56 protein-coding genes, 1 pseudogene and 1 riboswitch (1 of these 58 running past the window's edge) are annotated in these 57671 nt (G+C 30.5%); of the genes and pseudogenes, 4 read left to right on the plus strand and 53 right to left on the minus strand.

Annotation, left to right across the window (positions count from 1 at the left end; translation table 11 throughout):
* The 7 genes from JMO20_RS15165 to JMO20_RS15195 all read right to left on the minus strand — a co-directional run.
* A partial coding sequence (locus JMO20_RS15165; protein ID WP_202710548.1) for a hypothetical protein occupies nt 1-456 on the minus strand: 456 nt, incomplete at its 3' end.
* Between the two features lie 296 nt (nt 457-752).
* Complete coding sequence (locus tag JMO20_RS15170; RefSeq protein ID WP_202710549.1) at nt 753-1130, minus strand: response regulator; 378 nt, start codon at nt 1128-1130, stop codon at nt 753-755.
* 178 nt (nt 1131-1308) lie between these two features.
* Nucleotides 1309-1396: riboswitch (cyclic di-GMP riboswitch) on the minus strand.
* A gap of 169 nt (nt 1397-1565) precedes the next feature.
* Nucleotides 1566-2498: a glycosyltransferase gene (locus tag JMO20_RS15175; protein ID WP_202710550.1), complete on the minus strand. Its 933-nt coding sequence runs from the start codon at nt 2496-2498 to the stop codon at nt 1566-1568.
* Nucleotides 2498-3616 (minus strand): FAD-dependent oxidoreductase, encoded by a 1119-nt coding sequence (locus JMO20_RS15180; protein ID WP_202710551.1) that lies wholly within the window; start codon nt 3614-3616, stop codon nt 2498-2500. Before JMO20_RS15180 ends, JMO20_RS15175 begins: the two co-directional genes overlap by 1 nt.
* A gap of 105 nt (nt 3617-3721) precedes the next feature.
* Nucleotides 3722-4495 (minus strand): NAD-dependent epimerase/dehydratase family protein, encoded by a 774-nt coding sequence (locus JMO20_RS15185; RefSeq protein WP_202710552.1) that lies wholly within the window; start codon nt 4493-4495, stop codon nt 3722-3724.
* Nucleotides 4492-5553 carry a glycosyltransferase family protein gene (locus JMO20_RS15190; RefSeq protein WP_202710553.1) on the minus strand — a complete coding sequence of 354 codons (1062 nt, stop codon included), beginning with the start codon at nt 5551-5553 and terminating at the stop codon, nt 4492-4494. Before JMO20_RS15190 ends, JMO20_RS15185 begins: the two co-directional genes overlap by 4 nt.
* Before the next feature lie 895 nt (nt 5554-6448).
* Nucleotides 6449-6997, minus strand: a complete 549-nt coding sequence (locus JMO20_RS15195; RefSeq protein ID WP_202710554.1) for a hypothetical protein — start codon at nt 6995-6997, stop codon at nt 6449-6451.
* Between the two features lie 306 nt (nt 6998-7303).
* Between JMO20_RS15195 and JMO20_RS15200 the strand changes: the two are divergent.
* Nucleotides 7304-8380: pseudogene (locus JMO20_RS15200) on the plus strand (IS3 family transposase).
* 174 nt (nt 8381-8554) lie between these two features.
* On the opposite strand, the gene JMO20_RS15205 reads toward JMO20_RS15200, so the two are convergent.
* The 7 genes from JMO20_RS15205 to JMO20_RS15235 all read right to left on the minus strand — a co-directional run bounded on the left by JMO20_RS15205 (nt 8555) and on the right by JMO20_RS15235 (nt 14272).
* Entirely contained in the window at nt 8555-8767 is a 213-nt protein-coding gene (locus JMO20_RS15205) for a hypothetical protein (RefSeq protein WP_202710555.1), read from the minus strand.
* A gap of 238 nt (nt 8768-9005) precedes the next feature.
* Nucleotides 9006-10022 carry a hypothetical protein gene (locus JMO20_RS15210; RefSeq protein WP_202710556.1) on the minus strand — a complete coding sequence of 339 codons (1017 nt, stop codon included), beginning with the start codon at nt 10020-10022 and terminating at the stop codon, nt 9006-9008.
* Between the two features lie 266 nt (nt 10023-10288).
* Nucleotides 10289-10453 carry a hypothetical protein gene (locus tag JMO20_RS15215; protein ID WP_202710557.1) on the minus strand — a complete coding sequence of 55 codons (165 nt, stop codon included), beginning with the start codon at nt 10451-10453 and terminating at the stop codon, nt 10289-10291.
* Nucleotides 10454-10468: 15 nt separating this feature from the next.
* Nucleotides 10469-11755, minus strand: coding sequence for a helix-turn-helix domain-containing protein (locus tag JMO20_RS15220; RefSeq protein WP_202710558.1), 1287 nt, complete (start codon nt 11753-11755; stop codon nt 10469-10471).
* Nucleotides 11756-12132: 377 nt separating this feature from the next.
* Nucleotides 12133-12579 carry a hypothetical protein gene (locus tag JMO20_RS15225; RefSeq protein ID WP_202710559.1) on the minus strand — a complete coding sequence of 149 codons (447 nt, stop codon included), beginning with the start codon at nt 12577-12579 and terminating at the stop codon, nt 12133-12135.
* Nucleotides 12580-12847: 268 nt separating this feature from the next.
* Nucleotides 12848-13486, minus strand: coding sequence for a hypothetical protein (locus tag JMO20_RS15230; protein WP_202710560.1), 639 nt, complete (start codon nt 13484-13486; stop codon nt 12848-12850).
* A 150-nt stretch (nt 13487-13636) separates the two neighbouring features.
* Entirely contained in the window at nt 13637-14272 is a 636-nt protein-coding gene (locus JMO20_RS15235; RefSeq protein ID WP_202710561.1) for a hypothetical protein, read from the minus strand.
* A gap of 369 nt (nt 14273-14641) precedes the next feature.
* Between JMO20_RS15235 and rpsD the strand changes: the two genes are divergently transcribed.
* Nucleotides 14642-15241, plus strand: a complete 600-nt coding sequence (gene rpsD / locus JMO20_RS15240) for a 30S ribosomal protein S4 (RefSeq protein WP_202710562.1) — start codon at nt 14642-14644, stop codon at nt 15239-15241.
* Between the two features lie 109 nt (nt 15242-15350).
* Here rpsD and JMO20_RS15245 read toward each other — a convergent pair whose 3' ends face one another.
* The 16 genes from JMO20_RS15245 to JMO20_RS15320 form a co-directional block, all read right to left on the minus strand.
* Nucleotides 15351-15860: a GNAT family N-acetyltransferase gene (locus tag JMO20_RS15245; protein ID WP_202710563.1), complete on the minus strand. Its 510-nt coding sequence runs from the start codon at nt 15858-15860 to the stop codon at nt 15351-15353.
* A gap of 173 nt (nt 15861-16033) precedes the next feature.
* Nucleotides 16034-17422, minus strand: a complete 1389-nt coding sequence (locus JMO20_RS15250; protein ID WP_202710564.1) for a YfcC family protein — start codon at nt 17420-17422, stop codon at nt 16034-16036.
* Nucleotides 17422-18612, minus strand: a complete 1191-nt coding sequence (locus JMO20_RS15255) for an ArgE/DapE family deacylase (protein ID WP_202710565.1) — start codon at nt 18610-18612, stop codon at nt 17422-17424. The genes JMO20_RS15250 and JMO20_RS15255 overlap by 1 nt, the downstream gene beginning before the upstream one ends.
* Nucleotides 18613-18807: 195 nt before the next feature.
* Nucleotides 18808-19092, minus strand: coding sequence for an ArsR/SmtB family transcription factor (locus tag JMO20_RS15260; protein WP_202710566.1), 285 nt, complete (start codon nt 19090-19092; stop codon nt 18808-18810).
* Between the two features lie 46 nt (nt 19093-19138).
* Complete coding sequence (locus JMO20_RS15265) at nt 19139-20512, minus strand: YfcC family protein (RefSeq protein WP_202710567.1); 1374 nt, start codon at nt 20510-20512, stop codon at nt 19139-19141.
* A 164-nt stretch (nt 20513-20676) separates the two neighbouring features.
* Nucleotides 20677-22197, minus strand: coding sequence for an acetyl-CoA hydrolase/transferase family protein (locus JMO20_RS15270; RefSeq protein ID WP_202710568.1), 1521 nt, complete (start codon nt 22195-22197; stop codon nt 20677-20679).
* A 106-nt stretch (nt 22198-22303) separates the two neighbouring features.
* Nucleotides 22304-23467 carry a M20 family metallopeptidase gene (locus tag JMO20_RS15275; RefSeq protein ID WP_202710569.1) on the minus strand — a complete coding sequence of 388 codons (1164 nt, stop codon included), beginning with the start codon at nt 23465-23467 and terminating at the stop codon, nt 22304-22306.
* Nucleotides 23468-23579: 112 nt separating this feature from the next.
* Entirely contained in the window at nt 23580-24956 is a 1377-nt protein-coding gene (locus JMO20_RS15280) for an N-acyl-D-amino-acid deacylase family protein (protein WP_202710570.1), read from the minus strand.
* A gap of 26 nt (nt 24957-24982) precedes the next feature.
* Nucleotides 24983-26047, minus strand: coding sequence for an ornithine racemase Orr (orr, locus tag JMO20_RS15285; protein ID WP_202710571.1), 1065 nt, complete (start codon nt 26045-26047; stop codon nt 24983-24985).
* 72 nt (nt 26048-26119) lie between these two features.
* The gene (locus tag JMO20_RS15290) at nt 26120-27313 is read right to left on the minus strand and encodes a M20 family metallopeptidase (protein ID WP_202710572.1); all 1194 of its coding nucleotides are present in this window, start codon (nt 27311-27313) and stop codon (nt 26120-26122) included.
* Between the two features lie 35 nt (nt 27314-27348).
* Entirely contained in the window at nt 27349-28761 is a 1413-nt protein-coding gene (locus JMO20_RS15295; RefSeq protein WP_243414777.1) for a YfcC family protein, read from the minus strand.
* Between the two features lie 168 nt (nt 28762-28929).
* Complete coding sequence (locus JMO20_RS15300; protein WP_202710573.1) at nt 28930-29685, minus strand: IclR family transcriptional regulator; 756 nt, start codon at nt 29683-29685, stop codon at nt 28930-28932.
* Between the two features lie 216 nt (nt 29686-29901).
* Nucleotides 29902-30864, minus strand: coding sequence for a dihydrofolate reductase family protein (locus JMO20_RS15305; protein ID WP_202710574.1), 963 nt, complete (start codon nt 30862-30864; stop codon nt 29902-29904).
* A 325-nt stretch (nt 30865-31189) separates the two neighbouring features.
* A complete protein-coding gene (locus JMO20_RS15310; RefSeq protein ID WP_202710575.1) occupies nt 31190-32047 on the minus strand; it encodes a patatin-like phospholipase family protein in 858 nt (285 codons plus the stop codon).
* Nucleotides 32048-32125: 78 nt separating this feature from the next.
* Nucleotides 32126-32713 carry an SOS response-associated peptidase gene (locus JMO20_RS15315; protein ID WP_202710576.1) on the minus strand — a complete coding sequence of 196 codons (588 nt, stop codon included), beginning with the start codon at nt 32711-32713 and terminating at the stop codon, nt 32126-32128.
* Nucleotides 32714-32833: 120 nt separating this feature from the next.
* Complete coding sequence (locus tag JMO20_RS15320; protein WP_202710577.1) at nt 32834-33154, minus strand: putative heavy metal-binding protein; 321 nt, start codon at nt 33152-33154, stop codon at nt 32834-32836.
* A gap of 415 nt (nt 33155-33569) precedes the next feature.
* Here JMO20_RS15320 and JMO20_RS15325 point away from each other — a divergent pair, with 415 nt between their 5' ends.
* Nucleotides 33570-33968: a SatD family protein gene (locus JMO20_RS15325; protein WP_202710578.1), complete on the plus strand. Its 399-nt coding sequence runs from the start codon at nt 33570-33572 to the stop codon at nt 33966-33968.
* On the opposite strand, the gene JMO20_RS15330 is transcribed toward JMO20_RS15325, so the two are convergent.
* The 16 genes from JMO20_RS15330 to JMO20_RS15400 all read right to left on the minus strand — a co-directional run bounded on the left by JMO20_RS15330 (nt 33942) and on the right by JMO20_RS15400 (nt 46484).
* Nucleotides 33942-34781 carry a DUF3307 domain-containing protein gene (locus tag JMO20_RS15330; RefSeq protein WP_202710579.1) on the minus strand — a complete coding sequence of 280 codons (840 nt, stop codon included), beginning with the start codon at nt 34779-34781 and terminating at the stop codon, nt 33942-33944. The two genes, JMO20_RS15325 and JMO20_RS15330, sit on opposite strands and share 27 nt — an antisense overlap.
* 1 nt (nt 34782) lies before the next feature.
* Nucleotides 34783-35541, minus strand: coding sequence for a SatD family protein (locus JMO20_RS15335; RefSeq protein ID WP_202710580.1), 759 nt, complete (start codon nt 35539-35541; stop codon nt 34783-34785).
* A gap of 505 nt (nt 35542-36046) precedes the next feature.
* The gene (locus JMO20_RS15340; RefSeq protein ID WP_202710581.1) at nt 36047-36598 is read right to left on the minus strand and encodes an N-acetylmuramoyl-L-alanine amidase family protein; all 552 of its coding nucleotides are present in this window, start codon (nt 36596-36598) and stop codon (nt 36047-36049) included.
* Nucleotides 36595-37095: a phage holin family protein gene (locus JMO20_RS15345; RefSeq protein ID WP_202710582.1), complete on the minus strand. Its 501-nt coding sequence runs from the start codon at nt 37093-37095 to the stop codon at nt 36595-36597. Before JMO20_RS15345 ends, JMO20_RS15340 begins: the two co-directional genes overlap by 4 nt.
* A 12-nt stretch (nt 37096-37107) precedes the next feature.
* Nucleotides 37108-38217, minus strand: coding sequence for a Gp37-like protein (locus tag JMO20_RS15350; protein ID WP_202710583.1), 1110 nt, complete (start codon nt 38215-38217; stop codon nt 37108-37110).
* Between the two features lie 110 nt (nt 38218-38327).
* Nucleotides 38328-38462, minus strand: a complete 135-nt coding sequence (locus JMO20_RS20450; RefSeq protein ID WP_279380152.1) for a hypothetical protein — start codon at nt 38460-38462, stop codon at nt 38328-38330.
* On the minus strand, nt 38462-38779 hold the full coding sequence (locus JMO20_RS15355) for a hypothetical protein (protein ID WP_202710584.1): 318 nt from the start codon (nt 38777-38779) through the stop codon (nt 38462-38464). Before JMO20_RS15355 ends, JMO20_RS20450 begins: the two co-directional genes overlap by 1 nt.
* Nucleotides 38780-40921 (minus strand): hypothetical protein, encoded by a 2142-nt coding sequence (locus tag JMO20_RS15360; protein WP_202710585.1) that lies wholly within the window; start codon nt 40919-40921, stop codon nt 38780-38782.
* Between the two features lie 50 nt (nt 40922-40971).
* Nucleotides 40972-41835 (minus strand): phage distal tail protein, encoded by an 864-nt coding sequence (locus JMO20_RS15365; RefSeq protein WP_202710586.1) that lies wholly within the window; start codon nt 41833-41835, stop codon nt 40972-40974.
* A gap of 1 nt (nt 41836) precedes the next feature.
* Complete coding sequence (locus tag JMO20_RS15370) at nt 41837-44116, minus strand: phage tail protein (RefSeq protein WP_202710587.1); 2280 nt, start codon at nt 44114-44116, stop codon at nt 41837-41839.
* 20 nt (nt 44117-44136) lie between these two features.
* A complete protein-coding gene (locus tag JMO20_RS15375; RefSeq protein WP_202710588.1) occupies nt 44137-44445 on the minus strand; it encodes a hypothetical protein in 309 nt (102 codons plus the stop codon).
* A gap of 14 nt (nt 44446-44459) precedes the next feature.
* Nucleotides 44460-44816 (minus strand): hypothetical protein, encoded by a 357-nt coding sequence (locus JMO20_RS15380; RefSeq protein WP_202710589.1) that lies wholly within the window; start codon nt 44814-44816, stop codon nt 44460-44462.
* A gap of 53 nt (nt 44817-44869) precedes the next feature.
* Nucleotides 44870-45403 (minus strand): hypothetical protein, encoded by a 534-nt coding sequence (locus tag JMO20_RS15385; protein WP_202710590.1) that lies wholly within the window; start codon nt 45401-45403, stop codon nt 44870-44872.
* Between the two features lie 175 nt (nt 45404-45578).
* Nucleotides 45579-45773: a hypothetical protein gene (locus tag JMO20_RS15390; RefSeq protein WP_202710591.1), complete on the minus strand. Its 195-nt coding sequence runs from the start codon at nt 45771-45773 to the stop codon at nt 45579-45581.
* Nucleotides 45774-45919: 146 nt separating this feature from the next.
* Nucleotides 45920-46120 carry a sigma-70 family RNA polymerase sigma factor gene (locus tag JMO20_RS15395; RefSeq protein ID WP_202710592.1) on the minus strand — a complete coding sequence of 67 codons (201 nt, stop codon included), beginning with the start codon at nt 46118-46120 and terminating at the stop codon, nt 45920-45922.
* Nucleotides 46101-46484 (minus strand): hypothetical protein, encoded by a 384-nt coding sequence (locus JMO20_RS15400; RefSeq protein WP_202710593.1) that lies wholly within the window; start codon nt 46482-46484, stop codon nt 46101-46103. The genes JMO20_RS15395 and JMO20_RS15400 overlap by 20 nt, the downstream gene beginning before the upstream one ends.
* Before the next feature lie 272 nt (nt 46485-46756).
* Here JMO20_RS15400 and JMO20_RS15405 point away from each other — a divergent pair, with 272 nt between their 5' ends.
* The gene (locus JMO20_RS15405) at nt 46757-47146 is read left to right on the plus strand and encodes a helix-turn-helix domain-containing protein (protein WP_202710594.1); all 390 of its coding nucleotides are present in this window, start codon (nt 46757-46759) and stop codon (nt 47144-47146) included.
* Between the two features lie 441 nt (nt 47147-47587).
* On the opposite strand, the gene JMO20_RS15410 is transcribed toward JMO20_RS15405, so the two are convergent.
* The 7 genes from JMO20_RS15410 to JMO20_RS15440 all read right to left on the minus strand — a co-directional run.
* A complete protein-coding gene (locus tag JMO20_RS15410) occupies nt 47588-49648 on the minus strand; it encodes a hypothetical protein (protein ID WP_202710595.1) in 2061 nt (686 codons plus the stop codon).
* Nucleotides 49649-49734: 86 nt separating this feature from the next.
* The gene (locus JMO20_RS15415; RefSeq protein ID WP_202710596.1) at nt 49735-52449 is read right to left on the minus strand and encodes a zinc dependent phospholipase C family protein; all 2715 of its coding nucleotides are present in this window, start codon (nt 52447-52449) and stop codon (nt 49735-49737) included.
* 212 nt (nt 52450-52661) lie between these two features.
* Entirely contained in the window at nt 52662-54221 is a 1560-nt protein-coding gene (locus tag JMO20_RS15420) for an ATP-binding protein (protein ID WP_207753526.1), read from the minus strand.
* An 88-nt stretch (nt 54222-54309) separates the two neighbouring features.
* Complete coding sequence (locus JMO20_RS15425; RefSeq protein ID WP_202710598.1) at nt 54310-54999, minus strand: response regulator transcription factor; 690 nt, start codon at nt 54997-54999, stop codon at nt 54310-54312.
* 244 nt (nt 55000-55243) lie between these two features.
* Entirely contained in the window at nt 55244-56434 is a 1191-nt protein-coding gene (locus JMO20_RS15430; protein WP_202710599.1) for a thiolase domain-containing protein, read from the minus strand.
* A 22-nt stretch (nt 56435-56456) separates the two neighbouring features.
* Nucleotides 56457-57197 carry a 3-oxoacyl-ACP reductase FabG gene (fabG, locus tag JMO20_RS15435; protein WP_202710600.1) on the minus strand — a complete coding sequence of 247 codons (741 nt, stop codon included), beginning with the start codon at nt 57195-57197 and terminating at the stop codon, nt 56457-56459.
* 142 nt (nt 57198-57339) lie between these two features.
* On the minus strand, nt 57340-57671 hold the final stretch of the coding sequence (locus JMO20_RS15440; protein ID WP_202710601.1) for a GntP family permease. The gene runs 1024 nt beyond the window's last position; the window shows 332 of its 1356 coding nt (coding positions 1025-1356); its start codon lies beyond the right edge, outside the window; the stop codon is at nt 57340-57342.

Below are 57671 nucleotides of genomic sequence, written 5' to 3' on the forward strand. Positions count from 1 at the left end.
ATCTTCTGATAATTCATATTCTTCTTCATCTATTTCTAATATTTTATCTTCTATGTCTATTCCCGTTATTTTTCCTTCTACCTCTTTTAATTCATCTTCATCATCGTCTTGTTCATCTTCATCATATTTGTCATCATCTTCATATCCTAATAATTCATTTAGTACTCCCCCAGGTAGTCCTCCCAAAAGACCCTCTTCTTTCATTTCTTCTATTGTATCCTGGGATAGGTTCGCTTTTATAATTATTTCTTTCAATACTCCTGGAGATAAACTATCAATATACTTTTCAATTAATTCTACAACTTCATCATCGGATAATTTTGAATTTAAAATCATTTTCTTTATCTGTCCAGGCGGCATATTCCCCTTATCTTTATTTGGCTTAGCAAAAGCTGCTGTCGACCCTGCCGATACCATTATTGCTACGATTAACACAATTGATATTATTTTTTTCATATTCATAATCTCCTTCCTATATAATATGGTTTTTTATTTGTTTGCCTATTACTCCGCAAATTGTATTCTATGTACACCGTAAATTAATGAGCAAACAATTCTTTCAATTTCTCTTTTCGTTATATCAATACGAAGTAAGTTTATTTTTTAGGTACCTATAAGAAATCATTTAAAAATATGATACTTGAGAATTCTTCATTTTTGACAATAAAAAATCCCTTGGATTTCTTTATCCATGGGATCTAATTAATCAATATTAATGTTATTATAGATACTTGATATTTCTTTCAGTCTTTTTAGCATTTCTTATTTGTATATTTCTTTAGTATATTAGTAACTTGTATTGGTTCATATGGCTTTACTAAATCTTCATCCGCTAATTTTTCTTCTATCACTCCAAACTGTAATGATTTATCTAATGGCGATGTCAATATTACTCTAGTATCTTCCATCCTTAATTGTTCCTTTACTATTCTACATATCTCTACACCATTGAGAATAGGTAGTACTATTTCCATAAAAATAAAATCTGGCTTTTCATTGTTTATCATTTCCAAACCTTCAACCCCAGTTGTAGCAGTTTTTATCTGTATAGAGTCATTATACTCCCTGATTATATCTTCTAAATTGCGACATTCACTATCATTGTCATTAATGATTAGTACCTTATACATTGCAACCCCCTACTTTCCTGTTTAAAATTATTCCCCATTATGTACTAAGTCTTATAACTACTCCCCATTGTAGTTATATAGTTTCTGTTTATAAATATTAAAAAGCACCCCCCAACAGGTGCCTAATTTTAAAATAGCAATAATACTAAACAAGTTAGTATAGTTATTACACATTATTATTGGCAACCTGTCAATCATAGAATCAAAGATTCTTTAGACACATGGCTTTGCGTCCTTATCTTTCGATAAGTTTGCCTTTTCAATTTTTTTGATGTGATTTTTACGAAGTTGTTTATATATATAATCATATCCTATTAATCCTAATTGCAATAGGACTTTATTCTTATATTACTAAATTAGATATTTATTTTTAAATTCCTTCTTTTTCAGTAAAAAAAACCATTACTTTCATACGACTTTTTTCTATTTTTTTCTCTAATATCTATTTATTCTGTTAATATTTTTAACTTTATATATTTCAGTACCATTTTTTATATTGTAAAATACTTCTAATTTTTTATATATCAACCCTAAAGTAAACAGAATTAGAGAAAGACCAAAAAGTCCCACAGATATAATTAAGCTACTTGGATGACTAATACTACTTATATATTTGATATTGTATAACCCAAATAAAAGCAATGACATAAGTAGAGTGACTCCAGAAAAAATAAAAGGAATCTTTTCTAATGTCGTAGTGTACATTATAAGAGCATTAAAAATATCTTCTATAGTTTTGACTCTATTTTTTATTTTACTATTATTTAAGGAGGTAATTATAGGACTATAATTTAGCTCAGACCAACTAAATCCACAATTTCTAAACATTATATTTCTATTTGTGATTACCCCTTTACTCTTAGTTATAGAGTACAATGCTCTTCTAGAAATTAGCCTTAAATCATTACTATCTATACTAACTTTCCCTTTTGATACTTTCGCCAATCCTTTTGAACATAATTCTCTCAAATAGTTTTGTGAGGATTTTGATTTTGCAAAAACAATATCATTTCCTTCTCCAGTAGACTTATTATACATTTTAAGTAAAATCTCCATTGGATAATCAATAGAAATTGATTCGATTTCATATATGTAGTCTCCTATTGATATATCTGTACCAGCAAAAAGAGATTTTGCTACACCATGCTTTTCCCACATATTTATAAGAGAAACATTTCCCTTTATCATATTCTTTGTTTTAAAAATTTCATTGAACGTTCCATCATCACTACTATCATCGACTAAAATAATTTCGTATGAAGTAAAATTTTGATATAAAAATTCATCTAATTTAAGTAAAAATTTTTTTACCTTTTCTTCATCATTATAAGTATAAGCTATTACCGATACATATGTAGTTTCTTTCATTATATCACCTCGTCTAAATCATAAATGGTATTTATCTTACCTGACAGTACTGAAACAAACCTAGGACTTGTTGAATTCTCTACAATCACTGTAGGTCTAGAATCATCTAGCTTAGCCATTGATAGTATAGGCTTAATTGAAAATAAAGAGTCTATATAAACTAGTTTAATATTACTATTTAAATATTTTTTACTTAATTGATTCATATTTATCCATGCAGTCTTTGGTTTATGTTTACATATATTACAGTTTTCAAGATTAGAAACACTACATTTATCACTATTATTTTGACAATCAAATTTAGGCAATGAATTAAAGCTAGTTTTATGATGGGTAAATGTAACCGAGGTTAACGAATGTACTCCCCTTAATCCAAAGGGCATAACCGAAAAAAATGGTCCATCCATTAAAGTTAATCCTATATCCTTAATCCTCTCACTTGTATCACATAGGATTATCTCAGATATTTCGTATTTTATATTAAACTTTTCATATCCAAATTTCTCTATAACTTGATTTACACTTGCATAGGTTGCATTTATTACATTATGGGATATAAAGTTATAATCTAAATTAGTATGAATATAATAATTGTTCCCTTTTAAAGAAACACCCGATATTCTTGTATTATAGAAAATATTAAAGGTTGAAGATCCTTTTAAATATTCTAATAAATACTCCTTGATTTTAATTGAGTCAAAGGAGTACTCCTCTGTTATAAAGGCTTTTTCTACCATTCTACTATCAAAGTATTCATCAACCTTTGTTTCAGCACAGGGAATATTACTGTTCTTACAAAACATTTTAAATTGCTCTCCAGAGGTTAAAGAATAATCTTTGGCAATACCATAGACTTTTTTAAATTTGTTATTAATCGCAAAGCTAAAATCCTTATTAAATCTATGAAAATAGCTAGCAGATTTCATTGCTGTAGTAAAGCTTCTTGGATAATGATACCCCCTATGAACCCTTGCTTGATTAATATAAGAGGCTCTTGAAAAAGAAGTACTATCATATTCAAGTATCGCTACCTTCAGACCCTTTTCTACTAATTTCTTTGCAGCATATAATCCAAATATCCCTGATCCTAAAATTATATAATCATATTTTCTATTCATTATAATCACCTTCTTTTTGTTTCCTTGAGAAACTTTAATTACTTGAACCTTTATCAATTTCTTCTAAAATTTTTTTGAAATGGTATCATTATCCATACGACTCTTTTACTCTAAATTTCTCCTAGTATACTTCTTTATGAACTTTCTCATTTCTTCAAATACTTGATTTTTACTATACATGTAATTTGACCCTTCATTAAATAAATTTGAATGTATGCTCCTTATATCATAGTTTAGTGGTAATCTTTCGGTAACATTTTCAAAATCTACTTCAAAGCATTCTTTCGCCAATTCTTTCGCACTTACTGGTTCAGAGTTGAAATTTATTATTGGAATATTTTTTTCAATAACTACTCTTATATCCTTCCAGAGATTCTTGAGATGATAATATTGAAATACACTATCCCTATGGGTCCATTCCAGACAATGATTATTTAATAGATCAAATACAAAGTTTTTCTTTAATCCTTCACCATATATAGCTGGTAGTCTAATAATACTAACATTTTCAAAACTATTTTGAATAAATCTTTCTACCTTAACTCTGTTTTTTCCATAGGGGTGAAGTCCATCAATCCTTATATTAGTATTTTCATCAGCATTATTTGGTTCAACATATACATCTACTGTTGAAATTAGAATCATTTTTTTACAAGAAACCTTTGAAAGGTTATTTAACAGGTTATTAATCTTTTGTAGGTCTTCATTGGGATATTTATTTGCTATCCATTTTATTCCCGATACACCTGCACATACTAATATATTAAAATCCTCTCCCTGTATTTCATCTATATTTGAAGAATTATATCTTATATCAAATCTAAATTGCTTATCTAGATTGCCTCCAACAAATCCCGTATATCCGATTAATCCATTCATAATCTAACCTCCTGTTGCTTAAATTCAAACTTTCCTAAATACCTTTGAAAGTCTAATATTTCATCAAGTAGCTTTCTAATTTTTTTAAATTGCATTAGCTGAGGATAGTCAATGGTTACTAAATTAATAAAATTAACGTACCAAAATTGAAAATCTATATGCTTACCTAGATTATAAATTTTCTTTTTATATTTAAAACTCCAAGGCTTAAAACCTGCATAATGCAATCCATATAATATTGAAATATCAGGATATCCACCAAAACCATTAAATATCAAATCAACATTAGTTATATCTCCAGCCCACCTAGTGGATATATACTGCATTTCTGGCCAATTAAATACATCACCAATGAAATCTTGAACTTCTGGTTTTTGTATGTCCTCCATGATACTATTGAATTCTTTTACAGAAGGAGTAAGTACTAATAGTGAGCTATTAACTCCCATATTTGAAGGATCTTCCTTTACTCTGTTGCAAATATCAGCAGGTATTTTACTCCCATGTGGACATATATCATCATATACCTCATGCCATTTCCATTTTTTATTCTCCATAACGTTATCAGGCAAAATATAATTTCCTTGGTCATCATATTCTAGACAATACTCCCTTTTTTCATTTACAGTTCCTGCTGGTGTATCTAAAGTAAAAAGATGGTCATAATTCCTCATTGGAAACACATCTGAATCTAACATAACTATTTTTTCATAATTAAATCCTAAATCTCCGTCTTTTCCCAGTCTTAGTGAGTGAAATCTAGTAAATAAAAATGGTCTATCTTGCCTTTTCTGTCTACGTTTATGATGGACAAATATCTCATTGACTTCAATAACATAGTCATATACCATCTCTAATGCTTCTTTAGTTTCATCAGATATTTTCTCTGTTACCATGCATATAATATCAGCATCAAGATTTTGCTTCCTCAACCCATAAGCCAGCATTAATCCCCCTGGTAAAAAGCTATCATTCATCATAATAAAGGTTACAAAAGCGTATTTTCTAGTTCCATCTTCCCTACGCATATTTTTAGGTTTCTTAAATAAATCTGTCATTATCATCCACTCCCATTCCATTTTTGCGCAAAAAATAAAAGGCTGTAAATTAATAACATTAATTTACAGCCTAAACATTCAATTGTACCTTTTAAATTAGATATTACTTTTATTAATCCTATAAAAAATAATATATCATAAATTCAAATAATAGATTTTAATTTATATAAAACCATAAACAACCTATATCTTGCTTTAAAAACAAGATAAGAAAGCCTAATCAAAAAATCACTTTGCAGATTTATCGATAGAATATATTATGGTATTTTTTATGGAGTTTAACTAAAAAAGTTAATAGTTTTATATATCATATCTATATTTTTATTATTATATAAAATAATGCTCTAAAAGGTAAAATCAAAGTCTGTAAATATGTCATTCTTATCATTTAATAAAAAATCCCATAGCAAATTATCCTAATTAGATAGGATAAATAAAAAATATATCTTTTCATGCTATTTTGATCGATTTTTTTAATTAGATAAGAAATAACATAATCATTTTCTCTGACCTCTCCTTTCTTAAAGCAATTAAATTATACTAAAAAAATGTATTATTGTCAATTTGTAGAATTGTTTTATATGTGATTGCTTTGCAAATGTTCTTAAGAGTTATATTCATTAGGAGTTATATTCATTAGGAGTTATATTAATTAGTACTTCTTTTATATAGTATACAAGTTTTCTTATTATATTTTATCTTGATAAATTAAATAGTCCCATTATGAGTTAACTCATAATGGGACTATCTAGTTTAATTATTTGCCTGAACAATAGCTTGTTATTTTTTCTGATTTTTTTCTATTGCATTTTGTAATTGAAGCTTCAAGTTATTATACTGATATAGTTTTAATTGTTAAAAACCTATTAATAATATTGTTATTTATAATAATACTCTAGTTTTCTACTTCTTCAATATAATGATTTCCGTTTACGCGAAAATAACCTATGAAATTTTTGTACTCATCATAAAACATACTTTTTTCTTCACTATTTAGAAGTTCTGGATTTTTCACTAAAATTGATGCAGTGACACCTAATCTACTTCCAGGTTTGATTAATACATTTTCTTGATTATACTTTAAACTTTGATCAATATCGAAAAAAGCATCTGCAAATTCTGGTTTGAAAAATAAATAGAAATAGAAAGAAATAGGTTCATCAGTTGTGTTTTTGAATTTTATTTTATATGTAACTTTAGAATACTTATTGTCTTGTGTCCCATCCTCTTTATCGCTTCCATATTTTAGATTAATTTCAGGTTCTTCAAAAACTATATCAACATAATTATTCAATCCTGAGTAATCTGGATTATCTTTGTTGCTATTGATATACTCAAAAGTAAAAGGAGTTAAATTTTTTGTTTCATCGACATTCTCTTTAATATCTATTTTTTTGAAATAAATAATAGCTATAATTATTACTATGGCTAAAGTAAAAATCATAATTCTTTATTTATTTTTCAAATAATCACCTCATATAACTCTAGTAAGTTTCAACAAATCTTGCGTTGTTTTGCCATTTATAATTTGCTATAAAACTAAGATAGTCATAATCCATATAATGATTTGCATACTCACCATCAGCATGATTTTCAGCATCAAAAACTACAACATAATCAAGATTACCATCATCATTAACAAAGTTTGTTGATGTCCATCTATAATAATATGGATCGGTTACAATTAACTATACAACTAAATTAAGGTCATGTAAACTAAAAATAATATATTAAAAGGAGAATCGTTTATATGACTAAACGAGAAAGAAGAATCTATACTGATGAATTCAAAGCACAAATGGTCAAATTATATGAAAATGGTAAATCTAAAAAAGATATAATTCGTGAATATGACTTAACTCCAACTGCCTTTAATACATGGATTAAAAGAAGCTAGAATACTGGTTCTTTTAAAGAAAAAGACAATCGCTCACCTGAAGAAAACAAGTTGATTAAACTTAGAAAAGAGGACCAACAATTAAAAATGGAAAATGATATTTTAAAGCAAGCGTCACTGATATTAGGACGAAAGTAAATGTGATTAGAAATAATGCTCACAAATACAGTGTATCAGCAATGTGTAATGTAATACAACTCCTTATAGCACCTATTATTATGAGTCTAAAACCAAAGAAACAACTGATAAAATCACACCTATGTAATTGAAATATTTAAGTCAAGTAGAAACAACTATGGAACTAGAAAAATTAAAGTAGAACTTGAGAAACTAGGGTTAGTTGTATCCAGACAAAAGATTAGTAGAATTGTGAAAATCAATGGATTATTATATAATTACACAGTTGCCCAATACAAACCTCATATTAATAAATGCAATGAATCAAAGATTTCCAATGAATTAAATAGAGAATTTAATAGGGAAATCATTGGTCATAGTATAGGTCCAAACAAAGATGCAAGCCTTGTATACCGAGCTTTCTCTAGCATTAGAACAAATCTTAAATCTATTACAATGTTTCATACTGATAGAGGTAATGAATTTAAAAACAAAGTGAGTGATGAGGTTTTAGATACCTTTAAAATCAAAAGATCATTAAGCATGAAAGGATGCCCCTATGATAATGCTGTAGCTGTAGCTACATTTAAAATATTTAAGACTGAATTTACCCAAAATTATCACTTTAATAATCTGGATGAACTAGATTTCATGCTATCAGATTATATTAATTGGTTTAATAACATTAGGATTCATTCAACACTGGGGTATTTAAGCCCTAGAGAATATAAACTACGTAACCTTAAAAAACTGTCTAATTCAGTGTTGGAAATCCAGGTGCAAGTTACTTTACTCAAGCTTAAACCTTTGTAGAAGTTACTCTATGTTTAACCACCACATCATCATAAGTAGAATCAGTTGAAATATATAGGTCAATAATAATTTGTTTAAATTCTTGATGATACCTATTACTATTTTAATTTTTACTCATAATGACACATACTTTCAAATATTACTATATCTTACTTTTTGCGTTTAGCTTTTATACTAATATCCCTCTTTTTTAATTGTTTTTATTATTAGATAAGTACAAACTCCCATTATACTTGCTAAATAATAGATACTATAGATTATCATACTATAGTAACTAAATTCAGCAGGCTCACTAGCCCCTAAGACCATAGCTACAATGGTAGTTATAATGACACCTAACAAGTATATCCCAATAAACAACAATATAAGCTTTATTAATTTTGGCATATCAATTCCTCCTAGTGTTACTTTTAATATTTATATATGCAATAGCTTTAATGCTAATTACATTTTATATTATTAAAATAATTTCAGCACTATATTAATACTAATTATTGAAATCTCAACAAATTTTTAATTAAAAATTTGTTGAGATTTCTTGCCAATTACTATATATTACTATAGTAAAAACTGTAAGTAATGAACTAGTGAAATCATAAAATTAGTAATAATAATTATACTATTTTTAATAAGTTAATATATCATTTAACCAAATTTGTGTTGACTTCTTTATAGTTCCTGAGAATGTAGGAGTAAATGTAATTGAGCCTTTTCCAATAGCAACTGAAATACCACCAACTATTTGTTTATGACCGTATTGCCCTATTATAGTAAATTTTGCACCTTCTGGTACTGCTGATTTTGCATTCCCGACCTTTTCCCAAATTCTCCCATTAGCTGATACATCATTCATTTTTGGATCCCAATTTCCTGAGACACCATAAAGATTCCATTCAGTTGAATATAATTCCGTATGCCATCCTTGATTAGCAGGTGTATAATGGTCCACATAAAATCCTTTATCTATATAGTTATCAAAGTAACCAGCTGTATGAGATATTCCTAAACCATCTGTTAATGTGTAGTTTGGCATTACAGTCCAATTAAAATTAAAGCCTAAAATTTTATTACATTCTGATGAAGTTGAAACATCACTTACATCTAGTGATGTTTCAAGTATACCCGTATCTAGGTAATCTGTAGCTTCAAAATCTGCACTACTAGTAGATACCTTTTCTTCTTCTGTTTTTACTACAATAGAAGAGTCAAAGTTAGTTAAATAATCTATACCATTATTATTAATATAATTTAACAGATCTTCCTTTTTATTAAACTTTTTCAAGTTATCATACTCTGATTTAGTTAATTTGATAACCTTAGTTTCTTGAACTATAGTATTGGTATCTTGAACTTTAAAAGATGAATCTTTTGCTTTTTCACTTGTAACAAAAAGGTCATATGATTGGCTATACTTAAGCAATACTCCATTATTTTTTATAATATCTTTCAGTTCTTTTTCAGTTAAAAAACTCAGTAGAGTTTTATTATAACCTGCTTTTTCCAACTGATTACTGTAGACTTTAAGGATTGAATCTTTGCTCATACTATCGATGTCTTCCACTGTTTTAGACTCGGCAAAACTTGTAATGGTTACTGATACAAATAGAATTGTGATAAACATAAAAACAAATAACTTTTTCATAATATCGCTCCTCATATAATATTAATTCCTAAACTATTAAACCTAATAGTTTTTTAGTTGATAAAATACTTATACTATACATTGAAAAATGTTATAATAACATTGTAAATTAAATATAGTCTTTTAACTCTACTCGACTTGCTGGCCGGCAATCATTTGAGTTTTAAGGCTATTTTTATTTGGGTCTTTATTTCTGAACATAGTCTCACCTCCTTAAAATACTTTTTATAACAATGTTCCATATTTACATATTAGATAGAATGTTTCTATCCCCTTATACCTCCATCATCATCACTATTTGTATGCATTTCTATATCATATCCATTTTGTATGTCCCCTGCATCCATTTTGTTTTCACTATGATTTTCTATTCCCATAGAGATGTTAGATGTTAATCCCAACATAATAATAAAAGCTATTAATTTTTTCATATTAATTAATCCTCCTTATTTTATATTTAATTCATATCCTTTATTGAAAGCTTGTAACGACTCTTTCTCTTTACCCACCTTCATTAGTAGATTGCCTTTTTTTAAATAAACATCTACTAAATCTTTTTTTCTCTGAGTACTTTTCAATACATCAATTAGGCTTGGAAACTTCTCTAAAGCACTTTTATCATCTTCTTTCTTTATGTAGTAATCAATATATAAGTTTAAACCCTCAATTATGTACTTCTTTAATCCTTTTATCTTACTAAATTCTAGTGCTTCTTCAAGCACTTCTAACGCCTTACTTTCTTCATCTACAAGTAAATAATATTTATGCAATTCATATAATGTAGAAGGAAGATCTTCAGGATTATAACTTACTTTTAACTGCTTGGCTTCTAGTAAATGTTCATATGCCTTATCAAGTTGGTCTGTCTTTAAATATATATACCCAAGATTATTTTCTATCTGAGCTTTTATAGTAGGTTGATATTCGTTATCTAGTACATTATTAGATTCTCTTAAAATACACAGAGCATCTTCATATTTATTTGCTCTTATTAGAGTAGATGAAAACTTAATAAGACTCTTTGCATATCTTTCTTTATCGGAAACTTCCTTATCTATTTTACATACTTCATCAGCATACCTTATAGCTAAATCAGAATTCTTCATATCATTATGACATGCTGCTAAATTAAAATATATATTACTTTTTAGTTTTAAATCCTCTACATCTAATTTGCCATAGAAAGACAATGCTCTTTGATAATTATTTAACGAAATTTCATACAACCCTTTTCGGTAATATACATTACCTAACTTCACTAGACTTATAGATAATTTCCTATAGTCTTTAATTTCATAAAAATAAAGTATAGCTGAGTCTATGTATTTCTGGGCCTTATCAAATTTTTTAATTGAAAGATATGTTTGTCCGAGTATTAAATTTGTTTGGCCAAGCATTTCAATCAAATTATATTCATCTGCATATCTAAATATATTCTCACTAAGCTCCAATACACGTTCAAGATTTAGTAATACTGCTTGACTTTTCATTTCTTCTATCCATAGCTTACAATATCTCTCTACTTGTTGCAGTTCAGTCTCTAATAAGTACTCTAAATTAATATCAAGCTTCTCCGCTAAATACTCTAATAATTTCAAATTGGGACTTCTTTTATTATTCTCAACTAAACTCAAATGTGCTTTAGACACAAAATCTCCAGCTAGCTCCCTTAAAGACATCTCTTTTCCTTGTCTTAATTGCTTTACCTTCTCACCTAAACTTAAAACTACCATGTATCCACCAACCCATTGTTTCCATTTTTGTTTATTTATAGTATTTCTTTTGTTAACTAAATTGTATCATGCCTTATAAAAAAGTAAATAGGTTTATTTTGTCTATTATTGTCGAATCCAAAGCATTTATCGTACTCCTTGGCTTAATATCAATGATTATGCAACCTAAATCTTCTATATGTTACTTTAGTACTACATTTTCAAGTCCATTTTTTTAGTTTACAATATTTTTTTCACAAATTTGATATTTTACTAACTAGAGAGTATCATTGTGAATTCATAGATTGTTTGAACACTAAAAAATATGTACTGCATAACCTCAAAAACTGTCTAATTTAATGTCGATAATTCACTATTATTTTATTGAAGTGCTCATTTTAATTATGTCCATCAACTTCCATAAGAGATTTTATATCTTCTAAATTAAATTTATAATTAATGAATTTATAGTAATAATGTTTTTTGCCTTCACTATCATATAAATAAACGTAATTATCACCTCTTATTTCTAACATTATAGCGCCATAAAAAGTAAAAATAGGATTTGCCCGACCTAAATCAGAATGAAAATTAGATATAATCCTTCTTATGTTTTTTTTAGATAGAAATTCGTAAATATTCTCTATATCTCTATTCTCCTCTACTTCTATGGTTTCCTTTTCTCCAGTAACAGCATCATACTTTATAATACTTAGACTTGGAAATTCTTTAATTGAACTTTTGCTTTGCATCTCATTTTTTAATGTTGTTGGTAAGTGAATATATAAAGTACTTATTAAAACAACAAAGCATATTAGAATTGCAAAAACATATCTTTTCTTCATTTAAAACTTCCCCTTTTCCAATTTCAATATTTCCTAAACTTATATCATATGTTTAAATATAACAGGTAATCTTTGTAATTTCAAAGACTACCTGCTACATTGATTTTACTCCTGACATTAGTTTTCTATATCTATCTCTTATTCTATTCATCTAGATAATCTATAACTGGGACAGTCCTCTCAATATATAGCCCATTATAGTAGTTATATTTGTAAGCATCATAAGCTTTTGTTCTCATATAACTAGTGTCATAATAATGTTCACAAATTAATCATAGTAAAATGTTTCATACCCTAATGTTTCATATTTTGATTTTTCTATAACTTGCTCCATCTCTTTAACAATTTTCTTCCATACATCATTATTAGAAGAAAGATAATTTCCCTTTAAAATGTAATTCTCATTATTTTGAATAATATCTTTATAATCACTGATGAGTTCTTTTATTTTTATTAGTACTTGATGTTCATTTTCTGTAAGTTCATAACCTTTATCACCTGCATCATAAGCTCTCTTATTTAGATATTGATAAAAATAGTAATAAATATTCAGATTAATATCTTTAGCAGTTGATTCGAAATTACTGTCATTTAATCTCTTATATAATAGTGCTAATTCATTGTAATTAATAGAAAATTCTCTGTATCTTTCTATAATTTCATTTACATTAGCCTTTGTTATTTTTTTGTTTTCAATTATTTGTTCTAATAACTTTTCAGTATCGTTTAAACCCGTTTTTATAAATCTCATTTTTTCATTTATACTCTTATCTATATATTTTTCATATTTAGACGCCTCAACACTAATATTAAAATATAAATATGAAAGCAAAACTATAATAGTGGCTAATAATATTATTACTTTCATATGATTACTTAGCTTATTACTTTTATTATATTTATCCATATCTATCCTCCAAGATAATAGTTTAACTTATAACAAATGCACCTCTCAGACTCAACTCTTAAAATTGTATCAGTAGCAAATCCTATTCTCATACTAGAATTTTTAGAGTCTTCAAATTCAGGATTTATTTCACAAGGGATATGCTTTTTATCAATTTTTTTGCATATCCTCATTGAATTTTAACAATATTTGTTCTATATCATATCCGATTTCCCTTGTAATTTCATAATCAACAAGTTCCCTTGACGTTTGATGAATTGTTATTATCAAATTTTGATATGTAATTGTCATAAAATCACTTAATCTTTTTAAATCTGAATCAATTAGATTATTATCATGACCTGGCATAAAGAAAACAACATCATTTCCTATGTTTGTTGATGTATACGCAATGTTAATAGAAATTAACATATCATTATTATGACTTTTAAAGCAAAGTATATCTTGGGTTGTTTTCGAATCATTATCAGGTAATGTTATCCAGTCCCTTTTTCCAAAAGTATACTTCTTACCTAAGCCTACTGTCGTTTTGCCATCAGAACTATAGATCATATCACATTCATCTATCTTTAAATTATCTTTGATGAACATGACTATTTTTCTAAAGTCATTATAAGTAAAAGTGGTTTCCTCAACATCATTGTTTACAGTATCTTCTTCAATATTATATTTGCTGTTATGTTCCTCGATATTGTTTGTGATATCTTTCTTTTTAGTATCATTGTTACATGATGTGATAAATACTACACTAAAGATTATCATGATAATTATGACTTTTTTACTCATTACTTACTCCCCCCTTTCATATAAGTCAATAGCTAGTAGTAAAAAATGGATATCTAAGCGATAACATTTTTTTCTTTTTTTTACATATATAATCAGTTTCATTAACTTAATTGTAACATATATTTACTAATTATAAATGAGCTTAATTTATATAGATTTTTCGACTTAAAAGCTTTTTTTATATTAAATGACTTGATATCAATAGTTCTTCATATTAAATCTTGTATATGTTACTATGGTACTATATTTTTATTCCCAATGATAATAATTATCATTTACAACCAAGTGATCTTATGATAAAATTATTGATGGCGTATTCACAGGATATAATACCGCGGCAAATATATTCTTGAGTATGGAGGTAATTAAATGGCAAAAATGATGGAACCTAGATTTAAACAATCTAGACGTCTAGGATTAAACGTTTGTGGACATCCTAAAGCAATGAATAGGGCTGGAGCAGGAACAAGTAGAGCAGATAGAAAACTATCTGATTATGGCTCCCAGTTATTAGAGAAGCAAAGGTTAAGAGCATATTATGGAGTTATGGAAAAGCAGTTTAGAAGAAGATATGTAGATAGGGCTATGAAATCAGAAGGTATTACTGGTAATGTATTAGTCCAACTGCTTGAAAGAAGATTAGACAATATGGTTTATAGAATAGGATTTGCTTCTTCTATTCGTCAAGCAAGACAAATGGTAAACCATGGACACATATTAGTAAATGGTAAAAAGGTCGACAGACCTTCCTATGAAATAAATCTAAACGATACTATAACTATCAGAGAGAAATCTAGAAAGAACGATATGTTTGTAGATAATTTTGTTAATGGCTATAGTTTTGTATTAGATTATATTGAAAGAGATGTTGAGAATTTCTCAGGTAAGCTTGTTAAAATGCCAAGTAGAGAAAACATTCCTATAGATATTAACGATCATCTAGTTGTAGAGTATTATTCAAGCATGTAAGTGAGAAGAACGTATACTTTTGTGCGGTTTCTTTATATAAATATATAAATGAAAATCCCCTTTCCAAATAATTTGGAAAGGGGATTTTATTATTAAAACTCATAAATATTTAATCAAAATATTCATTTTCTAGAATAGACATTATCATCATTGATCTATACTTATCTTCTACTCTTTTACATTCTCTCAGCATTCCTTCAACTGTAAATCCAGCTTTGATGTATAAATTTATAGCCTTGGTATTGTCTTCATATACATCTAACCATAATCTATGAGATTTAAGCTTTTCAAATGCAAGCTCCTTAATTAGATTTATACTTTCTTTTCCATATCCTTTTCCTTTCTGAACTATGGCTATTCGTCTAAACTCTGTGCTTTTATCCTCTCCTTTTAATCCTGCCAACAATACATATCCGATGATCTCTTTGGTATCTTTCCTTTTTATTACAATATGTAATTCATCCTCATTATTAATAGATTCCCTATGGCGCTCTTTAGACCATGAAAATATATATTTCTTATTATCTTCTAAACCCTCTATTTTCAGTACTTCATCTAAATCATTATATCCTGTTTTATAAAAAAATAGTCTTTCTGACTCAATAATAGAGTTTCCCAATAAAATCCCCCCTTATCATACAAAATGACAGCTACTCCTATTAACATTATGCTCTATATTTATAATATAACATACACTATCTAATTTAAAGTTTTCTTATCCATAGAGGAAATTACATATTTATAAATTAAAGATATTTGACAGAATTGAATCCTATATTAATATTTTTCTTCCTAAAAAGGACCAAAATTAATCAATACAGAGATTGCTACAAGTAAAGCACCCATAACCGTCCATACTAAAAATAATGGTATCATCCATTTCGCCCATTTCTCCCATTTGATTCCACCAATTGCTATTGCTGCCATGAAATAGCCTGAAGTTGGAGAAATTACATTAGAAAATCCATCACCAAACTGAAAAGCTAATACTGCTGACTGTCTGGTTATACCTACTACATCTGCCATTGGCGCCATAATTGGCATTGACACTGCTGCCTGACCGCTTCCCGATGGAACAAATATATTTATACAACTTTGTACTATAAACATTCCAATTCCACTTATAGCGGAAGGTAATCCTTGTACTATACTTGCCATACCATATATGATTGTATCCATAATTTTTCCTTCTTCCATTACTACCATAATAGAAGTTGCTAATCCAATAACTAAAGCACCATAAACTAATTCCTTTGCTCCTCCCACAAAGTTTTCAGCTATTTCGTTAATTTTTTGTCCACCTACAACACCTGCAACTATGCCTATTATTAAGAACATTGCTGTCAATTCAGTAATATAAAAGTTCAATTCAACTACACCAAAGGCTAATATAGCTAATCCTATCACTAATACTAACATTACTAATTTATGTCTACCATTAAATTTAGGAATTTCTTCCAGATTGAAATTCTTATGATGTTTTTTGTCTTCTTCATACATAGGACTAAGAGTTGGATCTTTCTGAATCTTACTAGCATATCTATATACATATATTATTGTAACTCCTAATATTAATACATAACTAATTAATCTAAATCCTATTCCAGAGAATAATGGTAATCCTGCTATTCCCTGAGCAATACCTACAGTGAATGGATTTAAAAATGCTCCTGCAAATCCTGCTCCTGCTCCTAATAAAACCATTGCCGTACCTGTTATAGTATCGAATCCAAGGGCAAGAGCCAAGGATATGACTATTGGATAGAAGGGGAGCATTTCCTCAGCAGATCCTAACATAGCTCCTGCCAGTGAGAAAATAAGCATAGTAACTGGTATTATTAATTTTTCTTTCCCTTCCATTTTTCTAACTATCTGACCTATTCCAGCATCTATTGCTCCAGTTCCTTGAAGAATTCCAAATGATCCCCCAATCATTAACACGAAGAATATAATATATCCAGCCTTCTCCATCCCCTTTGGAATTGCCTTAAATAATCCAAATGGCGATACAGGGCTTTTTTCAACACTATGATAACTATCAGGCACAACGAAAATTCTACCTGTTTCTGCATCTTCTGCTCTATCAAATTCACCTGCTGGTACTACATAGGTTAATACTACCACCAAAATAATTATGAAAAATAACAATGCATAAGTATGTGGAATTTTAAACTTCCTCATTATTTATCCCCCTCTAAACAAAATTTTTCTACTAAATCAAAGTAAATTTCTGATGCCATAATAATTTCATCAATATCACAAAATTCATCATTTGCATGGGCTTGATTAATATTACCTGGACCTAGTATTATTGCTTTAGTATGTGCATTATTGCTCAATAAAGCGGCATCACTCCATGCTGGAAAATCCCTAGCTTCAAGCTTCTCTCCCTTAACTTTTTCTAAAGACTTTAACGCCTCTACTACCAGTTTATGGTCTCTTTCAATGCTATGGGGTGTATTAATCATAGAAGCCGTAGCTTCTCTCATTCCTCTTAGTTCGAAAGAACCTCCCACTGAATCTACAGCTCTCTGAGCAATCTCTTTTATTTCTTCATGAACTTCCTCTAAAGTCTCACTTGGTAACCATCTTCTATCAATTTGAACAGTACATCTATCGGGAACTATATTTGGGTCATCTCCACCCTTTATCACTCCTACGTTGATTGTTCCATTCCCTACTAAATCAAATTTTCTATCCTCTATCTTTGGTGAAAGCTCTTTATATACCAATCTATTGAACTCCGAAGCAGCATATATAGCATTTATTCCTTCTTTTGGTCTACTACCATGGGTTGACCTTCCTTGAAATGTGACCTCTATCCATTCCATGCCTTTATGTGCTATTGAAACTCTTAACTCTGTGGGTTCCCCTATTACAGCCATATTAGGTATGAGTCCTCTATTAATTAATCTTTCTGTTCCCTTTGATCTTTCTTCTTCATCAATTACACCTGCAAACATGACTCCTTTTTCTAATTTTACATTGGCCCTTTTCATAGCAATTACAGCAGAAAGCATTGCAGCTATTCCACCTTTCATATCTGCAGAGCCCCTTCCATATATTTTGCCATTTTTTATATATGGATTAAATGGCTCATAATCCATAGTAAATCCAGGAATTGTATCTATGTGACCATTAAACATTAATTCTATCCCATTTTCTTTGCCATATAATCTTCCGTATACATTTGACCTATTAGGTTCTATCTCTTCTGTTTCAACTTCTATCTCTTCCTTCTCTAAAAGATCTTTAATATATTCTGCTACTTTGGATTCCTTATCTGCTGTATCTTTATGCCCCTCAATTGACACAAGCTTTTTCGTAATTTCAATTATCTCGTTTTTACTAACATAATCTGATATCCTCACTCTTATCCCCCTATTCTTTTTTAATGTTTACGTGTTTAATTATATCAACATGTTGATTAAAAAAACTTATTTTTATTTCATTTTTGATCACCCCCTATACAATAATTTTACATTATGTTTATAAGTTTAAACATATAAACATATTTGACAAACAAACCCTTTTTTAATTTTTATGCAACCTAGATTAATAAAATGCTAAAAGCTTATCAAGCTTAAAATTGATTGAGCTAAGGAAGTCAATACATATCCATTAACTGAATAAAATATCTCCTTACCTTCTTTTCTAGACACTAGAATTCTAGCACGCTTCATAATCTGTAGATGATGAGATATCGTTGGTCTAGAAACTGTGCAATGGGCTGCAATTTCATTTACATTCATCTCTTGATTTTTTAATAGCCTTAATATATCCAATCTAGTTTCATCAGCTAAAGCTTTAATTATTTCTATGTCTATATTATTTTCATTAATTCCCGACATATGCCCACCTACTATCTATACATAAGCATTACTTTTTAAACAAATCTTAAAATGGACCATATTTAATAATGCTTGCTATAATTAGTAATATACTTCCCTCAACACACCATATTATAAATAATGGTGCCATCCATTTGGCCCACTGCTTCCACTTAATACCTCCTATAGCCAATGCGGCCATAAAGTATCCAGAGGTTGGACTAATTATATTAGAAAAACCATCCCCGAACTGAAATGCCAGTACTGCCGTTTGTCTCGTAACTCCAGATATATCAGCCAGTGTTTTCATAATTGGCATTGTGACTGCTGCTTGACCACTTCCTGATGTTATAAATAAGTTAATTAAACTCTGAGTTATGAACATAGCTACAGCACTAATCTTAGGTGTTAATCCACTGATAGTCTTAGACAAATAAAATATTATAGTATCCATAATATTTCCATATTCCATAACTACAGAAATAGACTTAGCTAATCCTATTATTAAAGCACCATATACCAAATTAGAGGCTCCTTTAACAAATTCAGATACAATTCTTCCCGATTTGAGTCCCCCAACTAATCCTGATACTATACCCATCATTAGAAATGTAGTTGATATTTCAAGTACATAAAAATTCCATTTAATTACTCCAACTAATAAAAATACCAATGATAGAACTATGACCAAAGAGACTCCAATCTGTCTATTAGAAATTGATGGAAGATTATCTATATTAAAATTAATATTATCATTATTTACATTATTTAGTCCAGTCTTACTTCTAATTTTACTTGCATATCTATAAACATATATAATTGCAGTTGACACAAATATAAAATACGCTATTACTCTTAAAAACATTCCTGAAAAAAAAGGAAGTTCTGAAACTCCTTGAGCTATGCCTGTTGTAAAAGGATTTAAAAATCCTGCCACAAAACCTGAGCCAGTTCCTACAAGTACCATTGCCACACCAGTTATTGTATCAAACCCCAGAGCTAAAGCAAGAGTAATGAACATTGGATACAATGGTAATGCTTCTTCAGCAGTCCCAAAAACTGCCCCTGCCAGCGAAAACATAATCATAACCACAGGAATAATATTTTTTTCTTTACCTACATATTTTTTTGCAGTATTACTTATCAATGTATTGATTGTACCAGTTGCATTAATAATACCAAAGCTACCTCCTGTTAAAAGCACGAATATTATTATATCGCCAGCTTTCATCATCCCTTCAGGTATAGCCTTAAATAAACCAAATATTGAAACTGGAGTTCTTTCAATTGTCCTATAGCTATCGGGGACAACATACCTTATACCTGTTTCAATATCTATTTGTCTTTCAAAGTTTCCTGCAGGGATAATATATGAAGATGCTCCCAATATTAATATAATAATGAACAACAATACATAAGTATTTGGTATTCTAGCTTTCATACATATTCCCCCGTATGCATAATTTATCATGTTTAAACATATCAACATATCCTTTACTTACATTATTCTACAAATAATGCACATTCCCTTCTTTTTCTCTAAAAAAATAAAAATCTTTCGATGAATTACAAAAAAAGCAGCGAAAAATTCGCCACTTTTTATACTTATACTATATAACTATCAATACTTTTCTTCATAGTTCCAGTTTCCATAAAACGTTGATGCCACGACAATGCTTCACCGAGTAAAATTGGTACATGTTTATTTTTACCCTTGCATGCCCTATTAAAATAATCCCATAGCATACCTTTATAGACAGGGTGAGCACAGTTTTCAATAATTATCTTTGCTCGTTCCTTTGGTGATCTTCCCCTTAAATCAGCAATGCCATTCTCAGTTACTATTACCTGCACATCATGCTCTGAATGATCACTATGGGAAATCATTGGAACAATCGTTGAAATATTACCACATTTTGCTATTGACTCAGTTGTAAATACAGAAATATATGCATTTCTTGTAAAATCACCAGAACCCCCTATTCCGTTCATCATTCTACTACCCATAATATTAGTTGAGTTAATATTACCATAAATATCTGCTTCAATAGCTGTGTTTAAAGCTATAATTCCTAATCTTCTAATTACCTCTGGATTATTACTGATTTCTTGAGGTCGTAAAATTATCTTTTCTCTGTATTTCTTAATATTTCTATAAAATCTATCTAAACCTTCCTTTGATGGAGTTATGGATGTGCTCGATGCTATTTTTACCTTACCTGCATCTATGAGGTCAAAAACAGAATCTTGAATAACCTCAGTATATAACTGTATATTTTCAAACTTAGAGTCAACCAAACCTGCCAATACAGCATTAGCAACAGATCCTACTCCAGATTGTAATGGCAATAGATTCTTAGGTATTCTACCATATTTCACTTCTTCTTCTAAGAAATCAATCAAATTTCTAGCCATTTTTTTACTCACTTCATTTACTTGTGCAAGGGGTCTTACGTTATCATTTATATCTGTTATAACTATAGCTTCAATTTTATTCTTATCAATTGGAATATAGTTAGTTCCAATTCTATCTGATACGTTCTCTATGGGTATAGCTTTCCTATTAGGTGGTTTTTCTGGCGAATATATATCATGAATTCCCTCTAATTCCAGTGGTTGACTTGTATTTATTTCAATTATTACCTTATTCGCTTTTGATACTATTGTAGGAGAGATTCCTACAGATGTGGACGGTATTATATTACCTTCCTCTGTGATAGCGATAGCTTCAATTATTGCTACATCTATGTCTCCTAAAAAGCCATAGTTTATATATTGGGCTACATGACTTAAATGCATATCTATATATTGAATTTCCCCAGAATTGATTCCATTTCTACAGTCTCTTTGAGTTTGATAAGGCAATCTTTTATATATCATATTTTCTTTAGCTAATGCCCCATCTAATTCATCTCCCACAGAAGCCCCAGTAATCAAACAGATTTTGAAATTTTCTTTTGATTTCTTAATTCTTTTAGCTAAAGCCATAGGAACTGCTTTGGGATACCCTGATGGAGTGAAGCCACTGGTGGCTACAGTCATATTATTCTTGATAATTAATGAAGCTTCATAGGGGCTTGTGACTTTTTCTATAAGGTCGCTATTTCTGATTCTCTCTTCTAGCATTGCAATTCACCTCACAAAAGTCCTTTATTAGATTAAAATATTCTTTCTAGTTGAATAATTAGCTAATCACATACAACTTCAATATTTAATTACTCAATTATAGATATTACTTTTTTGTGTTGTTAAACTCTTTCTTTACAGCTTTTAAAAGACTATCATCTTTGATTACATCTATAGCAGTTAATACTAATGCTCCTATTGCTTCTCTCATTCCCTTATATGCTCTGTTTTTTATTGTTGCTTGAGCAAATTCTCTCGTATGAGCAATTATTTCTTCATCACTTATAGAAAAATGTGGGTGAATACTAGGGCATACATGAGATACATTTCCCATATCTAATGAGCCATAGCCCTCCCTAGGCTCATTAATCTCTTCTGCCCCCATGTCTTTCAATCTACTACAATACAACTCTGAAAGAGTATGATTCGTAACCAAATTATCATAGGACGCTTCATAGTTAGTTATTTCCAGCTCAGTCCCCGATGCCAGTGCTGCTCCGTTAGCACAGTTTTTAACCTTCTCCACTAATTCTTCTAGATAGGTTTTAGTTCTAGCTCTAACATAAAACTGTGCTATAGCAAGGTCAGGTACAATATTTGCAGCCCTTCCTCCATCTTTGATAATTCCGTGAATTCTAGCAGTTGATTTTATATGCTCTCTTAAAGCATTTATATTATTAAAGGTATTTATTGCTCCATCTAAAGCATTTATCCCTTTCTCAGGATGGGCAGCTGCATGGGCTGATTTCCCCTTAAATGTAAACTGTATAGCTTGAAGAGCTAAAGATGCTCCACTTTTAGTATGAGTATGATTGGGATGGGTCATCATCGCTACATCTATATCATTAAATGCCCCATTATCCGCCATTATTACTTTACCGCCACTGGTTTCCTCAGCTGGAGTACCAAATACAACTACTCTACCACCTATTTCATCTAGGAATTTACTTAGAGTAATTCCTGCGCCTGTACTTGTAGTTCCTAAAATATTATGTCCGCATCCATGTCCTATCTCTGGTAGCGCATCATATTCTGCTAGATATCCAATTGTAGGACCTTCTTTACCACTATCAAATTCTGCTCTAAAAGCTGTTTCCATACCCATATATCCCTTTTCAACATTAAAACCATATTTTTTTAGTAATTCAATATGGGCAGCGCTAGATTTTATCTCTTCATATCCTAGTTCGGGATTATTATATATATACTCGCTTAATTCTTTTAATTCATCCATAATCTCATTAATAGTTTGTGTAACTTTATCAATCATGCTATACCTCCTTGTTATCCAATAAATTGTCTACTTGCAAATTACTCATAATTTTCAAATCTTACATCCTATATAAGAACAACATATGAAACAACCTTTTAAAAAAGCTCCCTCATTTATTTAATTCATTTCTTCGAATAACTTTCCCCAGTCTATTTTCTAAAATTTTATTATTTTCTACAGCTATCTTTCCATTCAATATAACATAGTCAATACCCTTAGGCGGTAAATTTGGTTCTTCAAATGTTGCTCCATCAATGATGGTATCAGGATTAAAAATAACTATATCTGCGTCCATACCTTCTTTAATATTACCTTTATTCTTTAATCCAATTCTTTTAGCAGGAACAATTGTCATTTTTTTTAGGGCATCTATTAAAGTAAGCTCTTTTCTATCCCTAACAAATCTACCCAATACCCTTGGAAATGTACCTGAACCCCTTGGATGTCCTTGTCCACGTCGGAATAATCCATCACTGGCAACTGACACAAACGGAGCCTTTATAGCTTCAATAACCTCTTCTTCCTCCATAACAAATGCAACAACCAGCATCTGGGGATATTCTTCTCTTACTTTATAGAATAATTCCTTATCGCATCTTACTCCTTTATATGGATCTTCAGTTAATAGGATGCTGTCATAGGATTTATTCCATAATTCAAAGCAACCCTCATCAAATACAGCTGAGCCAATATAGGTACTAAAAGCATTGTATGGATAACAATCTGCTGCCACATCAATTCCTTCATCTATAGCTGACTGTATAATATTCAGAGACTCTTTCATCATTCCAAAGGCAGTGCAACTTCCAATATGGGATATCTGCATAGGCTGCTTAGTTATCTTAGAAATCTCAATCATTTCTTTTATTGAATCTATACCATATTTTGCATCCTTTCTATAATGGGCTGATAGTAATATATCCTCATCCTTAACTGCCTCACAGAGGGAAATAATCTCATCAATCGTAACTCCAGGTGAGTACTCTAACCCAAAGGATATCCCTATTGCTTGATTATCAATAACATCGTGAATAATCATTCTTTTCATTTTTTCTATTTCTTCCTTTTTTGCCTCTCTATATCTATCATTTATTCCTACTTTCTCTCTTAAATAGTTATGTCCAATAAAAGATAGATAGTTTACTGGTGCCCCATTCTTATCAATAAATCCAAAGAAATCATCTAAGCTTTGTCTATTATTACCGCAACATCCACTGACGCAGGTGGTGGCTCCCATAGTTAACATCCTATTTGCTATATCGTAATCGTCTCCATCAGCACTATTACCTATTACTTCTTCATGCATATGTATATCAATAAATCCTGGAGAAATCACTTTCTCTTTAGCATTTATTTCAATCTTTCCTTCATCCGATAACGAACCTATAGCTTCAATTTTCCCATCTCTAATACCGATATCCTTTATATCAGACCTGCCTGTGTCAAAGTCAAATAATCGTCCATCTAATATTTTTATATCATACAAACAAACTACCCCCTCTAATATCTAATTCATTTATAGACTTTGTGAACATAGGGAGATGTCATTGCATTTAATGCAGCAACATAATCAAGTGTGAAGGAAATTTCATCCCCTACATCATATTCCTTCAAAGAATCTGTTATATCTACTATTAGATGATCACTACTTCCGCCTAAGATAGAAATTTCTTTTTCTTCTGGCCACATCCAGTCTATATCAATATCTTGCTTTCCAATGGCACAAATAGCCCTTTTAATTATTCCTCTATCTTCGAAATATGGTTTTTTGCCAAATGCATCTTTCCCAATTTTTCCTATGGGCTTAGATGGCTTCTCCTTTACCTCAACTATTTCTGTTACCAAACGAAATGCGTCTATATATGTATTGTCTATCCTAGTATTATTTATTTCTACAGTACCTAAAATAATAGAAGTCCCCAGTCTTAACTGATTTATCTCCTTAGGCATATTTTTCTGCTGAATAAGACTCATACTACTGGAATTACCTCCTGATAATATATCTAAAGTGATTCCAAATTTTTCTTTTATCTTAGTTTTTAAATTAACCAACTTGTTTAGATTTTTATCGCTTGGAATTACGCCACCAAAGCAGGACAAATTAGTTCCTAACCCAATAAGTTGTACTCCTTCAAGTTTAATGGTTTCCTCTACTACTTCCATTATTTCTTTTTCATTAAATATTCCTTCTCTAAGATCCCCTACATCAACCATAAGTATAATCTTATGAATTTTATTTAGCGACTCTGCAGCTTCTGATAAAGCTCGTATTGTTTTTATTTCTGAGTTCAAAGAAATATCAGCCAGTTCTACTACTTTTAAAGCTTTACTTATCATAGGTAATCTAAGTAGCATTTTAGTTGCTTTAATCTCCTGTATCATTTCTAGATTTTCAATTCTGGAATCGGCAATTATTTGTACCCCACCATCAAGCATTGCTTGAGCTATTTCCTTTGATCCGCAGGAAACCTTATTAACACCTACCACCTCTATATTAAACTCATTACATATTTCAGTTAATCGTCTTGAATTATGCCTTATTTTATCAAGGAATATCTCTAGCCTAGGGTATGCCATAATATACACCTCCCTACTTATATTAATTGAATTTTATATAGACAGGGCAAAGGCCCTGCCTATATCTACTAACTATTTCTGTATACCACAAAACTTAATTGCTATTTTTGTATATACCTCCACCATATTAATTAAATCCTTTATTGGAACTCTTTCATCCTTGGTATGAGAATAGGATATGTCTCCGGGGCCAACTACAACAGTAGGAATATTGGCGAAATTAGATAATAGGGCTGCATCCGTCCATCCTCTTTTCCTAGTTATATCAGGTTCTCTATTGATAACTTCCTTAAGGGCTTCTCTAGTAGCCATGACAATGGGTTCATCTGGTTGCGTCATCAAGTATAAATGATCTAATGTTAGCATATTATTCTCCATTCTAACAATCTCAGCATCAAATTCTGGATCTTCCTCTTTTATACTATCTATGATGCTTTGATATTCATTTAAGACTGATTCCACATCTTCACCTGGTATATATCTTCTATCTATCTTGATGGAACAGGAGTCTGCAACAGTACTAGGCTGACTTCCACCTTCTATCCTACCGAAGTTCATAACCGATGGTCCCATATATTCATTAAATCTATCTTTTAATTTAGGATATAGCTCTTCTTCAATCCTAGTTATAAGCTTTGCTGCCTTTGAGATAGCATTTATTCCTAAGTGGGGAACTCCTCCATGGGCTGCCTTACCTTTAATCTTAATTTCTAGCCACTCTAATCCTCTATGTCCAATTGCATATTCATAATTTGATGGCTCTCCTACTATTGCTCCATCAGCAGTTATTCCAGATTTAGCAAGATATTCAGTACCTTCGCTCTTCTCCTCTTCTCCAATTACCCCTGTGAAGATTATATCTCCTTTCAGTTTAACTCCAGATTTCTTTATAGCTAGCATTGAAGTTATCATGCAAGCTAGTGCACCTTTCATATCGTTTGTTCCTCGACCCCATATACAATCATCTCTTATTTCTGCTTTAAATGGGTCTATAGTCATGTTATAAGGGGGGACTGTATCAGTATGTCCATTGAATAATAGTGTTTTACCTGTACCATCACCTCTTAAATATGCTATAACATTTTTCCGTTCTCCATCTACAGTTTGTAATTCAGCCTCTAGCTCATTTTCTATACAATAACTGTGAATATACTCAGCTACTTCCTTTTCTCGATTTTTAATATCTTTATGACTAGGAATTTTTACTAGTTGCTGAGTTAGTTTAATTACTTCATCTTCTTCAAAATATTTATTTGTATCTATCAAACATATCACCCCCTGGGAAAAATCTATAACTACTCCTAGAAAGGTCCGTAATTTATAATGTTAGCAATTATTAAGAAAGTTGCCCCTACAACCAACCAAATGAGCATTAAAGGCCATAGGAATTTAACCCATTTTTCATAGTTGATTTTAGCTACAGAAAGAACTCCCATTAAAGCTGCAGAAGTTGGAATAATCGAGTTTGTAAATCCATCACCAAATTGATATGCCATAACAGCTGTTTGTCTAGTAACTCCTATTAAGTCAGCAAGAGGAGTCATAATAGGCATAGTAGTCGCAGCCTGGCCGCTACCTGATGGAATAAAGAAGTTTATAACTACTTGAACTACATACATTCCAAGTACAGATATTGTTTTTGGCAGATTTTGAATCATTAAAGCAAGACCATTGATAATTGAGTCAAGAATCATACCATCTTGCATAACCATTAATATACCTCTAGCAACACCAACAACTAATGCTCCAAATACTATTGATTTGGCTCCAGTTACAAATTCTTGAGCTATTCTACTAGGTCCAAGTCCTCCTAAGAACCCACCAATAATACCCATTGCCAAGAATGCAGAACCTATTTCCGTAATGTACCATTCATATACAAATACTCCAAAGATTATACACGCAAAGCCTCCAACTATAGTTAATAAAACAAATATATGTCTAATAGTCATATCTGGTATTTTGTCTAATTTAATAACTTTATGTTTTTCTTTTTCCTCTAATTCCGCAACTATACTTAATGATGGATTTTTCTTTACTTTATTTCCATATCTCATAACGTACAGTATAGTTACTATTAACATTACAGCTAAAATAGCAAATCTCATAGCTATCCCTGAAAATAGAGGTATTTCTGCTATACCTTGAGCAACTCCTACGGTAAAAGGATTCATAAATCCTGATGTAAAGCCACAGGCTGCTCCTAGTGTAATCATGGCTGTACCAGTAATAGCATCATATCCTAGGGCCCTAGCTAGGGCTATTCCAATGGGAACAAATACAATTGCCTCCTCTGCCATTCCAAAGGTTCCACCGGCTATTGAAAATAAAATAATAAACAATGGAATCATTAATATTTCTGCTCCCTTGAGCGCTAAAGCCATTCTACCAATCCCTGCTTCAATAGCACCTGTTCCAGTTATTATCTGGAAAGCACCCCCAACAATAAATATAAAGAATACAATTCCAGCTGCATCTTTTAATCCATTTGGAATTGATTTAAATAGTCCAAAGAAACTTGTGGGATTTTGATCTACCTCATGAAAGGACGCTGGATCAACCACAGTTCTATCCGTATGAGGATCTACAACTCTATCAAATTCTCCTGCTGGAATAATATATGTCAAGATTGCCATTATCAAAATTACACTAAACAGAATAACATAGGTATGTGGAATCTTAAATTTTTTCTTAACTTCCATTTTAGTCGTCAAACTAAACCCTCCTTTAAATATCCCTTTAAATTTTATGTGCTTATAGTGTATAATAAATTTGTGTGTTTAGATAAGTAATTGAAAGAAGCCTTTATATCTGCCCAGATTTAAGCTTTTTTCAATTACTATCTTATCCACCCTTTTCTTTTATCAATGGAATCACCTCCTCTATAGCATTATTTTACTTATTCTTTGTGCACCTTCGATTACTTTTTCCTTAATACTCTCTAACTCTTCATCTAAAGTATTACTCTTTATAGATGCTGATCCTACACAAGCAACTACTTTCCCCTTTGAATTCCTTACAGGAGCACCAATTCCAATTGCTCCAACTAAGCTTTCTTCATCACTAATTGCATATCCATTCTTTCTAATCTTTTCATATTCCTCTAATAGTTCACTTGGATCTGTTATAGTATTAGGTGTCTTTTTATACAAATCATATGAATACACTATTTCTTTTAGCCTACTTACTGGTTCAAAGAAGGCCATTATAGATTTACCATAAGCACCACAATGAATAGGATAATAGCTTCCTGGTCTATATCCAATTTTAATAGGCTGAAAGCTTTCTATTTCATATATATTAATAATTCTTTCTCCTTCTAAAATAGAGTAACCGATGGATTGTTGTGTTTCTTTGGCAACCCACTCTAAAATATGTTTGATTTGTTCAGTATTACTATCCTTACTTAAATAGCTAGTTCCAATGTGGTATGATGCAGGCCCTAAAGTATACTTTTTACTTACTGGACTTTGGAGTATCATCATTTCATCCATTAGTGTTTTCAATATTCTATGAACTGTACTCCTGTTGATATTTAATCCTTCGCTTAGCTCTAATGCGGTCATCTTATAGGGCTCTTCACTTAATCTTTTCAGTATTTTTATCGCTTTTTCAATTGATGTAGTTTTGTCAGTCAATCTAAGTCCCCCTTAGTATGTTCATATATTGAACATATGTTTGTTGTTTGAACTATTAAAAATATTCTACATTTGATAGAATATTCCTTCTTTATTTTTATAATTTTTAGAATATTTTGCATTTTATATTTATACTTGTATATTATAAAAATATTTCAAAATAATCATTTTTAGTACAATTTTATTCAAATATAAGTTTATTTATAAAAAAATCCTCTAGCTAGAGGATTTTTTATAGTCTATTTTTTGTCTTGTATAAAGAAAACTTGATCTATGTATATGTATAGATAATATTTCAGTAGCAGGAAAGTCTTTATAGGAAAAAGCTTGATTTCTCCCTAAAGTAAATTCTCCACCAGCGTAAATACCAGAATAATTCATAAAGGCCTCGTCTAGCTTTTTTTCTTGCATAAGTACATACATAAAGGTTGGTGACTCTATTAATAAACGATGAATTCCCATGCTTCTAAAGATATTTAATGTATGGGTAAGGTTAATTTTATTTCCATTACCAGTTACTACAAAAACTATTTTATTTTTGTCTAAAATACGCTTTTGAGTTATATTCTTAGCTTCATATTTATCTCTTAAAACTAGATATTCCCTATTAAGCTTGTGAGAAATATTATTAAATCCTTCAGGACTTGTGGCAATGCAAATAGGTACTTCTTTATTCTTAAATATTATATGATCTAATGGAACTCCTGTCCCCTTTCTAGTCACAATAATATTCCAAGGTATTTTCTCCTTCTTCCCTAGGATAGATATTCTATCCTCTGCTAACTCTTGATCATAAATATGACCGGTTATATTTTCTTCTACCTGGAGGGTTTTAGCCCCAAATATAATTCCATCAGCATAAGTTCTCAATATATTTAATATCCATAAATCCGCTAATCCTCCATCAGGATCTAAATAATTCCCTTTAGATATTGCTGAGCTTTTATTTTCATCTTCAAATGCTGATTTCCCATCTAATGTCAATACCATTGAGCTATAAATATATGGTCTATCCTTATGGGATTTTGGGAAATATATAGGCCCATAGCCATCTATAATTTTTCTAGGAATATTTGTTTCAAAAGAAGATTTTTTTATTGTACATAATCTATCATTATTCTTATATACAGGTGTTAATCTGATTTTATCTACAGGAAATTCTATTGTAGGAAGTGTCATATTTTACTCCTTTCTTTAACTTCTGTTTCTTTATTAATGCTTTATATAATTTCTCTATACCCTATTATCCCTCATATTATTATTTTCATTAAGAATAAAATTTAGAATCACAATGATTACTAAAAATTAAGGTGTTATTGGTAATTCTATACTAATTATATCATCATTATTATACTTCTATTTAGGCACTTTATTTTTTAGTCATTAATATTTATCATCAGTGATACTTATAAGATAGTCCTAGTCTATTTAATCTTTCTAATAAAAATAAAGAATCCCTACTTTCACCACTAATAGTAGAGATTTTTTATTCAGATTAGAAAAACTATTTATATATTACCTTAAGAATACTATCCATATTATCCTTTGCTGCCTTATATCCCCTATCAACACACTCCTTAATCCTATCAAACTCCATGAGCCCTACATCATGTATATGAGGATTAATTATTAAATCAGCACCGGTATTCATTAGTCTTGTAATCTGATATTGCATTATATCTAAGCTTTGATTACCAATCTCAATTATATTATCTATATCTTTTCTCAATTTTCCGCAATATCCTAAATTTACGCCAATTACTTTTTTAGCTCCCATTTGCTTAAGTACGCTTACTGGCAAACTATCGGTTACACCACCATCTGCTAGTCTAATTCCATTAAACATTTTTGTTTGAAAGATCACTGGTATTGATATACTAATTCCAACAGCTTTATAAAGCTCTATATCATCATAGTATTTACTGTATTTATCATCAATAAGTCCTTTCTTATTATTTACAAAATATACTGTTTGACCATTATTGACATTAACTCCAGCAAGGGCAATGGGAATACAACTATCATTTATATGTTTTTCTTTAGTCCATTCCTTTAAGAGCTTCTCAATCCTTTTACCTTTTATAATACCATCAATAGAGGGTTCCTTGCCAATCAACAAGCAAAAAATTCCTTTTATAATTCCTAAAATATCCGGATCATAGGCTTTTTTATTTAAAACAGTTACCAATTTCTCCATTTCTTCTGGTGAATATCCGCAACTATAGAGACCTGCAATTATACTACCTGCACTTGTCCCTGATATCCATGATGGATATAAATCCCTTTCTTTTAGAGCCTTCAATACACCTATATGAGCAGCTCCTCTAAGTCCTCCTCCAGATAACGCTAATCCGAATTCCATAATAATCCCCCATTTTTTACTATTACTAATTACATTATATGTAGTAAAAGGGACTCTTGATAACTTATATTTACTTCCTTAGCTAATAATAATATCATCATATGGTTTTAGTAGACTTTTTAAAACTCCAATATCTCTACTATTTTCATCAAGCCATATATCCTCATCTTCTTTTTTCAATATAACAGGCATTCTATTATGAATCCTTTCAATATCTTTAGATGGTGTTGTTGTTATAATAGTAAATGCTTCATAATCTCTTCCATTCTTATCTTTAAATGTATTATATATTCCTGCAAAAGAAAAAATTTTAGCATTATCTAGAAAGATTTGATGCTTAATACTCTTTCCATTCACTTTCTCCCATTCATAAAATCCAGTAGCTGGAATTAAACATCTTTTATTTAAGAAAGAATACTTAAAAGTTGGCTTAAAATCAACTGTTTCACCTCTAGCATTAATTATAAGCCTCTTTGCATAAGAAGGATTGAATCCCCAACTTAACATTTTTATTTGTCTCTCGCCTTTATCCAATACAACAGGTACTTTATTAGACGGAAATATCTCATTCATTGGAGAAAAACTAATTTGAATATCATTATCATTTAATCTATATCTAGCTAATAAGGTTTTTAAATCAATTGCTAGTAAATATCTACCACACATACTGTCACCTTCCTTTGTTGTTCTATAATCTTTTGTACCTTTAGAGATGAATATGATTATTTTCCAAATTATCTATAAAAAACACCCCAAGTAATAAGCTTGGGGCTCAGAAATTTTATCTTATTCAATAACTACCGCAGTACCAGAAGCTGTTACCATAATCATATTCCCACTTTGACCTAATACCTCATAATCTATATCTACACCTACTACAGCATTAGCTCCCAAAGCAGCTGCCCTTTGTTCCATTTCCCTTATAGCATTTTCTCTAGCCTCTATAAGCTCACCTTCATATGATTTAGAACGTCCGCCAAAGAAGTTAGTAAGTCCAGCTGCAAAGTCCTTTATAAAATCCATACCTGATATTACTTCACCAAAAACAATTTCTCTGTATTCAACAATCTTTCTTCCTTCAATAGTTGGTGTTGTTGTTGAAATCATATTCATCTCTCCATTTCTATGTAATTTTTCCACTTTATAGTATATTAACATTCTATCATATTTTATTCAATAATGATTTCTAAGATTTTTTAATATGTGATTATTTTATCATTGTCAGCTAAATAATTTATAGCTTCATCTTTATTTTAATAGACTTAATAGTGATTTATTCACCCTTTAGCTTATATATGCATAGTATAAATATACTATAGATATGGTTATACTTTTGAAGTGAAATCAGCTTTTATGTTAACAATGGAAATGCCATTTTAAAAAATTCTATACAAGTTAAGTTTTAAATACTAACTATCCGCAAGTTAATATTTAAATCTTAACTGTTGAGAAGTTATTATTTAAAGATATACTTTGTTTAGCTTAACTCTAGTTATTTATTTTAGTATACTAGGAGGGCATTATGAATTATTACACTATTATATGTGATATTAAATCATCAAAAACAATTGAAAATAGAGAAGAACTGCAATATAAAATAATAGACATGCTAAAGGACACTAATAATACCTTTAAAGATATCATAGCATCTCCTTTTCTTATAACAATAGGAGATGAATGGCAGGGTTTATTAAAGTATCCTTGTGATTATTTTGAGGTTATACATTTTTTTAAAAAAAATTTAAATGGAGTAAAGTTCTATACAGGCATAGGAGTAGGATCTATTCGTATTCATAATTTTGAATTAACAGTGAACCAGTTAGATGGACCTTCTTTTTATAGAGCTAGAGAAGCAATTAATTTAGCTAAATCTAAAAACTCTCCTCTGACTATTTTATTTGATAGCTGGAATGATTTTTAAAGAATAAATAATTATTCCTCCAATTATTGCAGAAATAAAGCTAACAAAGGTTCCTATTATAAAGTATTCCACAAAGCTACTATCATCTAGCTTCTTAAACCTTGCTATAGATTTAGCTGTGAGAACAAACCCAATCATTCCCGGCTGCATAATAGACATACCTAGTAATATGAAGATTCTCTCAAGTATACCTATGATATAGCCGCCATTATTAACTCCTATATCTAGATTAGGAGTTTTAACTAATTTATTCCCTTTGTTTATAAAGTTTTTATAGTCCTTTAAATTAATATAATTGATAAAAATTTTAATAAAGATTCCAATTCCAAAGGTAGAAGATAAAAATACTATAACTAGTATCAAATATCTATCAACTATAGGTATATTATTTGGATAGTTATTGATAATGATTCTTCCTTGGGCTAGTATACTACTCAAGTTAAATTGGAATGATAGAAAAGCCAGTACTAATATATGTATCAACTGATCTAATAAAAAGATAAATACATTATTCTTCCAAAATGGGTATTTCGAGACTAATATTGACTTTATTATATCTATAATAGAGTGTAGTACTAATATCAGAAATATTATTTGAAAATAAGTGGATAAGTCAAAGGCACTATTTGATAACAAATATACTAGTAATAATATGCTCACTACTCCAAAATGCATAATGCTATGTAGTAAATTCCCTATTACCATGTCTTTTACCTTTTTATTAAATCTTTTGCTTATAACATACTTGGACTGCAAAATAAAATCTCCGATTAGATGACCTATAAGGGCCAATAAAAAAATTCTGAAATTCATATTAATTCCCTTCTCTAATTTGACAATATAATTTTAAAAGCTTATAAATTACATTTTTGTTACTTTCAATTAGAAAATAATTAGAGTCATTTAACTTCTGACTTATACTTGATTTAGATATATTGTCATTTTTCTTAATCATATTACTATATGATCCCTCTTTCCTATACAGCTCTATTGTCTTCATCTGTTTTCCAGTAATCTTACTTTTTAAAACTTCTGTATTTTCAATAATTGTATTTATGATTGTGTTTATATCAAGGGGAATTATATCGCTATTGGTTTTATCTTCACTCCAGTAATCCTTATCAGAAGTACTGGCTATCTCCCTTATACCGTCATATATTTTTTCAAAACTTATTTTCTCTGCATTAAAATAAACATTATTTTCTTTACTGTTTAAATTCTCATTGTAAAACCTATTCTTGTTTTTCACTATCCCTAGAGCTTCCCTAGCTCTAATAAAGCATTCTCCGTCCATAAGTCTAGTGTCTTCATATATATTAGTACTAATTTTCCCTACGCCAATGCCTATATAAATACCTATTTCATATTTTCTTAAAAAGCTTTGGAATTTATCTATAATCCTATAACTCTCAAAAGGCCTTTTCAATACAATCTGCCACTCGTCTCCTAATGTAAAGGTTATGGGAGCCAAAAGTAAATCTTTATTTTCCTTGTTTATTTTTTGGATAAATTTTTTCAAGCTATCCTGAGCATCTTTTCTGTTAATTATATCCCTTGATTTAACTATATCCATATTTATAACACTATATATATTCATAATATCACCTGTTCCTTAATAAGTTTATATTTAAGAATTCAATAAAACATGCTAATATCCTTCCAAATATTTCCCTTTTGTTTTTGTACTTAAATAATAGTGCTTATTTTATATAATCATTTTTTTGAAATTTACTATTATGCAATTGAATATGATGTGTTATACGAGATTTATAAATGAAATAGTAAGATATATCTTTTCAAGGTGTAAAGTTGATAATTTGATTCTTTACACTTCATACTTTTATCTTAAATACTTTATTTATTATTTCTGAAACCAAAAAAAGCTCCTTTCTGATGCAATTCTAATAGTTGAATTGTCAGAAAGGAGCTTTTTATATCTAAAATATATTTATATTTTCAATTATTTATAAAGATACTAGCATTTGAAAGGTATATTCATTTAGCTAAACTTACAATTTAAACGAATATAATTCTTCAAAATCAAGCTATTTTAAGCTGATTTTATAGAGTTACTTTTTTTAGATGGTTTCCATAAATTCTTCAAAGCCTTTTACAATAGCTCTAGCTGCTTTTTCAATATTAAGCTTCTTCATATCACTCAGATTATCTAAAAAGCAAACCTCAACAATTACTGTCTTAGTTTTACCAGTAAGTCTATGCATATAATAGTAGTCATTTCCACTTTTGTTTTTTCTACCTTCTTGATAGTATTTATTAATCTTAAAGTCTAACCCTTTACTTAAGTTATCTGCAATTATTTTAGCTAATTTCTGACCATTTGGCGAAAAAATGCTAGGTATTGTCAATACACCAGTGCCCTTTCCATTATATGCATTCAAATGGATACTTAAGCAGTATTTATATCTGTTCTTAATTTTATTGGTTCGTGCTTTATAGTCTAAGGTATAGTCTTTATCTCGAACTAGTTCTACTTGATTCTTATATTTCTCCCTTAAGATATCAAAGACTCTTCTGGCTATTACTATATTTACTTCCTTTTCTAAATACCCATTTGCAGTTGCCCCCGTATCTTCTCCACCATGTCCTGCATCTATTGCTAGTAGTTTCATTGTTTCCTCACCTTCTCCTTGAACTTTGCAATTCCACCTACTCTACTATTACCTAAATCCTCAGAAGTATCTTTTAAAACAATAAAGGCATTCTTTAAAAATTTAGGAATTGGAACTCCTAGTCTTCCTAAATTTTCAGTTATAGATAATAATTCTGTGCTAATTAGCCAGCAAGTAACTGCTAATGTAAATAACCCTGTAAAACCCAATGTTATTCCTAGCTTTTGTCCTAGATTCATAATTACATAATCTGTGAGTACTGCGATGAGTACAAGTAATACAAAGCCTACTTTCTTAGCAGCTCCATTGATGCCTGCATTAGAATTCCATTTTTTCTCTACAAAACTAGAGATCATTCCAGTCCCATAGTCGATAAACATAAGTACTACTAGGACTATTACTAATTCTGTTATTGCATCTACCATATAGGCCAATAATCCTGTAATCATGGTTAATATCCCCTTTGTATTTTGTATTATTTCATTTGAATACTTCATTTCACACCTCCTCTATCTAGTAATCTCAGGCTGAATCTGTTTTAATTGGTTTTTTATCTTATCGGTTAAGGTAGGAACTTTATTCCCAAAAACTATTCCAAGCTTAAATCCCCCTGGTTCGTATGTTTCCTCAATTTGAATTATCCTTGAATGTAAGGTTATATCTTCACTCTCATATCTGATGGTAACTATATCCCCTAAATCATAATCCTTTTGATACTCCAAGTTTGAAACTGTTAATATTTCAGCTTCTAAAGTTTTCTTGGTTTTTAAGTCATTTAAAGCTCTTTCACCATGTACAATCAAATCTGATATATTCTCATTATTTCTAGAATCAGAGAATGTTTCTATCCTATCTAGCCCTGTAACATCTCCTACAGTGACTATTTCCCTTTCTATTCCTTCACCTTTACCTCCTACATAAACCACATTTTTAGTCTTTATGTCACTATCTATATAGTTTTGACTTTTGATATTATCAAATCTTCTACTAAAGATTGCAGGAGGATTAATACTTTGACTAGTAGTTAAATCCCTTCCTTCAATAACATCGAATATAATCTTTTTGGTATTGTAATCAATAAACATTTCCCAGCCAATATTAGTTGCATTGGATATATCTATCAAATCAGACCCGAGATTATTGAACCTACTTTTCCATTCAATTATTTCTCCTCTATTTTGATTATCCTGTACTTCTACAGAGTCTATTTTCCTAGCACTCTCTACTGGATTTGATATATGATTATTAACATAGTGCTTCATAACCGATTCAGTATCACCATTTATTTGGTCATATACTAAACCTTCAGGTGGAATGACGATTCTTTGAGTAGTCATATGCTTTAGTTGATATCCCTTTATCTTCAGTGTTTCTATTCCCTTGTCATCCTCTTGTATCTGTCTATATTTGATTATCCCTGCTTTTCTTGTATCGTCTCCAATTATGATAATATTGTTCTTCTGCAATTTATCTACATTCTGTTTATCCTTACTGATTACAATCTGAAATTCCCCTATGTCATGATAGCTTCGCTCAAAAACTAAGCTTTCATAATCATCAATTTCTGCTAATAGCTCTAGGTCAGATGATAATACTCTAATTGATTTAATGACATTCACCTCCTTAAAGGGTTAATGGTAAAAAAAAGAGCACCTGGGTAGATGCTCTTAAGTTTAAGACATGAAATATTTACTTATCAACATATTTACTAATGCCTTAGTCATAATATTTATTGATTATTTAAATCATTTTCTATTTCTTGTCTTTTATTAAGTCCGTACTTAGTTTCAATTTGGCTTAAAGTGGTTGCTCTATCAATGCCTTCCTTTTCTTTTAATATTACATAGTTAGCCCAAAATGTCATTATATAGCACCTCCTAGTAGTGCGTCTCCTAGTTGCAAGGTTAAGTCATCTATTTGAATTTGTTGTTGATTAATTTTGTCCGTCGTAGTCACTCTGTCGTCATTTTTCAGTTCATTTACCTTTTTCTCATAGTCTTCTTTAGTAATCTCAATTAAATCTGAATGATTTGGTATTGTTTCTTGCACCGTTATTAAATAAGCACTATTTTCATTTATAGGATAGACTTGTTTGCCTGTTATATTTTTACTTATATCTAACCCTTTATAATCACATTTACCATTTTCTTGAACTAAATTAGCAATTTTAACATATTTCATTTAATACTCTCCTTTCAAACCATATATTAGTGAAATAGCTTGACTCTCAGCGTGTTCTGTTGTGCTATTAGTATCGGCATTATACACATAAATCCTTGATATTGAATAAGCCTGCACAATCAAATATTTCTCATTTATCCAACGGAAATAAGCATAGCTATTATCCGAAAAATTCGAATGAAATAATAAGTTTCCATTCTTGTCAATTACTTCAAAATAATCATAATTGTTGTAATACTTTACTGACAGAAAGTTCTTACTCGACCCTTGAAACCATGAAGTGTTTCCAATCCAACCTCCTATATCTAATAAATTCCCACTAAAATCAATCTTTTCTATACGGTAGTACGACTGTGAGTTATCTTCTCGGGCATAAAATATACAACCACTACTATCAGATGTAGGAGAGAACACAGACATATCAATACTTATTCTATCCTCGTCAGGAAATGACCTTATTTGTTGTGAACTACCTATAAGATTACCTGCCATATCATACTCTCTAAAAATTACATAATCACCATCTGAGCTCCCACCCCTACCTGCATAATAGTATCCTGTCAAGTCTCGCTTTAATGCATAATTTGGTCTATGAAAATCTGTAGGGACTGACTCGTTCTCTAATGGATAATTGATTGCTTCTTCAAGTGCACCAGTTTTTCCAAAGATATTTACTCCTGTTCTTATGTTAGACTCTACCCAATCATTATCTGTTAAACTAATATTTACATTGTCCCCATAGTAGCCTGAATCGGGAATGCTGACTAATAGAGAGTTGCCAGTATGTGCCACGCTATCAGAACTAAAATTACCAGAACTTCGATGTAGCATACTACCAGTTATTTTCTGCCCATTCACATATGCAGTATAACCATCAAGTATTTGACTTCCACTTGCAGTGGCATCTGATGTAAATGTGCCAGTTTTACCAAATATACTAATTCCACTTCTTATATTTGACTCTATAAAATCATTATCTCCTGCCCTTATCGTTGCACTATCATTATAAACTCCTTTTTCTGGCACACTAAAATTTAGATAATTGCCGTCTACACTTATATTATCCGTAGTATAGGTGCCACTCCCTTTATTTATTATACTCGATATAGTATTATACAAGTCTAAAAAATCTTTACTCGCTGGTGTTACATCCAAATGGTCGATAATAGCCGAGTAAAGGTCGGTTTTACCACTATCGACATTTTGAAAAAGCTCATTAATCGAATTAACTAAGCTAGTTTTATCTGTAGTTGCCAATGCAGATAAGCTTCCAATATCACTTACTAAACCGGATACCTCTGAACCTAAGTTATCCTTTTGAGACTTAAGCTCATTTATCGCATTTACAGTATTGCTCTTATCTGTAGTATTTAAAGAGCTTATGTCTCCAACATTATTGTTCAAATCTGTAATCTGCGTACCTATGTTGTTCCCTTGTGATTTCACCTCATTAATAGCATTCACAGCATTTGACTTATCTGTGGTATTCAGTGAACTTATATTCCCTAGATCACCATTTAAATCTTCGATCTGTGAATTCACATTATTGGCTTGCGAATTAAATTCGTCCTGTGTAACAAAAATCTCACTTTCTAATGAACTCATAAAATCATCGAACTCTTGTTGCATTGTAGTTGTATCAACTTTCACTAAAGAATTTACTAGGCCACACACATCAGAATTAAGTCTTTCATCAGTTATCTGTGAGCTATCTATATAACTTTTCCCTGCTATAACTCTAATTTGTGCTAATGAAATTTCATAAATTCTATCATTCCTAATGAGATCTGGTGCTAAAGGTGTTGAGCTTGGTGTTCCTTTTAATACAAAGGCTTTAATAAACCTATTTTCTTTATCCCATCTTAAAACTACTCTGTCTATTCTGTCATATGTTACATCTGCTGTATCAAGCTGTAATTCTACACCTAAGTTATCTATCTTATATAGATAACCCTTTATCCATCCATAGCCTTCATTTACAAAGACATTCATATTATTTCCTTCACAAGTAATCTGGAGATTTGTACCCCCATTGAATATCCCATCAGTTAATATTTGCCTAAAATATTCCGCAAATTCATCTGCATCATACTTTCTAGGATCTTCTATTGTACTATCAAAAAATCTGTAAAACTCAGCCATTATATCACTCCCTTCAAATAAATAAGAGCTTCATGTAAGTCATGAAACCCTTAAGTATTTAAATATCTATTTTTCCATTTAACTAAAACCTTTGTCTCCTCTTCTCCACCATCAGCACTGTATTCTATCAAATTTTCTCCAGATTTTAAGTGAAAAAAGCTACTATTTAGATCTATATAGTTAAATGCATTTGTTCTATTTCCTTGACTATCCTCTACTTCCACTGATTTATTTCCAAAATCAGTAGTTATAACTAACTTTTCATCCGTATCTATCAACTTATTTACCTTAATAAACTCTCCTGTACTTATATTTTCTATTATTGGATTTTCACACTGCCCATAGAAAACTATCTCAACAGGTGTAGGAACATCACCAGCGTTATTAAATATCCTTGTCTTTCCTCTCTCGGCAAACGTAGTTCCTAAACTTAATGGAAAAGTCAATCCACCTATCCAATCTGCCATTCCCTCACTTTCATAGAATGAATCAGTCCAAAATGGTGATGGACAAATTAATGTAAAGGTAGTTCTTTGAAATCCTATTCCCTTATTTTCTGAGCCAACTGGAAAAACTGGAGCCGAGTCTACTACTATCTCTATCTCTCTACTTAAGCCTTGATACTCATACTTTAAAGTTCCTTTACCATCTTTAGGATTTAAAACTCTAGCTAATTTTGATTTTTTCTCAAGTAATTCTTCATGAGTATCAACTAGAATAGCGGCTTCAATGGTCAGTGCCCTAGTATCTATTAACGTATTAATATATGTTTCACCATCTTGGAAAGGGGCTTTTTCCATATGGATATCCCCTTCTACACTACCTGTTCCTGATAAAGATTGTAATAAATATGGCTTCCCATGTCCAAGGGTAATATTTTCTCCCTTTGAGTTAATAATAGTTATTTGCTCCACCTTATACACCCCATTCCATGGCTAATTGTCTTGATGCCTCTAGTGTCTTTCTTTTGATTGCACTTGGACTTAAAGGCTGTGGACTGTTAATAGTTATATTTTGAGTTATTCCGCTCCTGTTTAAGATACCTTGAGTTTCTTTATTACTATATACTTGTGCACCTCTAGGTAGATTAAGGAGCTCTGGACCTTTTTCACCAACGATGGCTAATCCACCTTTGAAATAATCAGTGCCTTCTGCTAGTAACGGAATAGTTGGTATATTAAATCCTAACGTTTTACCTGTAGGTAGCTTGATTTTAAGCTTGTTCATACCTCTAATCAATTTATTAATAGCTTCTATTATAGTATTTATAGACCCTTTTATACCATCTACAATACCTTCCCAGACATCGGTTACTGTTTCTTTTATTCCACCCCAGATATCATCAAATACACCTTTCACAAATTCCAAACCAGTGTTTACTGTTGACTTTATACCTTCGATAGACTCATCTATTGTATTACCGATACCCTCCCAGATATCTGAGAAAAATTCCTTAATTCCATTCCATATGCTATCAAATATACCACTTACAAATTCTAATCCTATTTTTATAGTCGTTTTTAAATGTTCAATGGATTCATCTATTGAATTACTAATACCTTGCCAGATATCTGAGAAGAACTGTTTAATTCCATTCCAAATATCATTAAATACACCATCTATAAACTCTAAGCCTAATTTAATAACTGACTTTAAGTATTCAATAGATTCGTTTATAATATTACCCACACCATTCCAAATATCTGAAAAGAATTTTTTGATTCCATTCCATAATCCTTCCCAATCACCTTTAAATAGTGCAGCAAATATATTAAATATATCAGTAATTAATGTAACTGCCGTCTGGATTATAGCAGATATTACATTCCAGATATTTTGTATTACAATAGTTATTTCTTCTCCATGACGCTGCCAAAGCTCTTTAATATACTCTACAACTGTTTCTATTATACCAACAAAAAAGTCTATTTCAGCTTTTATAGCCTCAAACCACGACATAATCATTTCTTTAATCATAGTCAGATTCTCTTCATTACTTGCAGCCCATTCTATTATCCAGTTTATCAATTGCTTTATTATATCTATAAAGAATCCTACACTCTCACTTATAATCGAAAAGACGGTTCCAATCACCTTCTGAATCATGGGCATATTATCCAATATCCAATCAAATAAAGTCTGGAGAATAGGGATTACTGCACTACCAATTTGGTTCATTACAGCTTCTCCTACCTGTTGAAACTCACTTTTTAGCTTTCCAACGGTTTCCTTCATAGTCCCCATGGTTTCTGCAAATTTAGCATTAGCTTCTATTGTTGAACCTGACATGACTAATCCCAATTCATTAGCCCTATCTTTATATTTCTGTAGACCTTCCCCGCCTTCTTCAAGAAGAGGAGTTAATTCTGTAGCATTGTCACCAAAAATTTGTGTAGCCAAAGCATTTCTCTCGGTTTCATTAGCCATATTTGATAGCTTTGTAATAACCTGACTAAAAGCTTCATCTGTAGATATTAGATTTCCTTGAGCATCCTCTAAAGATACACCTAAAGCTTGGAAGGCTTCAGCCTGTACATTGTTTCCCTCTTGAGCTGAAGCCATTGATTCACCCATAGATATAGCCGCATTTTGTATACCAGAAAACTCTGCTCCCGTTTGACTAGCAGTATATTTTAACTCTTGTAATTGAGTAGTAGATAGTCCTGTCTTCTCGCTAATTTTACTTATCTCTAGACTAGCATCAGCAGTTTTGGTTGCCATATCCATAAATGCTCCACCTATATCTTTTGCTACATTAGCTACGGTCATACCGACATTTGATACTGTTAAAGCTATATCTTTTAATTTTCCTAATTTATCAAAGGCATTACTTAATCCATTGGTATCAAAACTACTAGATCCCCCATTGGGACTAGATGATGGTTGCTTCTCTTTACTATCCTTTTTCTGCTGAGTAGCTTTTTTAATTTTTTCACTGGCCTTCACTGCTTTATCTGCAATATCAGAGAAATTTTTACTAATCTCCTTAGCCACTTTTCCAACTATTTTACCTACATCTAACACTTTAGAAGCCACTTCTTTTACCTTGCCTAGTTTTTTTAGTGCTTTAGCTAAACCGCTGACACCTGCTCCTGTAGCTGCTGAGATAGTTTTGCCAGAGGATTGCTTTCCACTGGCATCTTGATCTTTTTCTTGATTTTTTATTTCATTCTTCTTACTCTTACTTTCACCCATTATTTCACCACCTTCTTGGGTCAGCTAATGACATTAGCTTTCTTTTTCTTTGCCATATGTCTTTCTTTTATTGCTTCACATTGGGATATTATCTCTTCCTTAGACAATGTGTTTGACTTTTCCTTAGGCTCCTTTATTTCACCAATAAATTTATCCCAAGGAACCTTTTTTTCTACAAAGGGATTGTTTATATGTCCTACCCAAATCTCCCAAGCGTGATTCTCAATCTGCTCTTCAATAGATAACTCTTTTATTTTTTGAAAAAACTCTATTCCCTCAAGATAATCCATCTGTAGAATATATTCAATATTGCCATATCTTTTTAGCAAAAAGTCAGTCGTATTTATTGCATCAATTTGGATGCCGATTTCAAAAAATTTCCGATACCCTCCATTTTACCAAAGGCATAGAATAGGTTCATTGTTTCTTCTAAGGACATATTCATGATATCCTCTGTCTTTATGCCTGATAGACTAGATATGAACTCACAAATTTCCTTATCAGCTCGATGTATATTTTCAAACAATATAATCGCTAGCTGCAATCCTTGATCCTGTGATACTTCATTCATTGTATTATCTAGATTATTTTTTCCATCTGTAAAAAGGCTTTTCATTTCATCTTTGATTCCTGTTTTCTTAATTATCTTTGATAAAGCAAAAACATCTTGAAACTTTAATTCTCTAAATTTATAGTCCATGATTTTCCCTCCCTTTGTAAGAAAAGCACTCTATAAAAGAGTGCTCTTATTGCTTATATTACTTCTACATCCTCAATTTTATATATTGGAGATTCTAAATTAGCTGGATCATAATGAGCTGAGAAATGTAATTCTACAGCTAATTCATCCTTATCTACCATTTCCATATTCAATCCATTGTCACTTAGTGCATTGAATAAAGTAATCACCTTCGTTTTTCCTCCAGTTGTAGTTCCAACAAGGGCAATATTCTTTAAGTAGTCACTATCTGATATAGTTCTATCTCCATTTGTTATTGCACTTGTAGCCTCGTCAAGATTAGATCCTGCAAGGGCCATCTTAATATTTTCTTGAGATAAATCCATTAATCTAACTGTTAATGAAGCATTCTCATTAATTATTCTTCTTAGACCTTTCGTCTTTCCTCTTCTTCCATCATACTCTACTTCTTTAAACTCTTGCTCTACTAAAAATGTATTTCCACCTTTACATGGTCCTAACATTTTCTCATCTGTTTCCTCATAATTAACATAAACCACACCTGTGTCAATAACAATGTTTTGAAGCTGCTCTGTTGATAAACTCATTAAAACTCCTCCTTTTTTTAAATACATAATTAAATACCTTTGCTTTGCTGTGATGTTTTTATTTCTTAAAAACTACATATATACCACCCCCTCAAAATCTATCAAATTAAATTTTATCTTTTTAATTTAGCTAGGAAATTGATTCTAAGTTTTAACTTAAATTTTCTTTCTTAAGTTACTTTTGTACAATCATAATAATTCCATTTCTCGAAATATAATTAGTCGTATTAGTGGAATTATTATTGTACTTAATCACTGCTGTTGTTTCATTCTCAAACCAGTCCACTATTCTCTCCATCTCTTCTATTGCTAAATGTCTTTCTTCAAGGGCTATAGTTTTGCCCTCAATTAATTCAATAGTTAATTCCAATTCTATTTCCCCCTTATCATTTAAAATATGACTTTAAGCTTTTACTATCTGCCTAAAAGAAAAGACAGCTTTTGATTAACTGTCTTTTAAAAAGTCCCTTCACTAATAGGGCACATTTGGAAAAATGTTTAACGTTTTTATTATTTTTATAGAAATTTTTTTATTTTTTTTGATTTTTTTATTCTATTTAGCCCTCTCTTTATTGTGGTAGACACGTTACCTTTAGTAACTCCTAGCTCATTTGCTATCTCATGCATAACCATATCATCGAAATAATACATCTGTATCATTTCTTTTTGCCTTTTAGTTAAATCTTCATCTATAGCCTCATATAGTGAGCTCTTCATCTCCCTTATCTCTGATAAGTTTGTCAATGATTTGCTCCTCGAATACATTGATGACTGAAGGTACAATACGTCTTGATTTTCTTCGGTTAAGTGTATATTTCTCACTGCGCCACCAGCTCCTTTCATAATAATTGCTCACTTCTCTACCTGTTTCTCTCACATTCCTTCTTATTATTAATAAAGGTTTCAGCCTATCTTCTATATTTGTAATTCTTTCTTTTATATTTGAGTCATTACCATGACAATTTTTAGTCATATTTTCAAGCTCTTCTTTTTCAGTCTTGAGCTTTGTAATTCTATCACTAATCATTTTCAACGACTTTTCATATTCTCTCCCTAATTCTTTATAGTTTTCTTCATTCATTTTATTCGCTCCTATGCTCGGTTTTTTATATTCTATATTTCTAATTAATTATTTTTTGTTCACTATGGTTTACAAAGAGATAAAATTTTTTATCCTAATTTATAAATACATACATATCTTAAATATCTTTTTTCTCTTAAGTCCTGCCAACACTTGATATCCCTATTAATCACCTAATTTCACACTATATTATTTATAAAAATAAATGTATTTTATTGTTTACAGAATAATGATATAATCAAATAGTGTACTAATTTTTATGGGGTGATGTTTTGAATAAATTAAGCCAGATAATAAGTAATTATATTGAAACCAACAATTTAACCCTAAGGGAATTTGCTGATAAATGTTCTCTTAGCCATTCGTATATTGCCAAGCTAAAAAACGGCTTTGATCCCCGAAGTAAACATCTAATCCATCCCACCATGGATACCATTGTAAAGCTTTCCAATGCCATGAATATAGATGTAAAGGAACTATTATTAAAATCGGGTTATATTGATAATAATGACAATCATATTTTAATAGATACTCAAATCCCAAGGGATTTAAAAGAAATCGGCATTGAATACTTAGAATTAGCTAAAGAGATGCAGGATAAAGAAATTCCACCAGAGGATATTAAAAAGATAATATCCATACTAAAGAAAGATGGAAAATAGCAACCTATAGACCTATATAGGTTGCTTTTTATAGTCTAAGTTAATATATATTACCCCATTACTAATTATGTGTAAAATATAGGTTATTCCAAGATGTATGTATCGAATACAATTAGACATAATTTACCTCCCTTGCCATACACTCCTGTAGCAAATAGCTAATATTAAGTTGTAGTATAACTCACACCGTAGCAAAGGCATCGAACGTCTGTTCGATTTGTTCGTATGATTATATTATAATGTTCTCCTTTATAAAAATCAAGGGAAATATTATTTCAATTTTCGACAAATTTTTTATTCTTCATTTGTTTTTTCTATTATTCCTATCTCCTATGTCAATTTTCCCATTTTATTATTTGAGGAAATTTTATATTTATAAATAGCCTTCCTAAATAAAAAGAAAAACCCTTGTGCAAAACAAGAGTTTTTAAATATTTTTTTCTAAGGTTGCCATTCATAAACTTCTATTTTCTCTATAAGACCAGTAATTGTATTTGCATAAATTGATATATTATGTGCTATACTGTCCTCACCATATATCATATATTTATATACGGTATATTTATTATCATCAGCATCAAAAATATCCGAGTTCCCAATGGAATACCCTGCTAACATAAAAGAATTCTCAATTATTCTAAGGTCCGTATTCAGCTTAATTCCCATTATAGATGGATATGTATTCATTAGCGGCTTATCCGACCCTAATCTTAACACTACTTTTTTAATTATGTCATCATCATAGTAATATTCTTTAATCCATTTATCAGAGTTTCCAGTCATCTCGTATCTATACATTCCATTAGAATTGTCAACTATTGGACTTTCTGAACTATATTTTCCTTTTTCTAATTCATCTAATTTACTAATATTTTGCCCAATTAACTTTACTGAATAATCTTCCTTCTGTTCTATCATCGGCTTATGAGATGCCTCAATACTTGCAACTAAATTATTTGATTTGTGAACATTTACATCTATATTATAAAATACATTTGTATCATTAGTAACAATTGTATATTCCTTAGTTAAAAACTCACCTTCATCAGAATCATAGGATTCTTCTCTTATTATTTTACTATTAGCACTTTCAATTCCTTTATTTATATTGTCTAGCTGCATATTTAATCTTACTCCTAATAGACTTGGTACGTTTGCTTTGAATTCATTTCCTAATGCAGTGCTTATTCTCATTCCAGTAATTGTTAAATTATCATCGTGAAAATAGCTTTTTTGCCACTTATCAGGTCCATACTCCATATCATATATAAATACTCCTTCTTCAACTAAAGGCTCTTTTGAATCAAAATTACCACTCCCTAAATGATTTGCTTCCAGCTCCATATTAGCACCTAACCATTTAAGATAAAAATCCTCTTTATATTCATTGATGGATATATCTTTATTAGTATATACGTCAATTTTATAGACCATCCCGTCTCCTTCATAATCTGAATATTCTACCCTTAAATCAAAGCTATCACTATTCCATGTTGGAATGTTTGTAACATTTTTAGTGGCTTCTTCCAAAGTCATATCAAACCATATACCCATAAATCTCTGTGAAGATAATCCGATATTACCTTCCTGACTATAATAGTCTAAATTCTTTATAACACTTATCTTATTAATAGTAAAATCATCTTCAGCAAGCCAATACCAGGTAGCATATCCTTCATTATAATCAACTTCATAATATTTTCCTTCATCACTTTCCTTTAAAGGAAGGTCTCCTAGTTTCATTAGTAGAAAATCGGCATCTCCATCCATGTAGTGATAAAGTATATCTGAATCTAAACTATAGTATTGATTTTGTTCATCATCATAATCATTGTCTCCAATGTTCTTATCTAAATCTAATGCTGTAATACTTATTAAAGCAATAATATCATCTTCTGGAACATGACACTCTATTATGTATTTATCCCCATCTTGATATGTGTACTTGTCATATCCAAACTCTGTTTCTTCAATTATAGGAGGATCATCAAATCTACCTTCTAAGCCCTGTAGATCACCACTTCCTAAGCCAATATCATATAATTCTATCTTTTTATCTGTCTTGCCATTGCTTTCTATAGATACCTTTTCTATTATTTCAGTTTCGAGATTTGTTATAAATTTAAACGCATACCCTTCTGATGTCTCATAATACATAAAGTCATACTCATCCATATCTGGTTGTCCAAAGTCATTTAATATTTCTTCACGACTCTTTCCTAAGTAGTCTAAAAGATAATCTGTATTAATTATGTCAAAATTATCTGTTTCAGAATTTTTAATTTCTCCTTTTTGTTCATCTTTATCATTTTCTTCATCTTGATTTAATTGGTTATTATCATCATTCTCTATTCCTTGATTATTCTCATCTTGTTGTTCTGTATCTCCGATATTATTTTCATTACTAGCTGTATCAGAATTATCCTTAGAGCATCCACTAATAATTAATCCAAGGGATATTAAAAATATTAATAGTATATTAATTGTTCTAGTTTTCTTCATTTTATAACTCCTTCCTTTTTGTGATTAAAAGACAAGGGGTTCGCCCCTTGTCTCTTAAAGCTACTTATCATACTATATATCCATTATTATTCTGTAACAACAATGTTTTGGAATATAGTAGGAATTCTAAGAACCCTGAATCCAACTTTTCCTTCACTATATTTTGAGTCAGAGACTGCAATCACTTTACTGTTATTTAAATAGACATAAATCTTATTCTCATTTGCAGTAACCTTAAGGTCATAGACAGTTCTTGGTTTGATATCAGTATAATATGTTTCTAGCCTAGTCCAATTACCAGAATCATGATATCCAATCATAACTTCTCCAGTTTTACCATTCATTGTTGGTCTTATGCCTACGAAATATCCATCATAATTATCTCGTCCAGATTCTGCATCGGATACTCTAAAGACAATTCCAGCATCATTAGGTCCATCATCTACTGCATCATATATTGTAATTTTAGTTTCAATGGTTCCATTTACAAAACTAGAGTCATTGAAAGTAGCAAAGGCATCATCAGATCCACTAGGAGTCACGTATATTGAACCATTATAGGCTAAGTTTCTACTAAAGCTGCCATCTATAATGTTCATATTTGGCATAAATCCAAAATCATAGTCCAAATTCTTTGTTGATGCTATAACTTCGCTGTTATGTTTCTCATAATCTTCATTTACTATAACTCCATCTTGCTCAGTATTATTTGGGTTAGTTCCATCACCTGTACTTATATTATCTTCATCTAAATATGAGTAAGGGTCATAATTTGGATTATCATATTTTTCAACATCTTTAAATATCTTATAGAATATATCTTCCCTTAATTGTAAATCGCTCCACAGTAGAAAGTCTTTATGCTTCCACTGCATGCTCATATCTAGACTTCCTAACCAATCAATAATATCCGAACTCAAAGCCGTTCTATAGGTTTCATCGTTAAAATTAACATCGAAATTTTTTGTTACTGACCCCTTAATGTAGTAATCTATTTTAGTTCTTCCTAAGGTTTTATATTTCGTGTTTCCAATGTAGGCATCTACATGGAAATATTCTGGTTTCCAGTCGGGTCCAGGTAATCCTGTTCCTTTTTTCTTTATATAAAATTTGTCAATATTGCTTAGCTTATGACTTCCCCTTAAAGAAATATCATATACATCATAGTCTCCTGCCTCAAAGTCGTTATATCCAGATTTGTCAAAAAGCTGTTCTACAGAAGTACCATCTTTAAATCTAACTCCAAAGTAAATATCATCATCTGTTCCGTTTTGATCGGCATAAGGATATTTTATTCCAAATAAGCCTTCATATTTACTTGTTCCACTCTTAGTCTTAATAGCAACTTTTAAGTTATCTATCTCTACATTAGCTGTAGAGTAATTGTATCCTGTATTTAAAACGTTTTTAGATCTATTGATTAGTTCCTTGTATCCCTCTGGTCCTATTAATATTAATTTAGTCATTGTTATTGTATTATAGAATGGTGCAAATTCTTGATCAATTGCTTTTACTCCATCTCCGAAGTTGCCCATATCTTCCTCAATTCTAGAAATAATTTCTTCTCCCAATACTATTTCAGGTGTACTAAATGCCTCTTTTAACTTATTTACTTGTTCTTCTGACAACCCTACGACATCATAAATCATAAAATTCATAATCATATCATTTACGTAGTCATTGAATTCATCATACAATTCTTTTAACTGTTCTATTTTTAACTCCTCTTCAAAAAATTTAGCAATATTGCCTGGAAGGTTTAAAGCATCTATTATTACATCTGGTACTGGAGTTATATATTTCCCATAATTGTTAACCCATTCTCTTAATTCATTCACTGCTACCTCTAAATCACTTTCATCTCCATTATCTATAAGGGCTCTTGCTATTTTTTCACTTGTATTAATCCACTCATTTATAGCTCTATCAATATCATTTAACCAAGCATCTAAGTAATTACATATTGCTGTGTTTTCAGCATAGTCTAAGATGTTTTGCGAATTACTATATTGTCTATAATAGTCAGCCTTCTCTTTCACAAATGATCGTAATTTAACTAAGTATTTATAATGTTCAGGGGCATTAATGCCATTATACATATTTGATAGTCCATTATCCTTTGATCCATTATAAACAAATGAATTTAAAATAAAATCATTAGGAGCATCAATATCAATATAAGATCCCCTACTGTAGCGTTCCGGTATTTTCTTATCAATTACTCCCTCAGATGATATATGTTTTAGAATTATACTTAACGCATCTTCTGCCTTTTCTGGATCAGCTAAATCAGTCATATCTGGATATACTCCATTAGCTATTTGATTTATATAAGTATGACCAAATAAATCTCCAGAGTAATGTGTCATATAACCTAAAACAAAAGAAATCATCTCATATCTTTCATCTGAATTTTTCGGTAATACCATTATCTTTTCAACCATTTGCTTTAGCCACTTGCCAGATGTGATATCATCACTTGTAGTCTTAGTTCCCCTATCATCTATTGGATGAATATATCCCTGCCCAACATAAATATCTGGAAAAGCATCCGGTCCTAACGATCCTGCTCTATATGCTTTGGGATACTTCATTAGAGCAGAATAAAACTCTGGTGCTACCTTAAACTTTCCAAACGGTTTAATCGTAACATATCCATTATTTGTCATAACCTCTTCAAGTATTAGATTAGCACTATAATTGTGAGTCTTAACCTTCCAAGCACTTGCTTGATTCATTGGTACAGCCGTCATTAAAAGTGCTAGACACATCAAGACAGCTATAATCTTCTTCACATTCATTGATTTTCCCCCTTAGAGTATTTGATTCTATTGACATAAACACATTGCACTATAACATGTAATGGATTATCTTATTTTATTCAACATATTTTAATTTTATAGTAATTTCATCCATTTTTCTGCAAATTTTTCTTTGCATTCTCTATAAATATATTTCATAAAAAATGCCAATTAATCCTATAACGATCAATTGGCATTACATTATCTATATTCTATTTTTTATTTATTGTAGGTAAAATAATCTTTAAAATTGTATATTCACCTTTCTTTGATTTTACAGTTATTCTACCATTATGCATCCTTACTATTTCTTTAGTAATTGACAAGCCTAATCCTTTACCTAAAGCTTTTGATTGATTATCTCCTTGATAAAATCGCTCAAAAACATGCTCTAATGATTCTTTATCGATTCCTTTACCAGTATCCTTCACAATAATAGTAACTTTATTACTTTCAACTTTATATTCTAATATGGTACTATCAAATTCATCAGTGAATTTAAGTGCATTTGATAGTAAATTTGATATAGCACGATACATACTATTTCTATCCATACTTACTCTTGCATCTCTATGGTTACAATCTTCTATATATTCTAACCTTTTATTCTGTTTAGAAAAAATATCTTTATGTTGATTATAAACATCTTTAAGGAATTTAGATATATTTATTGAAATAAACTTCTTTTCTATTAGTATATCTTTAAGGTGAGCCACGGCATACAAATCCTCTATAATAGAATCTAATGAATCGATGCTATTATCTAACACTTTTAGACAACTCTTCTGCTCCTTTTCATCCAGAATACCTTTTTTTAATAAAGCTGTATTAACTTTTAAAACCGATAGAGGTGTTTTTAAATCATGGGATAGATTTTCTATTAATGTTTGTCTATTTTTCTTCATTTGTCTCTTATAATTATTATGAATAATGGTTTTCCTTAAAAAAACAATAATAATTACAATTATTATCATTATCAAACTAATAAATGATATAAAATAATTATTCTCTTGTTTATGTTCGACCATCATTGCATTCTTAAACACTTCATTCTTAGGAATATTTTTTATAACCTTATCCAATATATCTCTTAATAATTCATTATCTTTACTAACTCCTATACAATGACTGGCTTCAAATTTCAATTCACCTACTATTCTTAAATTATGAAAATCTTTCATGTGACTGTAGTAATTATAGACCACACTTTCTAAAAATATATATTGGCCTTTCATATTATTAATTACTTCAAGTGATTCTAGAGTATCAGTAGTATTTAAAAGCGTATAATCTGTCAGCGTTGACCGCACATAATCATTCTGCCAATATTTCTTAGGAAATACAAAAGTAGCACCTTCCATATCATCTATATCCAATATTAACTTATTATCATTGTTTCCAATCACAATTATATTTGCTTTAAGATAGGGCTGTGTAAAACTTATGTATTCCCGCCTTTCTTCAGTATTAGTAACAGCAGATAATAAATCAATTTTACCAGATTTTAAAGCATTTAAGCAGTCTGCCCAAGTATATTTTTTAAATCCCTCAACTGGAATAAAGTTAACATTTAAAATTTCACTTGCCTTCTTTAAATATTCAACTCCGAATCCTCTAGGATTACCTTCCGAATCAATATATTCTATGGGAGCATAATTTGATTCAATAGCATAGTAAAAGGTGTCTTTGCTTTCTAAAAAATCTATTTCTTCATCTGTTAACTTAAGTGAGTCTTTTAATGCAGTATCCTTGGCGAAAGATACCGATGTCATAAATAAATTTAAAATAATTAAAATAATTATTACTCCCTGCTTATGCATCTTTTTATAATCTCCTTATTTAGCTTATCTAAATTTTATTTTAATTTTTTGCTACCCTATAACCCTTATTATATTTCGAAATTATGACAATTTGATTTAGATTGATCTTTTTCATTTTCTTTCTAATGTTTGAAATATGTACAGATATAGTTCTGCTTTCTACATCACAAACGTTCACTCCATAAAGCAATACTAATATTTCTTGTTTAGTGCAATAATCCTTTTGTTCAGCTAAATAGTATAAAATTCTAAATTCTATTGGTGTAAGATTAGCATATTTACCATCATAAATTAAGTCCCTTTTATGCATATCAAATTCTAAGTTATTTATTTTTGCTTTATCTAATAAAAATCTTTTATCCTGTGGTTTTACTCTTTTTATCAGTGCATTAATTCTCGACAATAAAATTTCAATATCGAATGGTTTTGTTATGTAATCATCTGATCCGCAGTCAAAAGCCTCTAATATATTAGTCTTGTCTGATAACGCAGTAAGAAAGATAATGCCTACATTAGATTCTTTTTTGAATTTCTCACACAATCTATTGCCTCTTATATCTGGAAGTAAGGTATCTAGCAACACTATATCTGGTTTAAAACATTCAAATGATTTTATTGCAGCTTGTCCATTATAGGACTGATGTACATCAAATCCATTATGCTTTAAAAAAATTGTTACACCGTCCGATAGGTTCTTCTCATCTTCTACTATTAAAATTTTTACACTCAACTAAATCACTCCACAGTTTTTATTTCAATTTTAAAAGATATAATGACACAAAAAGCTTTCTTTAAACTTTTAATAAAATAATCAAAATAATACTAATATAAGAAAATTATTCCACTATTAATTATATATTAACGCTATATTAATAACAATAATATACATTTGCAACTAAAAAAAGAAGCCCTAATTAAAGGACTCCTTATTTATATATAACCTTATTAAGAGGGTGATTAACCAAAAGAATTAACTACTTAATTCTTTTAAGTATTGAAGCAATATTAGTTGCACCACTTCCACCTATATTTAATGTTAAACCTGTGGCAGCACCTTCCACTTGTAAGCCTATTGATTCTCCTAGCAATTGCTGAGCAATAAGAACATGCATAGATACTCCAGTTGCTCCAACTGGGTGACCTTTAGCCTTTAGACCACCTGACGGGTTAATAGGTAGTCTACCGCCAACTTTAACATCTCCATTTACAATTGCATCTCTACCATGTCCAGGCTTAGCCAATCCTAATGCTTCATATATCAATAGTTCAGTAATCGTAAAGCAATCATGTACTTCGGCTACATCTATATCATCTATACTTAAATTCAAATTATCTAGTGCTTTTTCAACGGCTTTTTTAGCTGCCGTTAATTCATAATTAGATCTTTTTCCTTCAACAATTGAAAGATAATCGGAAGTATGCTCTAATGTTTGTATTTCAACAACTTTATCCTTTTTAGCCTTTGCATTCTCAGTTGTTGTTAATACTAAAGCCGCTGCTCCATCAGATACTAATGAACAATCAGAAAGCTTCAATGGCTGAGCAATCATTGGGTTCTTATCTGATACCACCTTAGCAAAATCATGTTCATACTCTACATGCATTTGTGCTAAAGGATTGGACATAGCATTCTTATGAGCCTTACATGTTATATGAGCTAGAGTATCAGCCAATTCTTCTTCAGAATATCCGTATTTGTCTATATAGCCCTTTGCATATTCTGCATATAATCCTGGGAAGGAATATCCCTTTTCTCCCTCTTCTGGATAATATGAAGCCATACCTAGAACCTCTGTTACTCCAGCTGTTTTTAATGAAGTCATCTTTTCAACACCAATTACAAGAACATTTTTCATTTTACCAGATTCTATTGCAAATAATGCCTGCTCAACGGCTGTTGAACCAGAAGCACAAGCATTCTCAACCCTTGTACACGGTTTAAATCTAAGTGCCTCATCTATTTCTACAGCATATGGTGCAAGATGTTCTTGATTATTAAATCCACCACCACTATAATTAGCTACAAAAATTCCATCTATTTCTTCAGGATTAATTCCTGAATTTTTAATTGCTCCCTTACCAGCCTCTACTAACAAACTATATATAGTTTCTTCTTTTAGTCTTCCAACTTGGGAGTGATAAGTTCCTAATACAGAAATACCCATGAGTAAGTCTCCTTTCTATTTTCTATAGTATTACTCCACCTGTGATTTCAAGTACTGACCCTGTTATAAATCTAGCTTCATCAGATGCTAAATATAGATAAGCATTAGCAATATCTTCTGGTTCTCCAAGTAATCCTAATGGTGATTTCTTCTTCATCATATCTAAAACCTTATCAGGCATTTTTTTAACCATAGGTGTAAGAATGAATCCAGGAGCCACAGCATTAACGCGGATACCTTTCTTTCCTAGTTCCTTTGCCCATGTTTTTGTCATACCAATAACGCCCCATTTTGTAGCAGCATAATTTGTCTGACCATAATTACCATAAAGTCCTACTACGGAAGATGCATTCAATATAACTCCACTACCTTGATCAGCCATAACCTTTGCAGCTGCTTGACCACAATTGTATACACCCTTTAAGTTAACATCTATAACCTTATCCCATTGATCTTCTGACATTTTTAATAGAGTTGAATCGGCTGTGATACCAGCATTATTCACTAGAATATCTAGCTTGCCAAATTCCTCAATAGTTTTTTCAATCATTTCATCTACTTTGCTTTTATTAGTCACATCTACAACCATGCCTAGAGCTTCTCCGCCCTCAGCCTTGATTTCCTCTACAACTTGTTTAATATGATCTTCATTAACATCGGCAACAACAACCTTTGCTCCTTCTTCTGCATATCTTTTAGCAGTAAATTCTCCAATTCCTCTACCTGAACCTGTTACTATAGCAACTTTATCTTTTAATCTCATTCTAATTCCTCCTAATATGAATTTATTTAAAGAAATTGCACATTACAATTTCATGTATAAACACTTCTAAATACTTCTGTTTTATTTCTTATGGATAACTGAGAGATTTTCTCCGCTATCCTTTTTATTTACCTAATAGACCTTAGTAAAGACCAGTAACTAGATAGAATAGGGATATAACGAACGCGGCTACTAATGGCAATGCCATGGTATTAACTGCTATATCCTTATAACTGTCTCTATGTGAAAGCTGTGTAACTGCTAATAGTGTTATAATAGCTCCAGAATGTGGTAAAGTATCAAGTCCTCCAGCAGCAATAATCATAATCCTGTGTAATGCCTCTGGAGCAATTCCCATGGCCAAGAATTCTTTAGATAATACCTCTAGAGCTATAGCTGTACCTCCTGATGAAGAACCAACTATACCAGCTAGTAATGTTGTAGAAATACCTACTTTAAATACAGATGGAATTC

The organism is Sporosalibacterium faouarense, assembly GCF_016765695.1.
In the GTDB taxonomy this organism is placed as follows: domain Bacteria; phylum Bacillota; class Clostridia; order Tissierellales; family VENL01; genus Sporosalibacterium; species Sporosalibacterium faouarense.

Bases quoted from the DNA above. Each gene is read 5' to 3' on its own strand.
- JMO20_RS15170 (WP_202710549.1), bottom strand. From the start codon at position 1,130: ATGTATAAGGTACTAATCATTAATGACAATGATAGTGAATGTCGCAAT.
- JMO20_RS15175 (WP_202710550.1), bottom strand. From the start codon at position 2,498: ATGAAAGAAACTACATATGTATCGGTAATAGCTTATACTTATAATGAT.
- JMO20_RS15180 (WP_202710551.1), bottom strand. From the start codon at position 3,616: ATGAATAGAAAATATGATTATATAATTTTAGGATCAGGGATATTTGGA.
- JMO20_RS15185 (WP_202710552.1), bottom strand. From the start codon at position 4,495: ATGAATGGATTAATCGGATATACGGGATTTGTTGGAGGCAATCTAGAT.
- JMO20_RS15190 (WP_202710553.1), bottom strand. From the start codon at position 5,553: ATGACAGATTTATTTAAGAAACCTAAAAATATGCGTAGGGAAGATGGA.
- JMO20_RS15195 (WP_202710554.1), bottom strand. From the start codon at position 6,997: ATGATTTTTACTTTAGCCATAGTAATAATTATAGCTATTATTTATTTC.
- JMO20_RS15205 (WP_202710555.1), bottom strand. From the start codon at position 8,767: ATGCCAAAATTAATAAAGCTTATATTGTTGTTTATTGGGATATACTTG.
- JMO20_RS15210 (WP_202710556.1), bottom strand. From the start codon at position 10,022: ATGAAAAAGTTATTTGTTTTTATGTTTATCACAATTCTATTTGTATCA.
- JMO20_RS15215 (WP_202710557.1), bottom strand. From the start codon at position 10,453: ATGAAAAAATTAATAGCTTTTATTATTATGTTGGGATTAACATCTAAC.
- JMO20_RS15220 (WP_202710558.1), bottom strand. From the start codon at position 11,755: ATGGTAGTTTTAAGTTTAGGTGAGAAGGTAAAGCAATTAAGACAAGGA.
- JMO20_RS15225 (WP_202710559.1), bottom strand. From the start codon at position 12,579: ATGAAGAAAAGATATGTTTTTGCAATTCTAATATGCTTTGTTGTTTTA.
- JMO20_RS15230 (WP_202710560.1), bottom strand. From the start codon at position 13,486: ATGGATAAATATAATAAAAGTAATAAGCTAAGTAATCATATGAAAGTA.
- JMO20_RS15235 (WP_202710561.1), bottom strand. From the start codon at position 14,272: ATGAGTAAAAAAGTCATAATTATCATGATAATCTTTAGTGTAGTATTT.
- rpsD (WP_202710562.1), top strand. From the start codon at position 14,642: ATGGCAAAAATGATGGAACCTAGATTTAAACAATCTAGACGTCTAGGA.
- JMO20_RS15250 (WP_202710564.1), bottom strand. From the start codon at position 17,422: ATGAGGAAGTTTAAAATTCCACATACTTATGCATTGTTATTTTTCATA.
- JMO20_RS15260 (WP_202710566.1), bottom strand. From the start codon at position 19,092: ATGTCGGGAATTAATGAAAATAATATAGACATAGAAATAATTAAAGCT.
- JMO20_RS15265 (WP_202710567.1), bottom strand. From the start codon at position 20,512: ATGAAAGCTAGAATACCAAATACTTATGTATTGTTGTTCATTATTATA.
- JMO20_RS15270 (WP_202710568.1), bottom strand. From the start codon at position 22,197: ATGCTAGAAGAGAGAATCAGAAATAGCGACCTTATAGAAAAAGTCACA.
- JMO20_RS15275 (WP_202710569.1), bottom strand. From the start codon at position 23,467: ATGATTGATAAAGTTACACAAACTATTAATGAGATTATGGATGAATTA.
- orr (WP_202710571.1), bottom strand. From the start codon at position 26,047: ATGGCATACCCTAGGCTAGAGATATTCCTTGATAAAATAAGGCATAAT.
- JMO20_RS15305 (WP_202710574.1), bottom strand. From the start codon at position 30,864: ATGACACTTCCTACAATAGAATTTCCTGTAGATAAAATCAGATTAACA.
- JMO20_RS15310 (WP_202710575.1), bottom strand. From the start codon at position 32,047: ATGGAATTCGGATTAGCGTTATCTGGAGGAGGACTTAGAGGAGCTGCT.
- JMO20_RS15315 (WP_202710576.1), bottom strand. From the start codon at position 32,713: ATGTGTGGTAGATATTTACTAGCAATTGATTTAAAAACCTTATTAGCT.
- JMO20_RS15320 (WP_202710577.1), bottom strand. From the start codon at position 33,154: ATGATTTCAACAACAACACCAACTATTGAAGGAAGAAAGATTGTTGAA.
- JMO20_RS15325 (WP_202710578.1), top strand. From the start codon at position 33,570: ATGAATTATTACACTATTATATGTGATATTAAATCATCAAAAACAATT.
- JMO20_RS15330 (WP_202710579.1), bottom strand. From the start codon at position 34,781: ATGAATTTCAGAATTTTTTTATTGGCCCTTATAGGTCATCTAATCGGA.
- JMO20_RS15335 (WP_202710580.1), bottom strand. From the start codon at position 35,541: ATGGATATAGTTAAATCAAGGGATATAATTAACAGAAAAGATGCTCAG.
- JMO20_RS15340 (WP_202710581.1), bottom strand. From the start codon at position 36,598: ATGAAACTACTAGCAATAGATGCAGGACATGGTGGAGAAGATACGGGG.
- JMO20_RS15345 (WP_202710582.1), bottom strand. From the start codon at position 37,095: ATGAAGTATTCAAATGAAATAATACAAAATACAAAGGGGATATTAACC.
- JMO20_RS20450 (WP_279380152.1), bottom strand. From the start codon at position 38,462: ATGACATTTTGGGCTAACTATGTAATATTAAAAGAAAAGGAAGGCATT.
- JMO20_RS15355 (WP_202710584.1), bottom strand. From the start codon at position 38,779: ATGAAATATGTTAAAATTGCTAATTTAGTTCAAGAAAATGGTAAATGT.
- JMO20_RS15360 (WP_202710585.1), bottom strand. From the start codon at position 40,921: ATGGCTGAGTTTTACAGATTTTTTGATAGTACAATAGAAGATCCTAGA.
- JMO20_RS15370 (WP_202710587.1), bottom strand. From the start codon at position 44,116: ATGGGTGAAAGTAAGAGTAAGAAGAATGAAATAAAAAATCAAGAAAAA.
- JMO20_RS15380 (WP_202710589.1), bottom strand. From the start codon at position 44,816: ATGGACTATAAATTTAGAGAATTAAAGTTTCAAGATGTTTTTGCTTTA.
- JMO20_RS15385 (WP_202710590.1), bottom strand. From the start codon at position 45,403: ATGAGTTTATCAACAGAGCAGCTTCAAAACATTGTTATTGACACAGGT.
- JMO20_RS15395 (WP_202710592.1), bottom strand. From the start codon at position 46,120: ATGAAGAGCTCACTATATGAGGCTATAGATGAAGATTTAACTAAAAGG.
- JMO20_RS15400 (WP_202710593.1), bottom strand. From the start codon at position 46,484: ATGAATGAAGAAAACTATAAAGAATTAGGGAGAGAATATGAAAAGTCG.
- JMO20_RS15410 (WP_202710595.1), bottom strand. From the start codon at position 49,648: ATGAAGAAAACTAGAACAATTAATATACTATTAATATTTTTAATATCC.
- JMO20_RS15415 (WP_202710596.1), bottom strand. From the start codon at position 52,449: ATGAATGTGAAGAAGATTATAGCTGTCTTGATGTGTCTAGCACTTTTA.
- JMO20_RS15420 (WP_207753526.1), bottom strand. From the start codon at position 54,221: ATGACATCGGTATCTTTCGCCAAGGATACTGCATTAAAAGACTCACTT.
- JMO20_RS15430 (WP_202710599.1), bottom strand. From the start codon at position 56,434: ATGGGTATTTCTGTATTAGGAACTTATCACTCCCAAGTTGGAAGACTA.
- fabG (WP_202710600.1), bottom strand. From the start codon at position 57,197: ATGAGATTAAAAGATAAAGTTGCTATAGTAACAGGTTCAGGTAGAGGA.